Origin of the sequence: Oceanivirga salmonicida (assembly GCF_001517915.1) — a bacterium.
Classification (GTDB): Bacteria; Fusobacteriota; Fusobacteriia; order Fusobacteriales; family Leptotrichiaceae; genus Oceanivirga; species Oceanivirga salmonicida.
On the sequence record NZ_LOQI01000002.1, the window covers coordinates 1 to 51,504 of the forward strand.

The 51,504-nt window shown below is 25.4% G+C and carries 54 protein-coding genes and 10 tRNA genes; 22 read left to right on the forward strand and 42 right to left on the reverse strand.

Going from position 1 to position 51,504, the window contains the following annotated elements; genetic code table 11:
* Nucleotides 1-226 precede the first annotated feature (226 nt).
* From AWT72_RS00260 to AWT72_RS00275, 4 genes are all read right to left on the reverse strand, one after another.
* Nucleotides 227-670, reverse strand: a complete 444-nt coding sequence (locus tag AWT72_RS00260) for a hypothetical protein (protein WP_067139056.1) — start codon at nucleotides 668-670, stop codon at nucleotides 227-229.
* A gap of 102 nt (nucleotides 671-772) precedes the next feature.
* Nucleotides 773-1,042, reverse strand: coding sequence for a helix-turn-helix domain-containing protein (locus tag AWT72_RS00265; protein ID WP_067139059.1), 270 nt, complete (start codon nucleotides 1,040-1,042; stop codon nucleotides 773-775).
* Between the two features lie 112 nt (nucleotides 1,043-1,154).
* On the reverse strand, nucleotides 1,155-1,529 hold the full coding sequence (locus AWT72_RS00270) for a hypothetical protein (RefSeq protein WP_067139062.1): 375 nt from the start codon (nucleotides 1,527-1,529) through the stop codon (nucleotides 1,155-1,157).
* Nucleotides 1,530-1,633: 104 nt separating this feature from the next.
* Nucleotides 1,634-2,659: a bifunctional folylpolyglutamate synthase/dihydrofolate synthase gene (locus tag AWT72_RS00275; RefSeq protein ID WP_067139065.1), complete on the reverse strand. Its 1,026-nt coding sequence runs from the start codon at nucleotides 2,657-2,659 to the stop codon at nucleotides 1,634-1,636.
* A 117-nt stretch (nucleotides 2,660-2,776) separates the two neighbouring features.
* Between AWT72_RS00275 and AWT72_RS00280 the strand changes: the two genes are divergently transcribed.
* The 8 genes from AWT72_RS00280 to AWT72_RS00315 all read left to right on the forward strand — a co-directional run bounded on the left by AWT72_RS00280 (nucleotide 2,777) and on the right by AWT72_RS00315 (nucleotide 10,168).
* Nucleotides 2,777-4,351, forward strand: a complete 1,575-nt coding sequence (locus tag AWT72_RS00280; RefSeq protein ID WP_067139068.1) for a glycoside hydrolase family 57 protein — start codon at nucleotides 2,777-2,779, stop codon at nucleotides 4,349-4,351.
* A 1-nt stretch (nucleotide 4,352) separates the two neighbouring features.
* Nucleotides 4,353-5,465 (forward strand): cysteine desulfurase family protein, encoded by a 1,113-nt coding sequence (locus tag AWT72_RS00285; RefSeq protein ID WP_067139071.1) that lies wholly within the window; start codon nucleotides 4,353-4,355, stop codon nucleotides 5,463-5,465.
* An 88-nt stretch (nucleotides 5,466-5,553) separates the two neighbouring features.
* Entirely contained in the window at nucleotides 5,554-6,996 is a 1,443-nt protein-coding gene (locus tag AWT72_RS00290; RefSeq protein WP_067139074.1) for a copper homeostasis protein CutC, read from the forward strand.
* Between the two features lie 27 nt (nucleotides 6,997-7,023).
* Nucleotides 7,024-7,293, forward strand: coding sequence for a hypothetical protein (locus AWT72_RS00295; RefSeq protein ID WP_067139077.1), 270 nt, complete (start codon nucleotides 7,024-7,026; stop codon nucleotides 7,291-7,293).
* A 281-nt stretch (nucleotides 7,294-7,574) separates the two neighbouring features.
* Nucleotides 7,575-7,913: a hypothetical protein gene (locus AWT72_RS00300; RefSeq protein WP_067139080.1), complete on the forward strand. Its 339-nt coding sequence runs from the start codon at nucleotides 7,575-7,577 to the stop codon at nucleotides 7,911-7,913.
* A gap of 145 nt (nucleotides 7,914-8,058) precedes the next feature.
* Nucleotides 8,059-8,724 carry an ATP-binding cassette domain-containing protein gene (locus tag AWT72_RS00305; RefSeq protein ID WP_067139083.1) on the forward strand — a complete coding sequence of 222 codons (666 nt, stop codon included), beginning with the start codon at nucleotides 8,059-8,061 and terminating at the stop codon, nucleotides 8,722-8,724.
* Nucleotides 8,721-9,371, forward strand: coding sequence for a methionine ABC transporter permease (locus tag AWT72_RS00310; protein WP_067139085.1), 651 nt, complete (start codon nucleotides 8,721-8,723; stop codon nucleotides 9,369-9,371). The genes AWT72_RS00305 and AWT72_RS00310 overlap by 4 nt, the downstream gene beginning before the upstream one ends.
* Entirely contained in the window at nucleotides 9,371-10,168 is a 798-nt protein-coding gene (locus tag AWT72_RS00315) for a MetQ/NlpA family ABC transporter substrate-binding protein (RefSeq protein WP_067139088.1), read from the forward strand. Before AWT72_RS00310 ends, AWT72_RS00315 begins: the two co-directional genes overlap by 1 nt.
* An 83-nt stretch (nucleotides 10,169-10,251) precedes the next feature.
* Here AWT72_RS00315 and AWT72_RS00320 read toward each other — a convergent pair whose 3' ends face one another.
* Complete coding sequence (locus tag AWT72_RS00320; RefSeq protein WP_067139091.1) at nucleotides 10,252-11,679, reverse strand: basic amino acid/polyamine antiporter; 1,428 nt, start codon at nucleotides 11,677-11,679, stop codon at nucleotides 10,252-10,254.
* A 171-nt stretch (nucleotides 11,680-11,850) separates the two neighbouring features.
* The gene (locus AWT72_RS00325; RefSeq protein WP_067139094.1) at nucleotides 11,851-12,618 is read right to left on the reverse strand and encodes a dimethylarginine dimethylaminohydrolase family protein; all 768 of its coding nucleotides are present in this window, start codon (nucleotides 12,616-12,618) and stop codon (nucleotides 11,851-11,853) included.
* Between the two features lie 310 nt (nucleotides 12,619-12,928).
* Between AWT72_RS00325 and AWT72_RS00330 the strand changes: the two genes are divergently transcribed.
* A complete protein-coding gene (locus AWT72_RS00330; RefSeq protein WP_067139097.1) occupies nucleotides 12,929-13,714 on the forward strand; it encodes an endo alpha-1,4 polygalactosaminidase in 786 nt (261 codons plus the stop codon).
* A 30-nt stretch (nucleotides 13,715-13,744) separates the two neighbouring features.
* On the opposite strand, the gene AWT72_RS00335 is transcribed toward AWT72_RS00330, so the two are convergent.
* The 35 genes from AWT72_RS00335 to AWT72_RS09405 form a co-directional block, all read right to left on the reverse strand.
* On the reverse strand, nucleotides 13,745-15,070 hold the full coding sequence (locus AWT72_RS00335) for a Na+/H+ antiporter NhaC family protein (protein ID WP_067139100.1): 1,326 nt from the start codon (nucleotides 15,068-15,070) through the stop codon (nucleotides 13,745-13,747).
* A 21-nt stretch (nucleotides 15,071-15,091) separates the two neighbouring features.
* Entirely contained in the window at nucleotides 15,092-16,285 is a 1,194-nt protein-coding gene (locus AWT72_RS00340; protein WP_067139102.1) for a MalY/PatB family protein, read from the reverse strand.
* Between the two features lie 99 nt (nucleotides 16,286-16,384).
* A complete protein-coding gene (rsmG, locus tag AWT72_RS00345) occupies nucleotides 16,385-17,026 on the reverse strand; it encodes a 16S rRNA (guanine(527)-N(7))-methyltransferase RsmG (RefSeq protein ID WP_067139105.1) in 642 nt (213 codons plus the stop codon).
* Entirely contained in the window at nucleotides 17,016-18,908 is a 1,893-nt protein-coding gene (gene mnmG, locus AWT72_RS00350) for a tRNA uridine-5-carboxymethylaminomethyl(34) synthesis enzyme MnmG (protein ID WP_067139107.1), read from the reverse strand. The genes rsmG and mnmG overlap by 11 nt, the downstream gene beginning before the upstream one ends.
* Complete coding sequence (locus tag AWT72_RS00355; protein WP_067139111.1) at nucleotides 18,908-19,558, reverse strand: potassium channel family protein; 651 nt, start codon at nucleotides 19,556-19,558, stop codon at nucleotides 18,908-18,910. The genes mnmG and AWT72_RS00355 overlap by 1 nt, the downstream gene beginning before the upstream one ends.
* 9 nt (nucleotides 19,559-19,567) lie before the next feature.
* Entirely contained in the window at nucleotides 19,568-20,905 is a 1,338-nt protein-coding gene (locus tag AWT72_RS00360; protein WP_067139114.1) for a TrkH family potassium uptake protein, read from the reverse strand.
* Nucleotides 20,906-20,953: 48 nt separating this feature from the next.
* The gene (locus tag AWT72_RS00365) at nucleotides 20,954-22,714 is read right to left on the reverse strand and encodes a peptidylprolyl isomerase (protein WP_067139118.1); all 1,761 of its coding nucleotides are present in this window, start codon (nucleotides 22,712-22,714) and stop codon (nucleotides 20,954-20,956) included.
* A gap of 124 nt (nucleotides 22,715-22,838) precedes the next feature.
* Nucleotides 22,839-23,327 carry a hypothetical protein gene (locus AWT72_RS00370; protein WP_067139121.1) on the reverse strand — a complete coding sequence of 163 codons (489 nt, stop codon included), beginning with the start codon at nucleotides 23,325-23,327 and terminating at the stop codon, nucleotides 22,839-22,841.
* 98 nt (nucleotides 23,328-23,425) lie between these two features.
* Nucleotides 23,426-23,917, reverse strand: a complete 492-nt coding sequence (locus AWT72_RS00375) for a hypothetical protein (protein ID WP_067139124.1) — start codon at nucleotides 23,915-23,917, stop codon at nucleotides 23,426-23,428.
* A 45-nt stretch (nucleotides 23,918-23,962) separates the two neighbouring features.
* The gene (locus AWT72_RS00380; RefSeq protein WP_067139127.1) at nucleotides 23,963-24,361 is read right to left on the reverse strand and encodes a hypothetical protein; all 399 of its coding nucleotides are present in this window, start codon (nucleotides 24,359-24,361) and stop codon (nucleotides 23,963-23,965) included.
* A gap of 248 nt (nucleotides 24,362-24,609) precedes the next feature.
* A complete protein-coding gene (locus tag AWT72_RS00385) occupies nucleotides 24,610-25,173 on the reverse strand; it encodes a hypothetical protein (protein ID WP_067139130.1) in 564 nt (187 codons plus the stop codon).
* A 250-nt stretch (nucleotides 25,174-25,423) separates the two neighbouring features.
* On the reverse strand, nucleotides 25,424-26,317 hold the full coding sequence (locus AWT72_RS00390) for a DMT family transporter (RefSeq protein WP_067139133.1): 894 nt from the start codon (nucleotides 26,315-26,317) through the stop codon (nucleotides 25,424-25,426).
* Nucleotides 26,301-27,473 (reverse strand): MFS transporter, encoded by a 1,173-nt coding sequence (locus AWT72_RS00395; protein ID WP_067139136.1) that lies wholly within the window; start codon nucleotides 27,471-27,473, stop codon nucleotides 26,301-26,303. The genes AWT72_RS00390 and AWT72_RS00395 overlap by 17 nt, the downstream gene beginning before the upstream one ends.
* A gap of 1 nt (nucleotide 27,474) precedes the next feature.
* Nucleotides 27,475-28,629 (reverse strand): MFS transporter, encoded by a 1,155-nt coding sequence (locus AWT72_RS00400; RefSeq protein WP_067139139.1) that lies wholly within the window; start codon nucleotides 28,627-28,629, stop codon nucleotides 27,475-27,477.
* 42 nt (nucleotides 28,630-28,671) lie between these two features.
* Nucleotides 28,672-29,904 (reverse strand): transcription termination factor Rho, encoded by a 1,233-nt coding sequence (gene rho, locus AWT72_RS00405; protein WP_067139142.1) that lies wholly within the window; start codon nucleotides 29,902-29,904, stop codon nucleotides 28,672-28,674.
* 8 nt (nucleotides 29,905-29,912) lie between these two features.
* The gene (locus tag AWT72_RS00410; protein WP_067139145.1) at nucleotides 29,913-30,515 is read right to left on the reverse strand and encodes a ribonuclease H family protein; all 603 of its coding nucleotides are present in this window, start codon (nucleotides 30,513-30,515) and stop codon (nucleotides 29,913-29,915) included.
* Nucleotides 30,515-30,736 (reverse strand): heavy-metal-associated domain-containing protein, encoded by a 222-nt coding sequence (locus AWT72_RS09580; protein WP_067139148.1) that lies wholly within the window; start codon nucleotides 30,734-30,736, stop codon nucleotides 30,515-30,517. The genes AWT72_RS00410 and AWT72_RS09580 overlap by 1 nt, the downstream gene beginning before the upstream one ends.
* 247 nt (nucleotides 30,737-30,983) lie before the next feature.
* Nucleotides 30,984-31,059: transfer RNA gene (locus AWT72_RS00420), tRNA-Phe, on the reverse strand.
* A 23-nt stretch (nucleotides 31,060-31,082) separates the two neighbouring features.
* Nucleotides 31,083-31,172 (reverse strand) — tRNA-Ser (locus AWT72_RS00425).
* A gap of 37 nt (nucleotides 31,173-31,209) precedes the next feature.
* Nucleotides 31,210-31,284 (reverse strand) — tRNA-Glu (locus AWT72_RS00430).
* 10 nt (nucleotides 31,285-31,294) lie between these two features.
* Nucleotides 31,295-31,371, reverse strand: a tRNA-Met gene (locus AWT72_RS00435).
* A 5-nt stretch (nucleotides 31,372-31,376) separates the two neighbouring features.
* A tRNA-Arg gene (locus tag AWT72_RS00440) sits at nucleotides 31,377-31,453 on the reverse strand.
* A 30-nt stretch (nucleotides 31,454-31,483) separates the two neighbouring features.
* A tRNA-Lys gene (locus AWT72_RS00445) sits at nucleotides 31,484-31,559 on the reverse strand.
* A gap of 16 nt (nucleotides 31,560-31,575) precedes the next feature.
* A tRNA-Lys gene (locus AWT72_RS00450) sits at nucleotides 31,576-31,651 on the reverse strand.
* A 3-nt stretch (nucleotides 31,652-31,654) separates the two neighbouring features.
* Nucleotides 31,655-31,730, reverse strand: a tRNA-Gly gene (locus AWT72_RS00455).
* 21 nt (nucleotides 31,731-31,751) lie between these two features.
* Nucleotides 31,752-31,828, reverse strand: a tRNA-Met gene (locus tag AWT72_RS00460).
* A gap of 5 nt (nucleotides 31,829-31,833) precedes the next feature.
* Nucleotides 31,834-31,921: transfer RNA gene (locus AWT72_RS00465), tRNA-Leu, on the reverse strand.
* Nucleotides 31,922-32,077: 156 nt separating this feature from the next.
* Nucleotides 32,078-32,320, reverse strand: coding sequence for an RNA-binding S4 domain-containing protein (locus AWT72_RS00470; protein WP_067139151.1), 243 nt, complete (start codon nucleotides 32,318-32,320; stop codon nucleotides 32,078-32,080).
* The gene (locus AWT72_RS00475) at nucleotides 32,317-32,856 is read right to left on the reverse strand and encodes a hypothetical protein (RefSeq protein WP_067139153.1); all 540 of its coding nucleotides are present in this window, start codon (nucleotides 32,854-32,856) and stop codon (nucleotides 32,317-32,319) included. Before AWT72_RS00475 ends, AWT72_RS00470 begins: the two co-directional genes overlap by 4 nt.
* A 2-nt stretch (nucleotides 32,857-32,858) precedes the next feature.
* The gene (locus AWT72_RS00480; RefSeq protein WP_067139157.1) at nucleotides 32,859-35,573 is read right to left on the reverse strand and encodes a DEAD/DEAH box helicase; all 2,715 of its coding nucleotides are present in this window, start codon (nucleotides 35,571-35,573) and stop codon (nucleotides 32,859-32,861) included.
* 2 nt (nucleotides 35,574-35,575) lie between these two features.
* Nucleotides 35,576-36,460: an RING finger protein gene (locus tag AWT72_RS00485; RefSeq protein WP_067139161.1), complete on the reverse strand. Its 885-nt coding sequence runs from the start codon at nucleotides 36,458-36,460 to the stop codon at nucleotides 35,576-35,578.
* Nucleotides 36,447-37,529 carry a DNA replication/repair protein RecF gene (gene recF, locus AWT72_RS00490; protein WP_067139164.1) on the reverse strand — a complete coding sequence of 361 codons (1,083 nt, stop codon included), beginning with the start codon at nucleotides 37,527-37,529 and terminating at the stop codon, nucleotides 36,447-36,449. Before recF ends, AWT72_RS00485 begins: the two co-directional genes overlap by 14 nt.
* A gap of 1 nt (nucleotide 37,530) precedes the next feature.
* Nucleotides 37,531-37,734, reverse strand: a complete 204-nt coding sequence (gene yaaA / locus AWT72_RS00495; RefSeq protein ID WP_067139167.1) for a S4 domain-containing protein YaaA — start codon at nucleotides 37,732-37,734, stop codon at nucleotides 37,531-37,533.
* A 1-nt stretch (nucleotide 37,735) separates the two neighbouring features.
* Nucleotides 37,736-39,127 (reverse strand): chromosomal replication initiator protein DnaA, encoded by a 1,392-nt coding sequence (gene dnaA / locus AWT72_RS00500; RefSeq protein WP_067139170.1) that lies wholly within the window; start codon nucleotides 39,125-39,127, stop codon nucleotides 37,736-37,738.
* Nucleotides 39,128-39,583: 456 nt separating this feature from the next.
* Nucleotides 39,584-39,730 carry a hypothetical protein gene (locus tag AWT72_RS09405; RefSeq protein ID WP_156413061.1) on the reverse strand — a complete coding sequence of 49 codons (147 nt, stop codon included), beginning with the start codon at nucleotides 39,728-39,730 and terminating at the stop codon, nucleotides 39,584-39,586.
* A gap of 397 nt (nucleotides 39,731-40,127) precedes the next feature.
* On the opposite strand from AWT72_RS09405, the gene AWT72_RS00505 reads away from it, so the two are divergent.
* From AWT72_RS00505 to AWT72_RS00565, 13 genes are all read left to right on the forward strand, one after another.
* Complete coding sequence (locus AWT72_RS00505) at nucleotides 40,128-41,063, forward strand: 2-dehydropantoate 2-reductase (RefSeq protein WP_067139173.1); 936 nt, start codon at nucleotides 40,128-40,130, stop codon at nucleotides 41,061-41,063.
* Nucleotides 41,063-42,097: a PTS sugar transporter subunit IIC gene (locus AWT72_RS00510; protein ID WP_231501465.1), complete on the forward strand. Its 1,035-nt coding sequence runs from the start codon at nucleotides 41,063-41,065 to the stop codon at nucleotides 42,095-42,097. Before AWT72_RS00505 ends, AWT72_RS00510 begins: the two co-directional genes overlap by 1 nt.
* 355 nt (nucleotides 42,098-42,452) lie before the next feature.
* Complete coding sequence (locus AWT72_RS00515) at nucleotides 42,453-42,851, forward strand: NfeD family protein (RefSeq protein WP_067139179.1); 399 nt, start codon at nucleotides 42,453-42,455, stop codon at nucleotides 42,849-42,851.
* A gap of 3 nt (nucleotides 42,852-42,854) precedes the next feature.
* Nucleotides 42,855-43,745, forward strand: a complete 891-nt coding sequence (locus AWT72_RS00520) for an SPFH domain-containing protein (RefSeq protein WP_067139182.1) — start codon at nucleotides 42,855-42,857, stop codon at nucleotides 43,743-43,745.
* A complete protein-coding gene (locus AWT72_RS00525) occupies nucleotides 43,745-43,987 on the forward strand; it encodes a PspC domain-containing protein (protein ID WP_067139185.1) in 243 nt (80 codons plus the stop codon). Before AWT72_RS00520 ends, AWT72_RS00525 begins: the two co-directional genes overlap by 1 nt.
* 228 nt (nucleotides 43,988-44,215) lie before the next feature.
* A complete protein-coding gene (locus AWT72_RS00530; protein WP_067139188.1) occupies nucleotides 44,216-44,545 on the forward strand; it encodes an AzlD domain-containing protein in 330 nt (109 codons plus the stop codon).
* Nucleotides 44,532-45,620 carry a peptide chain release factor 2 gene (prfB, locus tag AWT72_RS00535; protein ID WP_082680481.1) on the forward strand — a complete coding sequence of 363 codons (1,089 nt, stop codon included), beginning with the start codon at nucleotides 44,532-44,534 and terminating at the stop codon, nucleotides 45,618-45,620. The genes AWT72_RS00530 and prfB overlap by 14 nt, the downstream gene beginning before the upstream one ends.
* A 9-nt stretch (nucleotides 45,621-45,629) precedes the next feature.
* Nucleotides 45,630-46,454, forward strand: coding sequence for a PASTA domain-containing protein (locus AWT72_RS00540; protein WP_067139191.1), 825 nt, complete (start codon nucleotides 45,630-45,632; stop codon nucleotides 46,452-46,454).
* Nucleotides 46,441-47,325, forward strand: coding sequence for a ribosome small subunit-dependent GTPase A (rsgA, locus tag AWT72_RS00545; protein ID WP_067139195.1), 885 nt, complete (start codon nucleotides 46,441-46,443; stop codon nucleotides 47,323-47,325). Before AWT72_RS00540 ends, rsgA begins: the two co-directional genes overlap by 14 nt.
* On the forward strand, nucleotides 47,312-47,944 hold the full coding sequence (rpe, locus tag AWT72_RS00550) for a ribulose-phosphate 3-epimerase (RefSeq protein WP_067139198.1): 633 nt from the start codon (nucleotides 47,312-47,314) through the stop codon (nucleotides 47,942-47,944). Before rsgA ends, rpe begins: the two co-directional genes overlap by 14 nt.
* 8 nt (nucleotides 47,945-47,952) lie before the next feature.
* Nucleotides 47,953-48,615 carry a MarR family transcriptional regulator gene (locus tag AWT72_RS00555; protein ID WP_067139201.1) on the forward strand — a complete coding sequence of 221 codons (663 nt, stop codon included), beginning with the start codon at nucleotides 47,953-47,955 and terminating at the stop codon, nucleotides 48,613-48,615.
* On the forward strand, nucleotides 48,615-50,078 hold the full coding sequence (locus AWT72_RS00560) for an Rqc2 family fibronectin-binding protein (RefSeq protein ID WP_067139204.1): 1,464 nt from the start codon (nucleotides 48,615-48,617) through the stop codon (nucleotides 50,076-50,078). The genes AWT72_RS00555 and AWT72_RS00560 overlap by 1 nt, the downstream gene beginning before the upstream one ends.
* A 2-nt stretch (nucleotides 50,079-50,080) precedes the next feature.
* Nucleotides 50,081-50,992 carry a D-alanine--D-alanine ligase gene (locus AWT72_RS00565; RefSeq protein ID WP_067139207.1) on the forward strand — a complete coding sequence of 304 codons (912 nt, stop codon included), beginning with the start codon at nucleotides 50,081-50,083 and terminating at the stop codon, nucleotides 50,990-50,992.
* A 52-nt stretch (nucleotides 50,993-51,044) separates the two neighbouring features.
* Here the strand turns inward: AWT72_RS00565 and AWT72_RS00570 are convergent, their stop codons facing one another.
* A complete protein-coding gene (locus AWT72_RS00570; RefSeq protein ID WP_067139210.1) occupies nucleotides 51,045-51,236 on the reverse strand; it encodes a hypothetical protein in 192 nt (63 codons plus the stop codon).
* Nucleotides 51,237-51,504 lie beyond the last annotated feature (268 nt).

Consider the following 51,504-nt stretch of genomic DNA (forward strand, 5'->3'; position numbering starts at 1 on the left):
TTAATTTGCAACAGCCCCTTCATCTGCTAAATATTCCCTTAATGATAATTTTGTTAATAATGATTTGCTGTATTTTTCAACAAACATTTCATTAGGGGTTTTATTTTTATATTTTTTCTTTATTAAACATTTATATTACTAATGACTTCATACAAATCTTCTTGTTTAATATCTTCTAAATTCATACTTTTAGGATATACTTTTCTTAATATTCTATGTATATTTTCTATTCTTGCTTTTTGATTTGGTTTTCCTGCTTCACAGTAAAATATATTAGTTCTTGCGGTGTCTTATATTGTATTTTATATCCTAACAAAAATTGTATACTTGGTATGAATAAAGTCATAATATATCCATTTGTTCCTTTTCTTCCACATACTAAATCCATTTCCACTATATTAGCTTTAGGATTTTCTTTCATATATTTTAAAAAATCTTCATATTCTTTATTTTTAAGTATTTCTTTTCTTGATAAATATTGTATAGTTTCTTTTTTATCTATCTCTTTTTTCTTTCTTTTTATTTTTTTCTTATTATATCTTATATAGCCTTTATTTATCCAAGAATAAACCGTTGTTTCACTAACTATAGCATATCCTTCTTCTCTTAGAGAAGATAATACATGATGCATAGTTTGCCCTAATTTTAATCTTTTACCTATTTCATCCATCAAATCAAATCTATATTTTATATTTTTTAAAACAGTATTAGATGATGTTTTTAATTTATCATAACATGATTGTGCATATATTGATTCATAAATTATATAATCTTATAGACAATTATTCTTTAAATATCTAGTACAACCATTACATACTTTTACACCTGTTTTTAATATATTACATGGATGTTTTTTAATTAATACTTTATCAGCTTCTTTTTTATTCAAATTTACTGCTCTTTTATTTTTTATTAATTGTTTGTATTTTTTTATTTCTCTAGATACTGTTGAAGGATTAATTTTAAGTATATTAGCTATTTCTCTTATTGATTTATTTTCTTTTAATGCAAACTCTATTTCAAATCTTGTTTTTAAATCCATATTTTAACCTTTCTTTTGTAAAAAGTGTTACATATCAAACTTAAAATCAACTTAAAAAATAAATTAAAAATTTTAAACAAAAAACTGGAATTTTAGTTCCAGTTTTCATATATTATCTATGGTGTCCTGTTATTTCATCGTAAATATAACTTAATCCTCCTTCAATAGCACCGCCAACAGATCCTAAAGTTGCTCCACCTATTGTACCACTTACTGTATCAATTATTGGCAAAGTAACTGTACCACCTGATGCTCCAACTAATACTCCCCCTACTCCACCTTTAATACCTTCTTTAACAACTTCATGTACAAAATCTGAGTTATCCCATGTTGATTCATATGTTGTTCTAGTAGTTACAGGTCTTTTTACAACAACTAAATCCATTTTATTATTTATTCTTGATAAAACCTTGTGATGGATAGTGTTTGTATTTGCCACTGTAATAAAACTTACCAAAAATAGTATTGTAAATAATGCTTTTTTCATGTTTTTTTCTCCTTAATTTTTTTCTACTAGCAAAATATTATAATATTATTCCCCTTTTTTTACAATACACTATATTTTCAATTAATTTATTACACTTTAATTCTTTAAATTTTTTCATTTTGTATTTCTCGCATAACTTTTGCTACAAAATAAAAAGAACCACAATATATATTAAGCTTATTATCATAATAGGTTAAATTTTCTATCTTTGCATTAGGTAATTCTTTTTGCACATTTTCTTTTGTTCTACCCCTATATATATCAGACATTGGAACTAAACTAACTTCATAATCTTTAAATAATTCATATATTCCCTTTAAATCTTTATCTTTTAATACAGATAAAAATATATGAATATTTTTTTTATCAATGTCTTTTATTTTATCTAATAATAATTTAATAGATGCTATATTATGTGAAACGTCTACCAAAATATTTGGCTTTAAATATTCTTGTCTACCACGTATTTTAAAGTTTTTAAGACCTTTTTCTATCATAGCATCACTAATATTTAATTCTTTAAATACTCTTTTAGCTAATAAATAGTTATCATTTTCCCCTAAATACTCGCTATCATTAGTTTCTTTTTCAATATATTCTTTTAAAAATTTATCTGTATAAAAAGTCTTAGTATTATTTTTACATATACCTGCTTTTTGATAAGCAATTTCTTCTAAACTTTCACCTAATATTTGAGTATGGTCATAAGAAACATTGGTTATAAGAGCTATATCATAGTTAAAAATATTTGTAGTATCTTTTCTACCACCTATACCTACTTCTATTATCGCTATATCTACCTTATTATCAACAAAATAATTCATTGCTATAATAAATAAAAATTCAAAGAAACTAAAATCATTTTCTCTAATTTTTATATATTCTTCTATAAGTTTATCTTTACTAATTTTTTCTTGATTTATAGTTATTCTTTCTCCAACTTCTAATAAATGCGGTGAAGTAAATTTACCAACCTTATATTTCTCCATTAAAACTGCTTCTAAATAAGAGCAAGTCGTTCCTTTACCATTAGTTCCTGTAACATGTATTAAAAAAGGTAACTCTTTAGGCAAAAAACTTCTAATATTACTTTGATTTCCTTTTTTTCTTGAAAATAATTCTTCTAACATTTTCACCCCTTTCAGAACTATTATAACATTATTTTATTAAAATAGTGTTAAAAAAATTGTAAAAATATCATTTGAGTGGTAAAATCTATTATAGAACAATAATGAAAGGAGATACACATGAAAGGATATTTTAGTTTAGTATTGCATACACATTTACCATATGTAAGACATCCAGAATATGAAGAATTTTTAGAAGAAGACTGGTTATATGAGGCCATAACAGAAACCTATATACCTCTTTTAAGAATGTTTTCAAATTTAAAAAACGATAATATTGATTTTAATCTTACTATGTCTATGTCAGGAACTTTAGCAAATATGTTAAATGATGAACTACTTATGGAAAGATATTTAAAACACCTAGATAAAATGATAACATTTTGCATTAGTGAATTAGATAGAACAAAAGAACAACACGATATACACGAAGTCGCAAAACATAACTATAATTTCTATAATTCTGCAAGAGAATTTTTCTTAAATCATGATAAAAATTTAATAAAAGAATTTAAAAAATATCAAGATTTAGGACACTTAGAAATTATTCCAGTTACTGCAACCCATGGTATGCTACCTGTTATGAAAGATTTACCCGAAGCAGCAAATGCACAAGTACTACAAGCAAAAAAGGATTATATCAAAAACTTCGGTGTAGAACCAAAAGGAATATGGCTTGCTGAATGTGCATATTACCCAAATCAAGACAAATATTTAGCAGATAATGGTATAAAATACTTTTTAATAGATGCACATGGTATACTACATGCTAATCCTAGACCTGAATATGGAGTCTTTGCACCATGTTATACTGAAAACGGAGTTGCTGCATTTGCAAGAGACTTAGAATCTTCTGAACAAGTTTGGAGTAGTGAAATTGGTTACCCTGGTGATGTAGTTTATAGAGAATTTCATAAAGATGCTGGTTATGAACTAGATTATGATTATGTAAAACCTTTTTTACATAATGATGGTGTAAGAAGAAATACAGGAATTAAATATCATGCTATAACTAACAAAAAAGGAGATTATAAGATGATATATAATCCTGAAAAGGCCATACAAAAAGCAAAAGAACATGCATATAATTTTGTACATAATAGAAGTTTACAAATAGCACACCTTTCTCGTATGATGAAATATAGAAAACCAATAATAGTTTCTCCTTATGATGCGGAACTTTATGGACACTGGTGGTATGAAGGACCAATATTCTTAGAACATATGTTTAGAGCTATGGCTAAATCTAATTTTAAGTCTATAACTCCTAGTAAATATTTAGAAAAATACCCTTTAAATCAAATAGTAGATATAAGTATGTCTAGTTGGGGAGCAAATGGGTATTATGATGTTTGGGTAGATGGAAGTAATGACTATATTTACAGACATTTACATAAAGCAGCAGAAAAAATGATAGAAATAGCAAAAAGAGATCCAAAAAATGATATAGAGTATAGAATGTTTAATCAAATGGCAAGAGAACTTATGATAGCACAAACATCTTGTTGGCCTTTCATAATGTACACTGGTACTATGGTTGGTTATGCACAAAAGAAAATATCAGACCATGTTAATAGATTATTCAAACTATATGAAAATATAAAAAATAACGATATAGATATTGAATGGTTAGAAGAAATTGAATATAGAGATAATATATTTAAAGATATAGATTATAGAATATATAGAGGGTAAAATGACAAAAATATACTTTGACAATGCAGCTACAACTAAGGTTAATGATGAAGTAATTAATACTATGTTAGAAACTATGAAAAATTATTATGCTAATGCAGATTCAACTCATGATATGGGATTAGAGATAGCCAAAAAAATTCGTGATGAAAAAAAAATATTTGAAAATCTTTTAGGTTTAAAAAAAGAAAACATATATTTTACTGCAGGTGGTGGCGATGCAAACAATATAATTATAAATTCGATAGTAAGTTCACATAAAAAAGGACATATTATTTCAACAAAAATAGAGCATCCTTCTGTATTAGAAACTATTAAAAATTTAGAAAATAATTATGATATATCTTATGTTAATGTTGATAATTACGGTTTTGTAAATGAAACAGAACTTAAAAACTTGATTAGAGAAGATACTATTTTAGTAAGCATTTCATTTGTTAATAGTGAATTAGGAACTATTCAAAATATAGAAAAATTATCAAATATGGTTAAAGAAATAAATAAAAATACAATATTTCATACAGATTTTGTACAAGGTTTAGGGCATATAAATGTCAATTTTTCTAAATTAAAAGTAGATGCTATTAGTTTTAGTTCGCACAAAATATATGGTCCAAAAGGAATTGGAGCAATGTATATTAATCCTGATATTAAATTCAAGAAAAGTATATACGGCTCTAATACAGAAAATCATTTAGTTCCTAGAACTATGCCTAATGAATTAGTTCTTGGATTTTTAAAGGCAATTAATCTAATAGATTATTTTAAATTACAAAAAATGCAAGAATTAAAAGAATATTGTATGCAAGAATTATTAAAAATTAAAAATGTAAGAATAAATAGTCCAGAAAATTCTAGTCCTAGTATTTTAAATGTTGCATTTAAAAATATTAAAGGAGAAGTAATTCTTAACTATTTATCTGCTAATAACATATATATTTCAACTGGCTCTGCTTGTTCATCTAAAAAAGGTGTAAGCAATGTTATTAAAGAAATAAATTTAGATAAAGAATATATAAATGGTGTCATAAGAATAAGTTTTAGCATTGAAAACACAAAAAATGAAGTTGATATTATGATAAAACATATTAAAGAAATAGTAGAAATGATATAATTAATAGGTTTACTTTTTAAGTGAGCCTATTTTTTCTTTTTTAATATAATATGGTATAATTTAATAAAATTAAATAGGGGAGAATAAAATGCTAGAAATCTGTATTGATAATATTGAAGATATTAAAATATGCAATGAATATAAAGATATAATAGGTAGAATAGAATTAAACTCTTCATTAAATGATGGTGGTTTAACTCCTACTTTAAGTTTACTTAAAAATGCTCGTAAACTTTGTAATAATAATATTTCTATAATATCTATGTTAAGACTTAGAGCGGGAGATTTTTATTATACTGATGATGAATTTAATGTAATGTATGAAGATGCTATAGAAATATTAAAATATGCTGATGGTATAGCATTTGGTGCTTTAAATAAAGATGATAGCATTGATTTAGAGAAAACTCAAAAAATATTAGACTTATGTAGAAAAAATAATAAAGAATTTGTTTTTCATAGAGCCATAGATGTAACTAAAGATTACTTTAAATCAATTAAGTTACTAAATGATATTAGAATAGATAGAGTTTTAACAAGTGGACACGAAAAAAATGCCTTATTAGGGCTAAAGAATATTAAAAAAATCATTGCTGACTTTGAAATTTTAGTAGGTTGTGGTATAAATACTAAAAATATAAATAATTTTAAAGGTTATGACATACACGGTTCTTTTTCTAAAAAAATTAATTCTAGTTTTGGAACTAGAAGTGAAGTTTGCAAAAAAAATCTAGAAAAACTTAGAAAAAGTAATTTTTTCAAAAAATCTAATACCTTGTTCATCCATGGAGCAGGTATAGGAAATAATAAAGACGGAAATAGTTTAACTGAATTTATTGATAATCCCATTTTACTAAATTTTAAATACAATCAAAATCTACCAATAATTAAAGATATACAAAACTTACTTAATATACAAATATATGGCGATGATGCTATACAACATATAATAAATCATAAATTTTCATCTGATGATATTAAATATATTTCAGGACATAGTGTAGGAGCATATAATGTTTTAAAGGCATTTGCTAATGGTATAATAAACCCTAAAAATATATTTGAAAGAATTTACCCACAAAAAGTTGATTTATTAGAGCTAGGTGCTCCAAGAATAGATGAAATAGCTAAATATATAGATGAAGCATCTAAAAGAGCAGAATATGTCCTTATAGAGCTTATAGAAGGCGATAAACTAGAATTAGACTTCGATATAAACTCATTGGCAGCAATTCAATACGGTAATAGAAGTGTAGAATATTTTAATGAAATTTTTAAAAATAGAACTTTACCTAAAAATGTTTTTGTTTTAAAAATTAGAAAAGTTGAACATAACAATGATTATTTAGATAATGTTCTGACAAATCACGCTAAGTTATTTAGAAAAAATACAACAATTAACAAAAAGATAAAAAGAGTTAGAATGGAATTTATAGAAATTATCAAAAATAAAAGTATTCACAAATATATGAAACTTAAAAAATTAAAAGAACTTGAACTAGAATTTAATCATTCTGAAAAATATGAATAAAATAAATACTGTAAAAGGAGAAAAGTGATGAAAAAAATAATATTATTTGTATGTGCTTTTAATTCTTTGCTAACATTTACATCTAATTTTAATACAAAAATCAATCTTGAATATAATAATACATCATTAAAAGAAAGAAGAGCGAATGTAGGTTTAATAGGAGTTGAATTTGAATATAATGCTCCTATTTATAAAATAAACGATAAATTATCACTTATTATTACAGGTGGTTTAGACATTAAATTAGGAATTGGACAAGCAAATGATAAAACATTACTTTATACTCACAAAAACTAACAAATGTCTTTTTAAAAGAAAACGAAATAAATAAATTAAAATTAGAAAATGCAGACATTAAACTTATTAACAAAGCCAAAAAAGAATTAATCCCTTTAAAAAAAGAACTTTTAGAAGTTGAAAAAAATGATGCTAATTTATTAGATGATAATATTAAAGATAAAATAAAACAAAGAGCAACAAAACTTTTAATTCTTCCATATATTTCACCTCAGATAAAATACAAAGTAAATAAAGATACTTCTTTAAGAACTGGTATAAAATTAGGATTAGGTTATGAAATGACACATTTTAATAGTGTTTTACTTAAAGATACAATTAAAGTTGGTATGATACACATTGATTATATTGATTATAAGAAATTTAGAATTCGTAATTATTATACTTTCGAATCAAATCTTAGCTATATTGATAGTTCTATTACTAATGAATTAGCAATTCCTGTTTATGTAATATTTGGTGCTGATTATAAAAATTTAACCTTAAATTTAGAAATAGGGGGAAAATATTTATACAGACAAAGGGGGGATTACGAACATAATCTACAATTCTATATAGGAGATAGATATAGTAATCACTTCGCATTTGGCTTAGGATTAAGTGCAGGCTATAAATTTTAAACAAAAATTTAAAAATTTTTTTAGGGGGTTCATTATTTGAAACCTTATAAAACAAATTTGAAAAATATTTCATTTTATGTGCACTTAAATTCATTTATCTTGTGTTATACCTTTTCTAAGTGTATAATATGCTTAGGTGATAAAAATGATAAAATTTCATAATATACAAAAAGCATTCAACAATTTTTTAATAAATATAAATTTTGAAATAAAAAAAGGTGAAATTTTTGGAATTATAGGAGAATCGGGGGTTGGAAAAACAACTATTTTAAAAATTATACAAGGTATAACAAAACAAGATAGTGGAGAAGTTAAATTAAATGGTAATTTTTCAACCATATTTCAAGAATCTAATTTACTTAATAATTTAACTGCCTTTGATAATGTAGCGCTACCTTTAAAACTTAAAAAAATTTATTCTGATAGTAAAGTATTAGAAGCATTAAGTTTTGTAGGTTTAGAAAACAAAAAAGATGCATACCCTAGCTCACTATCAGGTGGTCAAAAACAAAGAATAGCAATAGCAAGAGCAATAGTTAATAATCCAGATATATTACTTTGTGATGAACCTACTGCTTCACTTGATAAAAACACTTCAAAAGAAATGGTAAATTTATTATTAAAAATAAATAAAAATTACGGAACTACAATAGTATTAGTTACTCATGAACTAAAAATAGCCAAAACTATATGCGATAGAGTCGCTTTAATAGATAACGGCAAAATTTTAGAAATTATTGATATTGATAAAAAGAATATAAATGAAAAAAATCTTTCATATATAGAATATGCAAAAGAGGTATTAAAATGATAGAATTTTTAATTGCTTTAAAAGAAACTGCTATAATGACTTTAATACCAACAATAATAGCAATAATATTTGGTATTCCTATAGGGGCAATATTATTTCTAACAAATCCAAAAGGAATAAAACCAAATAAGGTATTATATAATACCTGCAATATATTGGTAAATGTTATTAGAAGTTTTCCATTTTTAATTTTTGTAGTTTGTTTAATACCTATTACAAGATTAGTTATAGGAACTGCTTTTGGAGTATACGCAGCAAGTTTTCCCATATGTTTTGTGGCAGTGGCACTTTATTCAAGATTTGTAGAACAATCATTTAATGATATTCCACAAGGAATAATAGACTTAGCATTGTCAATGAAATTAAACTCATACCAAATAGTAAGATACTTTTTAATAGTAGAAGCTAGACAATCGCTAGTTTTAGGTCTTACGTCATGTATAATTAGCATAATATCATATACTACTGTTATGGGTATAGTAGCAGCAGGTGGAATAGGTGATTATGCTATGCAAAATGGATATATGTTATTAGATTATGCAGTTATTTATAAGGCAGTTGTAGTAATAGTTATAATAGTTTATAGTATACAATTTTTAGGTAATAAAATTGCAAGAATATTAGATAAAAAAAGGAGAGATGTGTAATGTTTAAAAAATTAACAACATTATTTTTAGTAAGTATTATGTCATTTATGGCGTTTGCTTCTGATAAAACAATATCAATAGGAACAGTTAAATACTTCCCTATGCTTGATATAGTAAAAATAGCTAAGGCTGATTTAGAAAAAAAAGGTTATAAGGTAGATTTAAAAGAATTTTCTGATTATAAGACACCAAATATTGCACTAGCAACAAAAGAAATAGATGCTAACTTCATACAACATAAACCATACATGATGGTATTTAGTAAATCATTAAAATCAGACTTCGTTCCTGTTGCTGAAATATATAATGTATATGTTGCTTTTTATTCAAAGAAATATAAAGATATTAAAGATTTACCAAATGGCGCTACAATAGCATTATCAAATGATCCAGTAAATCATTCTTGGGGATTACAAGTATTAGCAGAAAATGGATTATTTAAATTAGGTAAAAAACAAGGTGATTTCTATACTGAAAAAGATATAGTTTCAAACCCTAAAAAATTTAAAATAATTAAAGTTGCTATACCTACATTAAGTCAAGCATATCAAGAATATGATTTAGTATTCAACTGGCCTGCACATATGGTTAAATTAGGTATTAAACCATTAAAAGATGGTGTTTTAGTTATTGATGATAAAAAAGAAAATGAATTACATGCTGTAACTTTAGTTACTAGAAAAGAACTTAAAGATACTCAAAAAATTAAAGATTTAAAAGAAGCAATGACTAGTAAAAAAGTTAAAGATTTCTTAGAAAAAAATTATAAAGAACAAGGTTATCCTGTATTCAAATAAAAAAGATATTAAAATAAGAAATTTAGAACGTGTACCCAATCAAGGTACATGTTTTTTTATCTCAAAATTAATATCTTTTTTTATTACATATTAGCTATATCAATAGTTCCATTCATAATCCAAAACAAACTTAATAATGCTCCTATTATTATTAAAAAGGCTCCTATCATTTCTAATTTACTAAATACTCTTTTATTATTTTGTTTTCTTGCCCATATATATAAGACCATACCTGGTGCAAATAATAATGTTGTAACTAAAATATATTCATACCCCGATGAAAATACACAATAAGCCATATAAATTGATGAAATAAGCCCTAATATAACATTTTTAGAAATTTTATTTCCAGCCCAATTCCAAGATAATTTCATTTGACTAAATGATACAAAGAAATACGGAACTAGCATTGTACTAGAAGCTAATAATGCCATAAAATTATATGCACTTTTATTAATTAGTAAAGATAAAAAGAAAAATTGAACTAATCCATTACTTACTAATAAAGCTGTTGACGGTGCTTTATATATATTCTCTTTTAAAAATAAATTTGGAAATACATTATTTTTAGCGGCTTGATATAAAATTTCTCCACTAAACATTGTACATGCAAACCATGCTCCAATAGCTGATATAACTACACTAGCATTAATTAAAATAGAACCCCACTTACCTACTACAGACTCTAACACTTGTGCCATTGCTGGTTTATCAAGTGTTGCTAAATCAGGACGAGATAAAACTGCAAAACTTAAAACTATTACAAGCAAGTATATAGAAGTAATAATCATAAAACTTAAAATATTGGCTTTACCAACAATTTTTTTGCTATTTGCACGCCCAGAATAAACAATAGCTCCTTCTACACCAACAAAAACCCAAACAACAGAAACCATTGCTTTGCTAACTTGAGGTTTTACTTCACTCCAATTAAAATTTTGATTTATAGTTCCCCAAAAATCTAATGTAAATAAATTTATATCAAATGCCACAATAAGTGCTGTAATAAAAATTCCTAATGGAAGTAATTTAGCAATAGTAATAATTCCATTAATTTTAGAAGCAAAACTTGCCCCCTTTAAAATTGTGAAATGCATTACCCAAATTAAAATAGATGCTCCTATAACAGAATAAATATTAGAACCGTCTTCAAAAATTGGGAAAAAATATCCTAAAGCACTAAATGCTAATGAACCTAATGCAACATTTCCTAGAAATATAGATAACCAGTACCCCAAAGCACTATTAAATCCCGCAAAACTTCCCATTCCTTCTTCTGCATAACTATAAATACCAGCATCTAAATGTGGGAGTTTTTCATTTAAATTTTGTAAACAAAATACAAAAATTCCCATACCTAATCCAGAAATTATTAAAGCAATTATAGATGGTCCTACTGATGCTGATTTTGCCATATCGCTCATTAGATTAAAAATTCCGCCACCAATTACAGAACTAACAGTCAAAGCTATCAATCCAAACAATCCAACCTTTTTTTCATTATTTATCATTTTTTATTTAATATGATATTGCTTATAACTATATCATATTTCTCCTTTCATTAATAATCTTTACAAAAATTATTAAAAGTTTAATAAAGATATAATTCAAAAGTTTTTCATACTTTATTAACAAAAAAAGTATTACAAAAAATTGACTTTTTTGTAACACTTTGCCTTAAATTAGAAACGTAATGATAAACAACTCAATCCTCCATCAATTTTTCTAAATTCAGATGTGTCTACTACTAACACTTTATACCCTAATTTTTCTATTTTTTCTTGAACCTTTGGATAACCTTCTGGAACTATAATATAGTCATTAACCCAAATACAATTAGCTCCATAAGCTTCATCTATATCAATCTCAATTTTATTAAATTTTTCAAATTCTTCTCTTGTTTTAAATTCTCCAGCCACTAATAAATTATTATTTTCTAAATAAGCTAATCCTGTTTTTAAATGTAACATTTCTTTCATTTCAACCATTTGACCAGATAATCCGTATTTTTCTAAAATTTGTATCATTTGTTTAGCACCTTCTTGATTAGTTCTAGCAGATAAACCTATATAGAAATGATCTCCTACCATCATAATATCTCCAGCTTCAACAGTTCCTGGTTCTTTAATATATTCAATGTGTTCATAAAATTTTTTTAATGCTTCTAACATATCTGGTAATGCAGCTTCTTGTCTTCTGCTTTCTGCCCCAGGACGTGTAACAATAGCACATTTTGAAGTACATAATGCAACATCTTCTACAAAGCAAGCATCAGGAAATTCATCTTTTGGTTCTAATACAGTTACATTAACTCCTGTCTTAGTTAATGCACTAACATAATTTTCATGTTGCATCAATGCTTTGCTATAAATTGGTTTCCCTTCGTTTGCGCTTGTAAGTCCTTCAGAAATACTTTGTGATGGCACACGAACAATAACATTTTTAAACATAAAAATCCCTTCTTCCCTTATATTTTTTTTTATTAAATAAATTTTTTGTAAATAAAATTATTTTAATAAACTAAATTATGTTTTTTACTAACATAAAACTTTGTTAAAGTAATTATGTTTAATAAAAGCAAAGAAGTATAAATGAATTTAATTTTTTATCCCTTATTATATATAATACCCCTACTTTTACATAAAAGTCAATACCACTATATTAACGAAAATTATTATATTGTTAAAAAATTATCTATATAACTTATAAATATTAGTTTTTTATTTTTTTTATATGATATAATATTATTAGGTGATAAAAATGAAAAAAATTATTTTCTCAATAACTTTTATTATAACTTTAATATCATTTAGTAATGATTATGGGGTTTTTATAGGTTTAGATAACGGAAAAATTGATAAATTCTCAAAATATGAAACTATTGTTATAGATGCTAATTATTTTTCAAAAAAAGATATAGATAAAATACACAAGAAAACAAAATTTGTATATTCGTATCTTAATATTGGTTCTATTGAAGAATTTAGAGATTATTATACAGATTATAAAGATATAATTTTAAAAAAATATGTTAATTGGAACGATGAATACTGGGTAGACATTACTAATAAAAGATGGAAAAATTTTATAATCAATAAATATGCTAAAAGTTTATATAAAAAGGGTATTGATGGTTTTTTTATAGATAATATTGATAATTATCATATTTTTAAAAATGATAAGGTTTATTTTAGCATATTAGAAATATTAAAAGGACTTAGAAAATACAATATTAAAATTATGGTTAATGGTGGAGATACATTTATAAAAGAAGCAATTCAAAAAAATGATATTAAAGGGTTAGTTGATAGTATTAATCAAGAAAATGTATTTACAAAAATTGATTTTAAAAATAAAAAATATTTAATACAAGATAAAAATGAAACAAAATACTATAAAGATTACCTAAATTTAGTCAAAAATTATGGAATATCTATATACCTATTAGAATATGGAGAAAATAATATTATTAAAGAAAAAATAAAGTCTTATTGTAAGAAAAATAAATGCAAATTTTATATGTCTAAAAACTTAGAATTAAAATAAAACATGCTCATGAGAACATGTTTTTTATCTTTATAAATTCATTTTTTCTTCTTTAGTTCTTAATAAACCAAATTGAATTGTAATAACTGTTGTAATAATTAATGCAAATATGTAGAATGAATATTTTAAAACAGATAAAGGAGATACATCAACTAAACCTGTAATTATTAACATTCCTCCATCATATGGCGTTAATGCTAAAAATGCACAAGCAAATATATCAATAAGGCTAGCTAATCTCTTAGGTGCAATATTATATTTTTGTCCAATCTCTTTCGCAATTGGTGCAGAAATAATAATGGCTATTGTATTATTTACTAAAGCTGCTGATAAAATTCCAGATAAAAATCCAATTCCATATTCAGCATCTTTTCTCTTTTGCATTTTTTTAGTAATGCTACTTACCAACCAATCAACTCCACCATAATATTTTATTAAACCAATTAATCCTGAGATTAAAATAGCAACAATAGTAATACTAAACACACCAGACATACCATTTCCAACAGCCCCTACCCAATCAAAGAAACCAATAGTTCCCTCAAGCAAGCCTATAACTCCTGTCATTGCAATTCCTATTAATAATACTCCTGAAACATTAAATCCTGCAAGAGCTGCAATTAAAACTACAATATAAGGAATAACTCTAACTAAATGATAAGTATGTTCACCTTCAATTGGAGCAACCCCACCTAAAATTCCATATAAAATACAAGCAATAATGGCTGCTGGTAAAGCAATGAAAAAATTCATTTTAAATTTATCTTTCATTTGAGAACCTACACCTTGTGCAGCAGAAATTGTTGTATCTGAAATCATTGATAAATTATCCCCAAAATATGAACCACCTATAACTGCAGCAGCCGTTAAAGGAATATTTAAACCTGCTGCTTCTGCAACTCCTAAAGCAATTGGTGCCATAGCAGCAATAGTTCCCATAGAAGTCCCTATAGCTGTAGAAATAAGACAAGACATTATAAAAATTCCAGGAACTAAAAGTATACTAGGTATATAAGTAAGTCCTAAATTTACAACAGATTCTACCCCACCCATAGCTTTAGCAGCTCCTTGAAAGCCACCTGCTAATAAATATATTATTCCTATTAAAATAACCCCAGAATTACCTGCATTTTGCGCAAAAATATCTATTTTTTTATCTAATTTCATTCCTTTATTCATTAATAAAGCTACTACAATTCCTACTAATAATGCTACATGTCTTGGAAATTTATTAAAAGCACCTTCTTCACCTAAATATGTAAAAATCACACCACTACCAATATATAATGCTAAAAATACAAATAATGGTAAAAAAGCTATTGCTCCATATTTTTGTTCTTGATTTTTATTTTCCATAAATTTTTTTCTCCTTATATTTTATTTTTTTAATGTTCTTAATTCAACAATGGCTTTTTCTAATCTTTTTAATGCCTCTTCTAACATAGATTTTGGACAAGCCACATTCATTCTTTCATAATAATCCACATTATCACCAAACCAATATCCTGGATCTAAAGCTATTTTGGCTTTTTCTTTTATAAATTTTTCTAATTCTTTCTTTGAATATTTTAATTCACTAAAATCTAGCCACAATAAATAAGTTCCTTCTGGTTTTTTCACTTTAATTTCAGGTATTTTTTCTTTTATATATGAAATTGCAAAATCCATATTTTTATCAAGATATATAAGCAATTCCTCCAACCAATCTTCACATTTACTATAGGCTGTTTCAAATGCTACTATACTAAATGGACTATTTCTTTTAATATCTAAAATACCTAATTCCTCATCAAATTTATTCCATTCATCTTTTCTAGGAAAACTTACAAATGATGCTTGTAATCCTGCTAAATTAAAAGTTTTACTCGCAGAAAAACAAGTAATTGTCAAATTTTCTATTTCTTTACCTAAAGAAGCAAAAGGTGTATGTTGATTTCCTGGCAATACTAAATCTCTCCAAATTTCATCTGCAATAACTCTTACTTTATATTTAAAACAGATATCTGCCATTTTTTGTAATTCATCTCTTGTCCAAACTCTACCAACAGGATTATGCGGACTACATAATATAAACCAATGAATATTATTTTCAACAATTTGTTTTTCAAAATCAGCAAAATCTATTGTATAATACCCATTCTCATCTCTTTTTAATTTATTTTGAATAACTTTTCTATTATTAGAATTAATTGTTGCAAAAAAAGGATAATAAACAGGTGTTTGAATTAAAATATTTTCTCCAACTTTAGTAAATAATCTAATTAATAAAGATAAAGTAGGAACAACCCCTGGACTATTAATTAAAGTTTTTTTATTTAATTTATACTTAAATCTTTTCTCAGACCATTTAATTACAGATTCATAATAGGAATCTGGTCTATGAACATAACCAAATATACCATATTCTACTTTACTACTCAAAGCTTTTATAATTTCAGGAGCCGTCTTAAACTCCATATCAGCAATCCACATAGGAATTAAATCACTTGTTCCAAAATTTTTACTCATTTCTTCCCATTTTGCTGAATGATTTCCTATTCTTTCAATTTTTTCATCAAATTTATACTTCATACTCCCTCCTGTTATTAATTTAAACTAATATATTATACCACAATTTTTCTATTAAAAAAGAACAGTTTATTTCCCGTTCTATTTTATTTTTTCTTTAAATTATAAAGGATTTTTCTTAGGTATTCCTATTTTCCTTGGATATTTTAAATCTGTTTTCTTATATTTTTTAATTTCTATAACTATTCTTTCATCATTTATAATAGGTAAATTAAATTTATGTACTTTTTCAATTTTTGAATTAAGTATATTAAGAGCATTTTCAGATTCTGCTATCTCATTTGTATTTAATTTTTGAACTAAAAATCTACCATTAACCTTTAAAAAAGGTATTTCGTATTCTAATATTATCCTTAAATTTGCTACTCCCCTACATAAACCAATATCAAATTTTTCTCTATTGTTTATTATAAGTTGCTCTGCTCTTAAGTTAGAAGTTTTTACATTTTTTAAGTTTAATTCATTTATTACTTCATTTAAAAAATTTACTTTTTTAGTAACTGAATCTACTAATAAGAAATTTTTATCAGGATTAAGAATTGCTAGTACCATACCTGGGAAACCTGCACCTGTTCCTATATCTATAATATTTTTATCAGTTTCTTTTAATAAATCATTAAGTAAAATAGAATCTTCAAAATGTTTTATTATAATCTCTTCTTTATCTCTTATAGCAGTTAAATTTATTACCTTATTTTTTTCTATAAGTAATTCTAAATATTTTTCTAATTTCTTATTCAACATTTAATCTACCATCCATATACATTATTAAAACTGATATATCAGAAACTGTTACTCCCATTATTCTTGAAGCTTGTCCAACAGTATAAGGTTTAACTTCCATAAGTCTTTGTTTGGCTTCTCTCGTAATACCTTTCATATCTTTGTAATTAAAATCTTTTGGTATTCTCCATTCTTCCATTTTTTTGTTTTTTTCTAACATTTGATTGGCTTTATTTATATAACCTTCATACTTAACACTTACTTCAATTTGGTATTCTATATCAGGTCTAAAATCTAACCTATAATCTACACCTATTTCTTTTGCAACTTCTTTAATATCACTATATGTTACCTTAGGTCTTCTTAAAAATTCTTTTAATGTTACACCACTTTTAACAGTTTCACCATATTTTTCAAGTAAATCACAAAATACTTTATTGGCTACTCCTACATTTGTTTTTTCAAGATTTTTAATAGTTTCACTTACATATTTTTCTTTATCTAAAACCAAATTATAGTCATTTTCAGATAATAATCCTATTTCATAGCCGTATTTAGATAATCTTAAATCTGCATTATCCTCTCTTAAAACTAATCTATATTCTGACCTTGCTGTAAACATTCTATATGGTTCTTGTAATTCTTTTGATATTATATCATCTATCATAGTGGCTATATATGAGCTATTTTTATGCAGTATCAAGGGTTGCTTCCCTTCAAGGCTAAGACTAGCGTTAATACCCGCAATTAAGCCTTGTGCGGCGGCTTCTTCATAACCACTAGTACCATTTATTTGACCTGCTAAATATAATCCTTCTATTTTTTTAGTTTCTAAAGTATAATCTAACTCTCCTGAATCCACTATATCATACTCAACTGCATAACCGTATCTCATTATTTGAGCATTTTCCATACCTTTAATACTATTTACCATAGCCTTTTGATAACTTGCAGGAAAACTAGTTGATAAACCACTTATATATACTTCATTAGTATCAAAACCTTCTGGTTCTAAAAATAAATGATGAGAATCTTTATCATCAAACTTAACTATTTTATCTTCAATAGATGGACAATATCTAGGCCCTGTTGAACTTATAGTTCCATTGTACATAGGTGCTTTATCAAGATTCTTTAAAACTATGTCATGCATATTTTTATTAGTTCTTGTTAAATAACAAGATAATTGCTCTCTTGATAATGCTTCCTCATCGGTTGTTCTATTAGAAAACTTTAAAGGTACTCCAATTTCTCCTGGTTGTTCATCTAATATACTAAAATTTATAGTTCTCCCATCTATTCTAGGAGAAGTTCCTGTTTTAAATCTTCTTATTTTAAAACCTATTTCAATTAATGAATCAGTTAAACCCTTAGCACTTAACTCACCCATACGGCCACCTTCTATTATACTATCTCCAATATACAGTAGCCCATTTAAAAATGTCCCAGTTGATAATATTAATTTTTTAGTTAATATTTCTAAACCATTTTGAGTTTTTATTCCTGTAACTTTTCCATTTTCATGTAAAATCTCAATTACCATATCTTGTATTATATCTAAGTTCTCTTGATTTTCTAAGGCTTTTTTCATATTATTAGCATATATTTTTCTATCTGCTTGTGCTCTTAAAGATCTTACCGCTGGTCCTTTTCTAGTATTAAGTATTCTCATTTGAACAAAACTCTTGTCCATATTTCTACCCATTTCTCCACCAAGAGCGTCAATTTCTTTAACTAAATGACTCTTAGCAGGTCCACCAATAGAAGGATTACAAGACATTGCACCTATATTATCTAATACTATTGTAAAAATTGCAGTTTTATGTCCTAATCTTGAACATGCTAATGCTGCTTCTATACCTGCATGTCCTGCTCCTACAACTATTACATCATATTTTTTCATTATATTATATCTCCCATTAATTTAGCATTACCTAAAATTACTAATGTATCATCTTGTGTGAATCTATAGTCAGGTGATGGTGTTACATTTAAAACACCTTCTTTATTTTTTACTGCTATAACATTTGCCATATATTTATTTCTTAAATCTAATTCTAGTAAAGTTTTTCCTAAAAATTTATCTACTAATTTTACTTCAAAAATAGAATATTCATCTGAAAATTTAAAGTATTCCATAACTGATGGATGCATAACTGAATATGCTATTTTTTCTCCCATTAATTCCTCTGGGTAAACTACTTCTGTTGCTCCTATTTTTTCTAAAACTTTACCTTGTATTTTAGTCGTTGCCTTACAAATTATTCTAGGTATATTCATTTCTTTTAACATTACTGTTACTAAAATACTATTTTGAACATTAGTTCCTATACAAACGAAAGCAGCATCAAAACTATCTTTTGCTATATTTTTTAAAGCATTTTCATCAGTAGCATTTATTGCTATTGCATCTTCAACTATTCCTTCATCTAATACTTGTTGAACTGATTCTAATTCAGAATCTACTGCTAAAACAAAATTTCCATTTTCATATAGAGTTTTAGCGATAGTTCTCCCAAATTTCCCTAGTCCTATTACTAAATAATTTTTCATTTTTAACTCCTATCCTATTAATATAGTTTCCTCAGGATATCTATATTTTCCTGTTTTAATTTTCTTTTTAGACAATGCAAACATTATAGTAAGTGGTCCTATACGACCTATAAACATTGTTATTATTATTATTATTTTTGTATAAACAGACAAATCTGCTGTTATTCCCATACTAAGACCAACAGTCCCAAATGCTGAAACTAATTCAAACATTAATGATAAGAAACTTTTATCAGAATCAAATAATGTTATTAAAAATATAGTTAAAAGTATATATAATACTGATATTAAGACTATTGCACAAGCCTTATTAAATATATTCCATGATATTCTTCTTTTTCTATATTCTATATGTTCTTTTCCTGTTATTGAACTTAAAACCCCTATTGCTATAATTCCAAAAGTAGTAGTTTTTATACCCCCACCTGTTGATCCAGGCGATGCCCCTATAAACATTAAAAATAGAAAAACTATTATTGTTGGCATTTTAAGTGAATCTAGTGGTATAGTATTAAACCCTGCTGTTCTAGTAGTTACACTTTGGAAAAAAGAAGCTAATATTTTAGAAAAGAAACCTAATTCTCCTAAACTATTACTATTATTAAACTCAACTAAAAATATCAAAATCATACCTGTTACAATTAAAAAAGCTGAAAATGTTATTGCCATTTTAGTACTTGCAGATATTCTTCTTCTTATTCCAGTTTTTACATTATATATATCTAATATAGCAGCAAATCCTATTCCACCTAATATTATTAAAATACAAATTACTATATTTACCCATGTATTAGATACAAATACTTCTAAACTTGTACGATACAAAGAAAATCCTGCATTACAAAATGCTGATACAGAATGAAAAATAGAATAATATATTGCTTTTTCTATTGAATATTCTCTAATATATTGAAAGAATAATAATACTGCTCCAATAAATTCTATACCAAACACCACCAAAGAAACTTTCTTTAAATAAGTTGGTATTTCTGTTACTATATTATAATTTAAATCCTCACTTAATACTTTTTTAGTATAATAACCCATCTTTTTAGATACTAATAATATCAGCATAGATGAAAATGTTAATACCCCTAAACCACCTAATTGTATTAAGATTAATATAATGCTTTTACCAAATAAATTATATGTTGTATTTATATTGTTTACAACTAATCCTGTTACACATGCAGCAGATGTTGCTGTAAATAATGATTCCAAAAATCCCCTAGGATTTCCATCAATAGTTGATATAGGAAGCATTAATAATACTGCTCCCACTAAAATTATTGTTATAAAAGATAATAAAATTAGTTGATATGGCGGTAATTTTAAAATTCTTTTCATTTTTTCTCCATTTTCAAATTAAGGACAATCATATGACTGCCCTTATATTTATTCTCTTATTTGTTTTTCTGCATATTCAAAATTAATTTCTGATTTTACTCTGTCCTTAAATTCTTCATATGTTGCTGATTTATAAGGTATTTCCTCTGTTTTTTTAACGATTACATAAGAATTCTCTAAATCTTTTTCAATAACTGTTCCTATTTCTTCATTAAATAAATTTTCTAAAAATTCTCTTTGATACCCTATTACTGGTAATGCTGCAGACTTAGTAACTCCACTAAATTCCTCTTTTATATCAAATTTAGTATATTTTCCTGTCTTATCCTCATTTATATCTACCCAACTTAATTTTTTATCTTTTAATTTTTGAGATATTTCTTGTAACTCTACTATATCTTTTTTCTTAGTTTCTTCTGATATTTTTGGAGCTATTAATATATGTTTTAAATGTACTCTTGTCTTTGTTTTCTCATCTTTATCTACTATATATACTAAATGATACCCAAAATTAGTTTTTATTGGTCCTACAATAGAATCTTTATCATATTCTAAAATTTGTTCAAATTCAGGTACATATTGGCTAATATCTGCCCAACCTAAATCTCCACCATTAATTGCTGAACCAGGATCTTCTGAATTTTCTTTTGCTAATTTATCAAAATTTTCTGCATTCAATGTTTTTAACAAATCATTGGCCTTAGCGTGAGCCATTTCTAAATCTGCCTCAGATGGTTTAAATACTATTCCTAAAATTTCTCCAGAAATTGTATTAGGTATATCATAACTAGATTTATGTATATTGTACCATGCTCTCATTTCTGCTTCAGTTGGATTATTTGTATCTATTAACATGTTAAAATATTCTAATATTTCATATCTTGCTGTATCTAACGGTGTTAAATTATCTACAGATTTTACTCCATTAGATTTTGCTAAACTAGATTTATCATATATTCTCATTAATTCTTTTATTTGTTCTTCATTAACATTTTTTTCTAAATCAGGAGTATATTTTCCATCTCTTGATATTCTTGCAAAATAATATTTATACATATCTTTTCTTAATACGTATAGTTCTTTATATTCTATTTCTTTTCTCTTTATTTTTTCAAATAATGCTTTTATATTTTCATCACTAGTAGATATTTTTGAATCTAATAAAATCTTTTCAAAACTAGAATTTAATATTAATTCTAATGTTTGACCATAATATATATTTTCAAGTTGTTCTGTAACTTCATCCATAGAACTTGTTGGAAATTGTATATATCTATATCTATTATATATTGCTTCTAAATCTTTATCAGTTGGTTTTAGTGTTTGTTTTACTTTATCTATTGTTTTTTCCATCAATAAACTATTTCTAATTTCTTCTTTTAAAAGAGTTAAATTAGAACCATTTTGTGCAAGTAAAACAGCAACATTACTTCTTCCACCATGTATATCTTCTATTTCTTTAACTTTAGCATCAACATCTGAATTACTTACATTAACTTTTAAATTTTCAGATAATACTTTTGAACTTTCTCTTGTTATTATAGACGATAATGCTATTTCAGCTAAGAATTCATCAGGAATATCTGTTATTTTTCCAACAGTAACTATTTGATTTTTTAAATTTGACAATTCTTGTTCATAATCTTCCTTATATATCTTATGTCCTTCAAATTTTAATAACACTTCTTTTTTATTTCTAAAATATGTTGAGATAGAACTATAACCTGCAAATAATGCTGAAAAAGCAAATGCAATTATTATAGTAATAGTAACTATTTTCATATATTTATTTAATTTTCTTAATGCCATGTTTCCTCCTACAATATCATATTACAGGAAATTATATCATTTTACTGGCTAAAATGCAAATAAAAAGTGTAGCAATATTATCACCACACTATTATTTTCATTATCTTTTCAAAGAATAAATATTTTAGAATAGATAAGCGTAATCTACACCTATTCCATCAGATCCAAAAAATCCTCCAATTTTAGTGTGTCTATTTAATTTAACTCCACCAAATAAATTAACTGTCCATGTTGGTAATAATGAAGGTTCTGTATGTGGCACAAATCCAAGCGAAACTCCAACACCTAAATCTGTTCCAACATATCCAACTACTCCTTTATTATCTGTTTTAATATTTAAATTCCATGTAAATGCTGGTATTATTCCAACGCCTAATGCTCCAGCTGATTGTAATCTATATATTCCACCAGATAGTCTAACTTTTCCTTTTACTCCTAAATCAACACTTACACGTTCATCAATAGGAACATTCCAAGTTGCTCCCCCACCCACTGAAACTACTCCAGCTAATGGCAAAGCATATCCTGCTCTTACACTAATAAACGGTGTTGCTTTAGCAGCAAATCCTGATAAAGAAACTAATGTTGCTAATGTAAATAATAATTTTTTCATATTTCTCCTTTATGTAATATAATTTTTAAGTATAAATAAAGATGCGTAACAAAAACATTGTCACACATCCTATATTATTTTTTCAAAGAATAAATGGTTTAGAATAGATAACCTGCATCTACACCTATTCCATCTGATCCAATGAAACCACCAATTTTATATTTTTTGTCGATTTTAACTCCACCAAAAATATTTCCAGCTCCTGTAAAATGTGGCACAAATTGAGGTTTTATTGCTAGATTTAATCCTACACCTAAATCTGTTCCAACATATCCTACATATTTTGGATTATTAGTTTTAATATTTAAATTCCAAGTAAACATTGGTACTATATCTACACCAAATGATGAAGGTCCAAATCCAAAATAACTACCATAGTATACTCCTAATTTTCCTTTTACTCCAAAATCAACATCTAATTGTCTATTTATTTTAGCATTCCATAATGCTCCCCCACTACCAGATGCTGTAACGGCTGTTGGGAATCCAAACCCTACTCTCCCATCAACAAAGGGTTTAGGTCCTGTAATATTAGCAGCGAATCCTGATAAAGAAACCAATGCTGCTAATGTTAATAATACTTTTTTCATTTTTATTCCTCCTAAAAATCTTTTTATAAAATACTATATAATATTTTATTTAAAGTTTAATAAATCTGCTGTAGAACCATTATATAATAATGAATATCCTGCTCCTGTTCCATTATCTACCAAATACCCTATTCCAAGTGTAAATGGATTTCCATAACGGTAAGCTGGATTAATAGCAGATACTAACTTTTTAGTTTCTGAAGTTGTTTTGAAAGTAAATTCATTTGGATGTGCATGGAATATATCTGCTCCTTTTCCTGCTCTTGCTAAACTAACTTCTACTGTTCCATTTCCTTCTGCAATTAAAGTTCCATATTTATCATACACATAAATAGTTTCCCCCGAATTTGATACCGCTTTAACCTTTTGTTTTGTTCCATGTACAACTGTTGCACAACTTGTCATTAATAATAATGACATTACTGCCATTGTTAATTTTTTCATAACTTTCCCCCTTATTTAGATTTCACAAATTATTTAAAAATAATTTTTATGTAAGTAATTTTGCCCCCACATATTTATATAATTATACACTTTTTAAAAAAAAATATCAATTTTTTATTTTTAAAACCTTTAATTCAAAGGCATTAAAAATATTTTACCCCCGTATATTCTCCATTAAAAATTTAAGGTTTAAGCCTACTAGACTTAAACCTGTTCTATATTATTATTAACTTTTCTCATTTTTTTAATTAAAATGAATATCCTACACTAAGTCCTGTAGTAACTGCCCCATTAACTGGTTTAAATCCAGTTATCATTCCACCTGCTTCTAAATCAACAGATAAATGTTTCCAATTCACTCCAAATACTAATCCCATAGGAACTACTGGAGTAATTTTAACTTTCTTAGCAGCCTCATTACTATCATAGCTTATTCTTGGTCCAACTCCTACTTTTGCACCAAATCTTAATTTAGTTTCAGGTGCAACTTCATATCCTAATTGTGCTGTACCATATGGTAATACATCAAAACCAAGTTGTACACGTTTTTTATCTTTCTCTTTTGTAATTTTAGGTATTTGAGCTTTAACATCTAATCCTCCACCAACTATTACAGATAATTTATCATTTATATCATAAACTGGTACAAGATAACTACCATTTAAATTAATAGTAGGTGTAAATCTTTGTTTTAACTCTACCTTTTTACCAACGTTTACGTATGTTCCTGCTCCACCTCCTATTGTAAATGTTCCTTTCGCCATTGATAAAGCTGACGCTATCATAGCTACTGTTAATAATATCTTTTTCATTTTTTTCCTCCTAATTTAATAACTAATTATATTAATAATAATATATACAAAGATTTAAAAACTTCTGTAACATTTTGTGTAAATCATTTTTAAATCTCTTTAGTCGCTAATATTATAACCCTTTTTTTTAAAATGTCAACCCCTTGCAATTTATCTAATAATTACAAGGGCTACAGCCTTTTATTCAAACTTTTAAAACTAAAAAAGACCTAAATTTACTTAAAAATTTAAGTCTTTATTTATTCATATTTTATTCTTCCGAATATATACTGATTACAATTACGGAAAATACAACTATAAATACTCCCATTAACTGTATTTGTGTAAATGTTTTATGGAATATAAATATAGAAATTGCTAGTGATATTAAGGGTTCACATACACTTAATATAGAAACTATTTTAGAACTCACATATCTTGTACTTTCTACAAAAAGACAAAAAGGTATTACTGTTCCTATAACTATAAGTAATATAAAGAAAAACAATATATTTAATTTCATTAAATTTGTTATCATCATTTTTAGATTACTAAACGGTAGTAGAAAAACTCCACCCATTATCATTGTATAACCAATAATATATGTACTTGGGTATTTAAAAAGTTTTTTTGCATATAAAAGATAAAATGCAAAACAACATGCAGATATAATACCATATATAACTGCTCTAATATCAACTAATAATGTATTTATATTAGCACTTGTAACCACGAAAAATAATCCTAAAAACAAAGTAAACATAGGAATACATTCAACACTTCTTGGTCTTTTCTTTAATTTTATACTTAAATATATAATAACTATAATTGGTGCTAATGAACTTGTAAGGGTTGCAAATGCTGCTCCGCTATATTTTATTGTTGCAAAAAATGTTAACTGTATTCCAATTTGTCCAAATATTGAAAATATCAATAATGGTAACCATATAGTTTTATCTTTTAACATTTCAATAGCTTTTTCTTTTCCAGTTAACTTCATTTCAAATAATGTTATTAAAATCCCTGATAACAACATTCTAATTGAAACTAATGTTACAAAATTAAAATCAGAATTGATAAATATATATTGAGTAAAATTCCCACCTATTGCCCAAAATATACTACTAAGTAAAGCAAGTAATATGCCTTTATGTATTTTTTTCATTTTTTATTCTTTCTAAATTTTTACAAACTATTACTGTTCCCACTAAAGAAATTACAGTAATAAATAATACCATGTATGTTACGCCTTGATTTTCTATAATTCTTGCTCCAATATAACTTGCAATTATAGAACTTATTGTTCCTGCTGAACCTAAATATGCTTGTCCTTTTACTCTATCTTCTTTTTCCATAACGTCATTAACATAATGTATAGCGGTAGGAAGATAAATTGCAAAAGCAAATATTTGAGATACTTGGGATAGCAATATTATACTAACACTATTAAACATTAAACCTATTAAAACTATAAATGATTTAATAGTAAATGATATTATAGCAAAGAATAATATATTATAACTACCAAACTTTCTTTTTATGTGTTTATATGATGCCATTACAGGTAATTCTAATATTGCTGCTATTGCTAATCCTATACCCACAAACATCGTGCCTTTACCGACGGATTGCATAATATTTAAGAAAAAATTATTTATAGCCATATGAGTGGTAAAAATACACATTATCCCTAATAAAAACCATGTGAATTTTTTATACTTTTTAACAAATGTAAATATATTTCCTTTATATTCTTTATTTAATTTTACTTCTTTAACTATATCATTTGAATTAAAACTAAATATCATAAATATTATTAATACAGTTAATAATAATTCTAAATAAATAATAAAGCTAAAACCATAAAATTTAGTTATATACCCTAAACCTAATGAAGCTATTGCAAAAGCAATAGAGCCTGTACCACGAGTTAAACCAAAATTTATTTCGTAACCATTATTAATATAGTCAAAAATAAATGTGTATATAAAAGTTTGTGTATTTAAAATATTAGACAAAATTAATATATATATAATAGTTAAAACTATATTATTTTTTATTACTATACTTAATATAAGCATTAATAATAATGAAATCATTGAGAATATTAATATTAATCTATTACTTATTCTATTATACTTATTTATTAATTTTGCTAATAACGGCTGAGTTATTACTGATAGAAAAGCCGATAACGACAATATAATCCCTATATTAGATACACTAAATCCTTTTGAACTTAATACAGGATTGGCAAATGAATATGCCGTACAAAATAAAAACCAATATATAAATTGTAATACTGCAAATTTTTTAGTCATTTTATTGTTCCTTTTCTAAATTGATGCATATGATTATAGTTCCTAAAATAGAAATTATAGTCATAACTAAAACCATAAAAGTTGCTCCCTTATAAGCAATTAATCTTGAAGATAATAATCCTGAAATAATATTAGAAATAGTTATTGCTGTTCCTAAATATGCCTGTCCCTTCCCTTTATCATTTGATTTCATTAAATTATTAACATAATATATAGATGCTGGTAAATATGTTGCAAAAGCAAAAATTTGTAAAAATTGCCCAAATAATATTAAAATTGGCATATTAATAAAAATTCCTAATAATGTAAATATTACTTTAATACTGAAAAATATGGCAGCAAAATAAAGTAATTTATAGTTTTCAAATTTTCTTTTTATATATACATAAGTTGCTCCTACAAGTAATTCCCCAGTAGCTGCTATTCCTAAGCCTAAACCTACATATGTATTATTTTTACCAACTTCTTTCATAATATTTAATAAAAAATTAGAAATTGATAAATGTGGTATAAATATTATCATTACTCCTAATAACAACCATTTAAATTTCTTATATCTCATAAAAAATTCTTTAATTGATTTAGGTTTATTATTTTCAGTTTTTTTCTTATAAACTACTAAACTTGATTTAAAACTAATAACCATCAATATCACTATTGTTATAAGAAAAATATTTAAATGTGATACAAAACTAAAACCATATATACTTGATAAATAACCCAAAAACATTGAAGTTAAAGCAAAAGAGAAAGACCCTAAACCACGACCTAGTCCTAAATTAATATCAAAACCACTATTTATATAATCCATAATAAAAGCATAAATAAATGTTTCTGAAATTAGTATACATATCATAGATATAGTATAAATTACTGCTAAAACACTTTCACTTACAAAATTTTCTAAAATATATGTAGATAGTAAAACACTAATTACTAATAAAACTATATATTTATTACTTATCTTTTCATATCTATGAACTATATTAGCTAAGAAAGGTTGTAATATAGCAGCACCAAGTCCCGCTAAGAAAAAAATTAACCCTATACTTGATACATCAAAGTTTTTTGAACTAAGTATAGGATTGGCAAATACAAAAGTACTGCAAAATATACTCCAATAGCATATTTCTAAAATGATAAATCTAAATGTCAATTTTATCGCCTTCCCTTTAAAAAGCACCAAATCTTGTTGGTGCTATATTAATTCATATTTTATATTTTGTATCAATTCTTCATTAGTAGAATACTGTTTCATTAAATCTAATAAATATTTTAAAGCTTCTGCTTCATTACATTTCATAAGTTTTTTTCTTAATGCCCATATAAGTTCTAATTCTTTTTTAGAATAAAGTAATTCCTCTCGCCTTGTTCCGCTTTTAACTATATCTATTGCAGGGAATAATCTTAATTGTTGTAGTGTTCTATCTAGTATTACTTCCATATTACCAGTTCCTTTAAATTCTTCAAAAACTACGTCATCCATACGACTTCCTGTTTCAATTAAAGCAGTACAAATTATTGTTAAACTTCCCCCATTTTTAATATTTCTGGCAGAACCAAAGAATTTTTTAGGCATATACAATGCCTTAGGGTCTATCCCACCAGAAATTATTTTACCACTAGATGGTAATACAACATTATATGACCTAGCAAGCCTAGTTATACTGTCCATCAAAATTACTATATTTTTTCCTTTTTCTACTTCTCTTTTTGCAGATTCTAAAACCTGTTCTGTAACTTTTAAATGTGTTGCAGGATCTTCATCAAAAGTTGCAGCATAAACTTCTGCTTCTTTTACATTTTCTTTTATATCTGTTACTTCTTCTGGTCTTTCATCAATTAATAAAATCCAAACTTCAACGTCTTTATTATATTTTATAATATCATTAGCTAAAGTTGTAAGAAGTATTGTTTTACCTGCTTTTGGCGGTGCTACTATTATACCCCTTTGTCCTTTTCCTATTGGTGACATTAAGTCTATTATTCTTGATGATACATCTCCTGAACCTAAATTTAATCTCTGTGTTGGATAAGTTGGTATTAAATCATCAAATAAAGGTCTATTTAATGCTTTACTTATGGTATCACTGTTTATAAATTCTATTCTTATAAGACCATAATTCTTTTCACTACCTATTGGTACTCTTACTTCTCCACAAATAATATCATCTTGTCTCAAACTTAATTTTTTTATTTGTGATATAGATACATAAACGTCTGCTTCAAGTGTTGTATTTCTTAAAAAACCATAACCATCATTTAATATATCTAGTGTACCAAAAGTATATATTTTACCTTGATCTTCTGCTAATTTAACACATACATGATTTATTAAATCGGCTTTTATCATTGATTTATAATTATCTATTTCATATTCTTTTGCCATTTTTTTTAATTCTGTCGATGTTTTTTTCAATAAATTTTCCATTATTACTCCTATTTGTGAAATCCTAAATCAGATGGATTTATATCGCCTGAAACCTTATGTAACTTTCCACCATAACCTATATATTCTCCATACATAATTGAAACTTTTTTTATTAATTCCACTGTTTCTTTTTCTAAATTATCTTTATTATAATGTCCTTTACACCAGTATTTTATAACTAAATCACTGTCTCCACATATGTTTTTTATATTATATTTTTTAGCATATTTTAAAGCTATAAATAATCCTGTAAGTTCTCCAAAATTATTTGTTCTACCACTAGATAATAAATAATTTCCATGTTCATTTATCTTATCAATAGGCATAATTTTATTCAATAAAGATTTCCCATTTATATCGGTAAGCCTTACTTCAACTCCTATACCCCTACCTGTTCCTGCATCAAAATATATGGCATCTTTAATTAAACCTGATTTATCTAATACTTTTTTTTCGTATAATGCTCCATTATCTAACCAAATTTTGGCTTCTTCATATGTTTTAAATTTTTTATAACGGGATTTTTGCCCTTTTATCTTTTGACTACAAATTTCCCAAGTATCTACTATACCTTTTTCGTCAATTTTTTCAATATAATATGCATAAAACATTATCTTATCTCTTTTATTTCTTTTATCTCATATTTACCAGCAGACTTAACTAACATTTTTAATGTTTCTCCTGATAATTCATAATTCAACTCTATTTCAACTTCTTTATTATCTATATCTACTACTACATTTTCTACTTCTGGTGCACTATATAAAACTTCTGATAATTTTTCAGCACATTTTTCGCAAGTTATTCCTGGTATTGTTAATATTTTTTTCACTCTTTTCTCCTTTATATAAAAATTTAAATTTTCTATTCGTCTTATCTTAAAATCATTTTCATTATACCATTTATATAGCTTTGTTTCAATTAAGTTTTTAAAATTTATTTTCCCCCAAATTATTCAATAATTAATTATAAAATTTTGTGTTGTATTTTAAATTAAAATATATTTAACTGACATAATATAAATAAAAAAAAGCACATTATTTTACTAATGCACTTGTTATATTTGTTAGACTTTTTTATGGTGCCCAGACACGGAATCGAACCATGGACACAAGGAGCTTCAATCCTTTGCTCTACCAACTGAGCTATCTGGGCATAAAATATTATATTAATTATACTGGCGGGCAGACTGGGATTCGAACCCAGACGGCTGTTACACCTTCGCCGGTTTTCAAGACCGGTTCCTTAGCCAGTTCGGACATCTGCCCTTAAATCTAAAAAAATCACCGTCAAGGTGTATTTATTTGGTAGGCCCTAGGAGAATTGAACTCCTGTTTCCGGGATGAAAACCCGATGTCCTGACCACTAGACGAAGGGCCCTTAAATAAAATGGTGGATCTGACTGGGATCGAACCAGTGACCTCACGGTTATGAGCCGCGTGCTCTAACCACCTGAGCTACAGATCCATATATGGCGTACCTGAAGAGATTCGAACTCCTGGCCCACAGCTTAGAAGGCTGTTGCTCTATCCTACTGAGCTACAGGTACATATTTTTTATTTGTTTATATTCTTTTCAATGGTGGGTTATACTGGGATCGAACCAGTGACACCATGATTAAGAGTCATGTGCTCTACCAACTGAGCTAATAACCCATTTAAATAATTTAAATGGTGAGCCATACTGGAATCGAACCAGTGACACCATGATTAAAAGTCATGTGCTCTACCGACTGAGCTAATGGCTCACATGGAGCGGGAAACGAGGGTCGAACTCGCGACATTCAGCTTGGAAGGCTGACACTCTACCAACTGAGTTATTCCCGCACATATGTTTTTATTTTCTTTTGGTTGCGGAGATTGGATTTGAACCAATGACCTTCGGGTTATGAGCCCGACGAGCTGCCAGACTGCTCTACTCCGCGATAAATGGTGCCTCGGGCCGGACTTGAACCGGCACGGATAATTAATCCACAGGATTTTAAGTCCTGTGCGTCTACCGATTTCGCCACCAAGGCATCTTTTTAAGGACAAGAATTATTTTACACTATTTAAAAATGTTTGTCAACTTTTTTTTAAAATTTTTTTTATTTTTTTCATGATAGCTGTTTTCTTTTAAATATATAGGGTTTGTAAAATAAAACTTATAGTCCTTATAATATAAAACAAAATATTTAGATTATTTTTATGTAATTTTCAATTTCTTCTTTTTTTATAGATGGTTTAGGTATCTCTAATATTTTCACTTTTATAACCCTATTAAAATATTGTATCTCTAATTCATCATCTTTTTTTATCTCATATGAAGATTTCTTTTCATCTCCGTTAACTAAAACTTTTCCTGCACTACAAAGTTCACTAGCTATGGTTCTTCTTTTTATAATTCTAGTAACCTTTAAAAATTTGTCTAGTCTCATTTTATTCCTCTATTTCTCATAACTCTTGCTACCGCTAAAGTAAATGATCTCGTTCTAGTTTCTTTCAAAATTTTATGAATTTCTTTTATAACTATTAATGGATCTTCATCAGGATTTTTTTGTTCTCTTATTTTTTCAACCGCTTCTATTGTCTTTTTTTGCATGACATCATAAGGCTCTATTAAATTATATACCTTTTTCATTAATCTTAATACTTCTTTTCCATCTTCACTTAATGTAACTTTTGAAGAAGTATGTTTTTTATGTTTAGTTTCTTCTCTATTAGAATTATATATTTCATCATATAACTTTTGTTCTTCCTTTGTTAAAACTAACTCTCTTTTTTCTTTTTTTGCTTTACTAACTTCTTTATATAAATTTTTTTCTGTTGTAGTTAATTTTCTTTTTGTTTGTTTGTTTTCTATAGTTTCTATTACTCTTCCATAAGGATCGTCATTGCTAGAAAATATATTTCTAAACGCTGTACAAGATTGTAACATAATTAAAATACAAATAAACATTATTTTTCTTTTCATAATTATTCACTCCAAACCTTTTTTAAAAATTCTTCTTTGCTTAATATTACCACAGATTGGTCTAAATTTGAAACTTTTTTATAATATTTTAAAAATATTTTGCCATTTTTTTCATCAATTCTCTCTATAAAATTTAGCTTTGCGTATATTTTTACTTTAATATAAATAAATAAATTTTCTAAATCTTTTGGAATTAAACCAAATCTATCAATTAATTCTTTTTCAAGTTCAATTACTTCTTTTATTTCTTCATAAGAATATAATCTTCTATATATTTTTATTCTTTCTCTTTCTTCAATATAACTTTCTGGAATATACCCTTTATCAATAAGATTTATTTCTACATTTTCTAATTTTTCTTTTTTTGCATTACTTTGATGCTTAATTTCTTCATTTAACATTCTAAGGTATAAATCATAACCAAAGGTTTCTATTGCTCCATGTTGCTTTTCACCTAATATTTCTCCTGCTCCTCTTATATTCATATCTTCCATAGATATTCTATACCCACCAGATGTAATATTTTCAATATTTCTCATTGTTTGTTCTTTTTCTTCACCTTTTTTAGTAGATTTTTTATTTTTTAATAAGTAACAATATGCTTGTCTATTCCCTCTACCTACTCTACCTCTTAACTGATAAATTTGTGATAGACCAAGTTTTACAAAATCTTCTATAATTATTGTATTAACATTTGTTATATCTATTCCATTTTCTATTATTGTAGAAGTTAATAGTATATGAAATTCTTCATTTTCAAATGCCTTTATTTTTTCTCTAATTTCACTAGGATTTAATTGTCCGTTTATATATTCTATTTTTATAAAATCAGGCAAAATCTTTTGTAATTCTTTTTTCTTTTGTGACATATCCTTAACATTATTTGAAACATAAAATACTTGACCTTCTCTTGAAATCTCTTTTAAAATTATATTTCTTAATTCTTTATCTTCTACATTTTCAATAACCTTAGTTTTTATTGGTATTTTTTGCAGGGGCGGAGTTGTTATTAAAGAAATATCTCTTATTCCTAAAAGTGCCAAATTAAGAGTTCTAGGTATAGGTGTTGCAGTTAATGTAAGAACATCTAAATCTTGTTTTTTAGATTTTAATTTTTCTTTATGCCTTACCCCAAATTTTTGTTCTTCATCTATAATAAGTAAACCTAAATTATTAAAAACAACTTCTTCGCTTAAAAGTTTATGCGTTCCTATTAATATGTCTATATTACCGTTAGATAAATCTTTTAATATATTTTTATTTGCTGATAATCTAGAATAAACCGATATATTAATTGGAAAATTTTTATATCTTTTTAAAAATCTATCATAATGTTGTTGAGCTAATATTGTTGTTGGTACCAAAACTGCTACTTGATAACCACTTTCAACTGCTTTGAAAGCCGCTCTCATAGCAACTTCTGTTTTCCCGTATCCTACGTCTCCACAAACTATTCTGTCCATAATTTTAGGACTTTGCATATCTTTTTTTATTTCTTCAATGGCTATTAACTGATCTTTTGTTTCTGCATGTTCAAATTGTTCTTCAAATTCTTTAAACCAAATCGTATCCTCTAAAAAGACTATTCCATTAGTTTTTTCTCTTTTAGCCTGTATTTCAAGTAACATTTTAGCGGTTTGCCTAATATCTTCAACGTATTTTTTTTGTCTTCTTCCAAAACCTCTTGTTCCTAATTTATATAAAAATGGTTCTTGCCCACTTATATTTATATATTTTTCTAATCTCCCTATTTGCTCTATTGGTATATATAGCTTATCTCTATCTGCATATCTAATACTTAAACATTCCTTATTTGAAATTAATTCTAGGCCATCATATATTCCAACACCATGTTGTATATGTATTACATAGTCTCCTTTTACTAAATCTGTTATATTTTGATATTTTCTATGCTTTTTTATATTCTTTGATTTTTGTTCTTGTATTTCTGATTTATAGTTTCTTTCCTTAGAGATATTTACTTGTAACTTTTCTGCTTTTTCTAAAATTTGCTCATATCTTTTTTGTAATTTATCTTTATTTGTTATATCTAAAATCATCATGGTTTCAAGATTATATTCTATCATTTCTTTATTTTCAATGTAGAATTTTACTTTTTTTTCACTAAATTTATTTGCTAAATCTGTTATTAAAATTGTTTTTCCTTCTAATTTTCCTGAATAAATTTTTATTTCATTTAACTCTTCAAAAGATTTTTGATTTTCTATATCAAAAACTTTTATTTTTTCTAATTCTATGTCAAAAAAATCTAGTCTTATAGGGTTATCTTGTCCATAACCAAATATGTCTATTATTTCCCCTCTTCTTGAATATTGTCCTAACTCAGATAATATATACTCTCTTTCATAAAAAAAACTTTCCAATTTTTGTTCTATTTCTTTTAAACTATATTTTTCTCCTTTTTTTAAATAAAAATATTTGGCTTCATCAAAAAATACATTCATAGCCAAATTAAAATCTATAAATATATATTTTTCATTATTATCTTTTGATAAAGTTTCTATTAATTTTGTATTTATATCTAATTTATCTTTTAAATCATTACTATATGTATTAAAAAGATAGGCATTTTTATTTTTTTCTAATGCCTTGTTGTAGTAATAATCTAAATTTTTGAATGAAGAACTTATATATATTTTAATTTCTTCTCTTGATTTTCCTAAATATTCAAGTAAATTTTCTTTTAATAATTCCATCTTTATCCTTTAATTTTAACTGCTTTATTGTGTATTTTTAAAGTATTAGTTATTAATCTTGCTTTTAATTTTTTTATGACAATTTCAAGTGTTCCCCTATCAAGTGTTCCTGCATAATATTTTGCATAAGTTTCTAATTCAGAACTTAAATCTATAACTTGATTTTCTAAATTTATTTCTATTTTATAGTATATATCTCTCATTTTTTCATCTAAAATTTGTGATATTGCTAATCCATATATACCCTTACTAATTCCATATATTTCTTTTGCATATTCTTTGGTTATTTCAGGGTTTTTATATATTTTTTCTTTAATAAATCTTATATCTTTTTCATATTGCCTATTTCTACAAAGTATACAAACTTTTTCTTTTTCAACTCTTTCAAAAAATTCTTTACATTGCTCACATTTTACACCCTTATTAACTTTATTTTTTAAATTTTCAATTTCTCTTTGTATAGTATAACCTATATAAATTTTTCTTGTTAGTTCATTTTCAATATTTTCATATTTTTCATGTGTTTTTTTTATAATTTGCTCAATTTCTTTTGACAAATCTTTTTTTAATTTATTATCACTGTTGTTCTGTATTTTAAACTTGTTATCTTTATTAATTTTTATTATTTTATTTGTCTTTCTAAATTCTATTTCAGTTATATTTGATAAATGATTAGAAATATTATTCATTAAAGTTTTCTCTTGCATTTTTAGTGCCATTAAAATAGAATTATCATCTACATATATTATTGCTTTATTTCCTTCTAAGAGTAAATTGGTATTTTGATATATAAAGTTTTTACCTCTCATAATTTCTTTCCACAAGCCATCTATATCATATTTTTTAAATCCTTTAAAATTTTCTGCTATGTGCTTAAACTTCATCATTTATGTCTCCATCTTCTATTTTAATATATTTGGCTTCTATATCTATTTTTTCAGTTGATGTAAAAAAACATTGTATTTTTTTCTCTTTAAAATACTCCATAACCCTATATTTTCTTATTTCATCAAAGTATGCAGATATATCATCAAATAAAAATATTGGTGTATTATTAGTTTTAGATATAATATAATCTCCTTGAGCTAATTTTAATGCTAATAATACAGATTTTTTTTCTCCTTGTGAAGCATAAGATTTAACCTTATTCTCATTAATTTCAAAAATAAAATCATCTTTTTGTGGTCCTAAAATACTATATCCATATATTTTTTCTTTATCTTTTTTACTAAATAAACTTTCTTTAAATTCTGCCTTTAATTCGTCTTTATTATATTTTTTATCTTTTAAATTAACTAAAAAATTTTCATATATTAAATTAATCTTTTTTTTATTTCCAAATAATTTTTGATATTTTTCATTAATAATTATTGATAACTCTTCTATATATTCTTTTCTTATCATTAATAACTCTATTGATAAATCTATAAACTTTTCATTGTATATTTCAAATAGTTTACTTTCCATTTCATTATTTTTTATCATTTTATTTCTAATTTTAAGAATTTTTTGGAAATCTAGTAAATATTTAAGATATTTTTTATCTATTTGACATATCTCATAATTAAAAAATCTTCTTCTTGTGTCTGGTGTTCCTATAATTAAATCCATATCTTCTGGCGAAAAAGAAATTACTAAAATATCTCCTAAGTATTCAGAATATTTGCATCTGTTCGAATTTTTATAAAAAGCCCTTTTATCTTTTGATAATTCTATTGAATAATTTACTCCATTTATTTTTGAAAAAACTACCATTCTCTTATTATTTTCTTTTATTTGCTCTATAATTTTTCTAGTTCTAAAACTTTTACCACTCGCCAAAAAATACACAGCTTCTATTAAACTCGTTTTCCCCTGTGCATTTTTTCCATATATTAAATTAAAATTTTTACTAAATTCAAACTTTTTATTAGCCAATATTCTAAAATTATCAACTAATATTTGCTCTATATACATTTTATTTTACCGTTATTTCCTCATTAGCAAATACTACAATATCACCATTTCTAATTTTTTTACCACGTCTAGTTTCAACTTCTCCATTTACTAAAACTAAGCCATCTTTTATCACTTCTTTGGCTTCTCCACCACTAGCAACTAAATTAGCAAACTTTAATAATTGGTCTAATTTTATATATTCACCCTTTATTTCTATTTCCATTTTACTCCCTTATTGATCTATTTATTTCTTTTACTTGTAACATAAATGTTGCTTCTTCTTCCATTTTATTTCTTATCTTATTAATAGCATTTAAAACAGTTGAATGGTCTCTATCAAATATTTTACCTACTCCATCAAATGTAATATCTAAATTTTCTTTAATTATATACATACTAACTTGTCTGGGTATTAAAATTTCTTGATTTCTTTTTTTAGATTTTAAATCTTCTTCTGTTATTTGATAATAATTTGCTACTTTTTTAATTATACTCTCAGCCGTTATCATAGAATTAGTTAATATTATATTTTTTTCTATAGAATCTTTAACCATGTCCATATCTACTGGCTTTTCTAATAATTGTGCTGTTGTTATTACATTTTTTAATATTCCTTGCATTTCCCTAACACTATTTTTTACATTAGTTGCTATATATTCTAAGTATAAATCATTAATTTTTTCATGTTTGTCTTCACATAATTTTCTAAGTATGGCTACTCTCGTTGAATAATCAGGTCTTTTTATTTCCTGCATTATACCTGAACCTATTCTAGTCATTATTCTATTAGATAAGTTTTTAATATTATGTGGACTTCTATCACTTATGAATATAATTTGTTTTTTTTCTGTATATAAGGTATTAAAAGTATTGAAAAACTCTTCTTCAACACTCCCTTCACCTTTTCCAAAAACTCTTTCAAAAAATTGTATATCATCTATTATTATTAAATCTAAGTTTCTATATTTTTGTCTAAAATTTCCACTACTTTCTCTATTATCTCTTATTTGTTTAAATCTTCCTTTTTGTATTGCTTCCAAATATTCATTATTAAATCCTTCTGCTGTTAAATATTTAACTCTTTTATCAGGGCATTTTTTTAATATTTCATTTCCTATTGCTTGACCTAAATGTGTTTTACCAAGACCTGAATCTCCAAACAAAATTAAAGGAGTGAAATTATTTTCTTTATTATTTACAATAGTTTCAACAACTTTTTCACAAAGTTTATATGCATATTCTGTATTTAAACCTGTTACAAAGTTTTCCATAGTAAACTCTTCAATTAAACCTGTTTCTCCAACTTGAGTATAATCATCATCTTCTTCAATAATGAACATATCTTTATTAATTAATTCAATTTCTCTTTTTATAACAATGTCTTCAACATTTATTCCTTTTATTGCTACAACTTTTTTTAATGCTTCAAATATTTCATCTTTTAGTTTTTCTAAAATAATTTTCACTTCATTATTTGTTGTATGCAAATAGCAAATTTCATTTTCTATATTATATAGGTTTACCTGTTTTAATGTGTGTAAATACTCCATTCCATTATCACTAGCAAATATTGTTCTCGTAATTTCCCATATATTATCTAAATCTTTTTGCTCCATTTTTGACCCCTACCATTTCTCTATTTTTCTAAACTATATCACAAGAAAAATAAATAATCAAATAAAAAAGTTTTCCACTTTTCCACAAAGTTATACAACAAAAAAGTCTTAAATTTGTTATTTTATGCGAGTTTTCCACAAAAACAGTAAGTTTTCCACAAAAATTGCCACATTTATTTATAATACTTTTCACAAAATTATCAACAAAAAATTTTTTTTTAATTTTTTTTCGCCCCTTTTTTTATGCACATTTTATAAAGATTTTTCCCACATAGTTATGAACATAAAAACACATTTTTTTACCTTTTAGCATTTAGCTTTCCACAAACACACAGTGCATAATAAGAATAATAATTAAATTATAGAATATATATAAATTATAAAATTAAATATTTTTTTTATATTTAGTTATAAAAAAAAGGCTAATTGCCTATCTTTTATTCTTTAATTTTTCTTTTACTTTATAAACTTAAATCCTATTCCTAAAATAATTCCCACTATTATAGAAATAATAATTGAATAAAATATATCTATATTTCTAGTTAATATTACAGTTAACATAATAGTTATAATAAATATAAATGTTTTAGTATAATTTTTCATAAAATCGCCTCTTTTCAAAATAAGTATACTCTTTTAATACTAATTTGTATATAAGTATAATTCAGTTCTTTTTATTAAAATATGAATTTTACTTATATTATTTAAAGATATAACCTAAAAAAAAATTTAGTTTATAAAATATTTACACACATTTTATAAAGATTTTTTACACACAGTTATGAACATAAAAACATAATTTTTTACCTTTTAGCATTTAACTTTCCACAAATACACAGTACATAATAAGAATAATAATTAAATTATAGAATATATATTAAAAATCTATTCTATTTTTTTTCACCTAAATATTTATAATTTCTAAAAAAGTAGACCAAGACAATATTTTATGTTAAAATACAAAAGGTTTCGCAATCAAAATAACAAATAAGGAGGCAAAATGGAAATAGTAATTGCAGGAGCAGGAGCAATGGGTGCCACATATGGTGCTATGCTCAAAAAAAGTGGAAATAATGTAATTTTCCTTGATGAATGGCAAGATAATGTAGATACAATTAACAATTCAGGAGTGAAATTTATAAACTTATCAAAAGAAGAAAAACTTGAGATTAAAGCATATAAACCAGTAGAATATAAAAAAATACCTGATTTAATAATTGTTTTTACAAAATCTATGCAACTAGATAATATGTTAACTAATATTAAGCATTTATTTGGAGAAAATACCAAAGTACTATGTTTATTAAACGGATTAGGACATATAGAAACATTAAAAAAATATGTTGAACCTAAAAATATTTTAATAGGTGTAACAGTTTTAACCGCACAAATGAAAAAGGCAGGAGTATTTGAAGTTACAAGTTATGGAAATACTGAAATTCAAAATATAACAAAAGATGGAGAAAAAAGCGCTAAAGAAATTGTTACGACAATAAATAATACTGGATTACCTTGTATTTATTCAAAAGATATAATTTATTCTATTTGGAGAAAAGCATGTATAAACGGAACAATGAATGCATGTTGTGCTTTATTAGATTGTAATATGATTGAATTAGGAAAAAGTCCTAATTTAGAAAAAATATTAAGAACTATAGTTGAAGAATTTTCTATGGTTGCAAAATATGAAGGTGTAAATATAGATATAGATGAAATAACTGAATTAGTTTGTTGGTTTACAACACCAGAATTTAAAGGAAGTTCTCATTATCCATCAATGCACCAAGATTTAATAAAAAACAACAGATATACAGAAATAGATTATTTAAATGGTTATGTAGCAAAAAAAGCAAAAGAAAATGGAGATAATGCTAAATTTTGTGAACTTATAACTTTATTAGTACATTCAAAAGAACAAATATTAGGAGCAAAATAGTGAAAGCAAAAGAATTTATAGGAAAAATATTAAACGGTTTATCAATAGGTATAGTTGTAGCATTAATACCCAACGCAGTATTATCAGCAATATTAAAACCTTATATAGCAAATATGTATGTTGCAACATTACTAGATTCATTAGTTATAATGCAAGCATTAGTTTCAGCAATAATAGGAATATTAGTAGGATTACAATTTGGATTTAATCCAATGAAAGCATCAATTATAGGGGCAACAACTTTTATATCATCAGGAGTTATTATTAGAACAAGTGAAGGGCTAGTTATTAAGGGAGTAGGAGATTTAATAAATGTTATGATTTTTTCTGCCATAGCCGTACTAGTTACATTATGGCTAGATGATAAATTAGGTTCAGTTACAATAGTATTACAACCTATAATAGGAGCATTTATAGGGTTTATTGGTTTAATGTGTCTACCATATGTATCTAGTGTAACTACTAGTATAGGACTGCTTATAATTAGATTTACAACATTACAACCATTAATTATGTGTATATTTATAACAATTTCATTTGGAATAATAGTAATATCACCTATATCAACAGTGGCAATAGGATTTGCAATAGGTCTAACAGGTTTAGCATCAGGTTCTGCTAATATGGGAATTACGGTAACTGCAGCAGTATTAGTTATTGGTTCAATATTTGCTAAAAATAAATCAGGAGTAACATTAGCAGTTTTATTAGGTGCCATGAAAATGATGATACCTAATATTGCTAAAAATCCAATAATGTATTTACCCATAATAGTTACTTCAATAGGTGGAGCATTAGGAGTAAAAATTTTAGGAATTACAGGTACAGCCAAAACAGCAGGTTTTGGTATAGTAGGTCTTATAGGACCAATAGAAGCATATGCTCAATTAGTACAAATAGGATCATCAGCACCAATAATGATAATAATAACAGCTTATTTAATTATACCATTTGGATTAGCATTACTAATACATATATTATTTACAAGAGTTATAAAAATTTATTCAGACGATATTTATAAATTTGAAAATTAAATAAATAAAAAAGAATTAATTTATTTAAAATGGGGGGACATTTTAATTATAACAATAATAATTCTTGGAGAAGCAATATATAATTCAACAATAGGGTATCTATATTTTATGAAAATTTTCTTTCCATACATATCAAGGAATTATTTTAGCAATTTCTATTGGAATAATATTAGGATTAATTAATTATTATATGTATACTAAAATATTTAAAGAAAAAAATTTAATATCATTTTTTATTGCTCATGGAATAGCAGATATATTTGGATTAACGATATTATCATATATTTTGGTTTGAAATTATTGAAAAAAATGCTATAATATATTAATTAAAAAATAAAGAAAAAGAGGTGAAAATATGTCATACATATATTGGGGGCTACTTACAGGAATATTTATTGTTGTAGAAATAGCAATTCCTGCTCTTGTATCAGTTTGGTTTGCAATCTCTGCATTTATAGTCATGCTGTTATCATTTTTTATAACTGATATTAAAATCCAAATATTAATATTTACAATAATATCAATTGCTTTAATGCTTACAACACAAAAATGGGTTAAAAAGACATTAAATAGCGAAAAAAACAGTAACGTTGGAGATGAAGTTACAGTAATAAAAAAAATAGAAGATAATAAATATGAAATAAGATATAAGGGGGGAATTTGGACCGCTATATCTAATGAAAACTTTGATGAAAAGGAAAAAGCATTTATTAAAGAATATAAAGGAAATAAGATAATAATAGAAAGAAGGTAAAATATGGGCGGAGCATTTGTATTAGGAATAACAGTAATTTTATTTGCTATAATTATAGCAATATTATTTAATGGTATAAAAATAGTACCAGAATCATATGTTTATATAATTCAAAGATTAGGTAAATATAATAAACAATTACATGCAGGTTTTAATATAATAAATCCATTTTTTGATTCAGTTTCAAAAAAGGTAGTTTTAAAGGAAATGGTTAAAGATTTCCCTCCACAACCTGTAATTACAAAAGATAATGCAACTATGATGATAGATACGGTTGTATATTTCCAAATAACAGACCCTAAGTTATATACTTATGGAGTTGAAAATCCAATTTCAGCAATTGAAAATTTAACAGCAACAACATTAAGAAACATTATAGGGGATTTAACAGTTGACCAAACTTTAACATCAAGAGATACAATAAATTCAAAAATGAGAATAGAATTAGATGAAGCAACAGACCCTTGGGGGATAAAAGTAAATAGAGTTGAATTAAAGAGTATTATTCCACCTGAAGAAATTAGAGAAGCAATGGAAAAAGAAATGAAGGCAGAACGTGTTAAAAGAGCAACAGTTTTAGAAGCACAAGCTAAAAAAGAAAGTGCTATTTTAATTGCTGAAGGAGAAAAGCAAGCAGCAATATTAAGAGCAGAAGCAGAAAAAGAAGTTCAAATTAAAGAAGCTGAAGGACAAGCTGAAGCATTAAAAACTATGAAAACTGCCGAAAGTGAAGGTATAAGATTACTAAATGAAAATGTACCAAAAGAAGAAATTTTAAAAATACAAGCTCTAAGAACTTTAAGTGAAGTAGCAGATGGTAAGGCAACTAAGATAATAATACCTAGCGAAATACAAAATTTAGCAAGTTTAATAACTAGCATTAAGGAATTATAATGAAAAAAATATATAGAAGCAAAAAAGATAGAATGATATTTGGAGTATGTGGTGGACTAGGAGAATATTTTGAAGTAGACCCATCAATTATTAGAATAGTATGGATTTTTTCTTGTGCTTTTTTCGGACTAACAATACTTCCTTATTTTATAATAGCAGTAATTTTGCCAGAAGACCCAAGAACAGGTCAATGTAATCACAAATGTAAATGTGATGAAAATACAATAGAATATGAAGATTAAAAAAAATTAAGATAATAAAAGAAAATATCATGCTATAAAGTGTGATATTTTTTGTATGAAATAAATATCATAATGAATAAAAAAAGATAAATTAGTAAAATTTTATTCGATTTATTATTAAATGTAAATAAGTAAATATTTAGTGTTTTTTTCATAACTTTTTAATTCCATTGAAAAAAAAACTCCTAAATGGTAAAATAAACATATCAAATTAAAAGGAGAAAATACTTGGGAAACAGTAATTTATATATAATAATTTTAATAGTTGCAATATTTACTATTATTTTTAGAATTTTACCTATATTTATAAAAATACCTGAAAACAATAAATATATTAATACTTTTTTTGATATATTACCTATATCAATATTATCTGTTTTGGCTATTCCAGAAGTATTTGTATCTTTGGGGAATAATTACATAGATATAATAATTAGTATATTAGGAGTAATATTTGTAGCATATTTAACATATACGAAAAAGAGTTTAGCTTTTATTGCGATGACATCAATTTTTTTTATTGGCACATTAAGGGGGTTAAGTTTTGGAAGTTTTTGAAATAAAAAAAGAAGTAAAAAATATATATGACGGATTAAAAAACTCTTTAATAATAAAAGAAAAAGAAGAAAAAATAAAAAAATTAGAAAAAGAAGTTTTAAAAGAAGGTTTTTGGGATAGAGAAGATAATAAATTAATTCTACAAGAAATAAATAAAAATAAAATATTTATTCAAGATACATATAGAATAATAGAAACTTATGAAAACATACAAATTTTATTAGAGTTTATAGATAGTGGAGATGATGCTTCTATTAAAGATTTGGAACACACATATGAGGAGTTTTTAAATATTACCGATGAATTTAATAATAAAATATTACTAAATGGTGAGTATGATATAAATTCAGCCATAGTAACAATAAATTCAGGAGCAGGTGGAACAGAAGCCTGTGATTGGGCTAATATGCTATACAGAATGTATGAAAGATGGGCAAATAAAAAAGGATTTAAATTAGAAATATTAGATATATTAACAGGAGAAGAAGCTGGAATAAAATCCATAACAGTAAACATTAAAGGAGAATATGCTTATGGACTACTTTCTTGTGAAAAGGGAGTTCATAGATTGGTTAGAATATCACCTTTTGATTCTAATGCTAGAAGGCACACTTCTTTTGCGGCAGTTAATGTAGTGCCCGAAATAGAAGATGATGTAAGTATAAATTTAAACATGTCAGATTTAAATATAGATACATATAGGGCAAGTGGTGCAGGTGGACAGCATGTAAATACAACGGATTCTGCAGTTAGAATAACTCATTTACCAACAGGAGTAGTTGTAACTTGTCAAAATGAAAGATCTCAGTTAAAAAATAAGGAATCAGCCTTAAAGGTTTTAAAGGCTAAATTATTTGAACTTGAATTAGAAAAAAAAGAAAAAGAAATGAAAGAAATAAAGGGCGAAGAAAATAAGATAGAATGGGGAAGCCAAATTAGATCATATGTAATGCAACCGTATAAAATGGTTAAGGATCATAGAACTAAATTGGAAGAAGGAAATGTAGATAAAGTAATGGATGGAGATATAGATGAGTTTATAACTTCATATTTAAAGTATAAAGCTAATGTATAAAGGAGAAATATGAGATATAATAGAAGAAATATGCAAAATATAAAAAAATGGAAAAGAATATTAAATATATTTTTAGTATTAGTATTATTATTTGTTTCTAAAGATATAATTGTAAATAAATTTTTTAATAAAACTATGGTAACAGTTCCTAGTGTAGTAAATTTAGAAAAGAAAGAAGCTATCAAAATTTTGAGAAAGGCAAATTTAGATTATAACTTCATAAGTTCAAGATCTAATCAAGTTCCGTTTAATTATGTATATAGTCAAAGCCCAGAAGCAAATGAAAAAGTAAAAATGAATAGGGCAATTAAACTATATGTTAATGATGAAGAAGGAGCAAGTTTACCTGATTTAAGAAATTTACCTTTAGTAGAAGCTATGGCTATGTTAAAAGAAAAAAATATAGAAGTTATAAGAGTAGACTATATTTCAACTAATTTAGAAGAAGATAAAGTATTAGCTAGTTACCCAAAAGAAGGAAGTTTAATAAAATATGGAGAAAAATTAGCATTATTAGTATCAACACAAAAATTAGTTAAAGATAATGTAATGCCAAATGTAATAGGGCTTAATTTATTAGATGCTGAAAAAATCTTATTAGATTTAAAATTAAATGTTACAGATGTTATAGGTGTAAAAGGAAGAGATATTCCAGAAAATACAGTGATAAGAACAGAACCTTTACCTGATACAGAACTTTCAAAAGATACAGAAATTAAAATTTATGTAAGTGTTCCTAAAAATGATGAAACACCTGAAAATCTTAAATTAAATCAACAATATATAGATAATATTATAAAAAAAGCATTAGAGGAAAAAAATGAATCAAATTAATTATAGAGTTATAGGAAAAACACAGGGTTTTTATGAAGTTATAGATAATCTTGGAAATATTTATACTACTAAACTTAAAGGAACTCTTAAAAGAGAAAATAGCAAATTAAATTGTGTTATAGGTGATAAAGTAGAAATTTCAATTAAAGATATGCTAATAACTAATGTATTAGAAAGAAAAAATTTATTACTTAGACCCTTAGTTTCTAATATAGATTATGTAGCTATAATGACTAGTATAATTAATCCCACTTTTGATATAAATGCTTTTCAAAAAAAATTATTATGGGTAGATAAACAAAAAATTAAAACTATTTTAATAATAAATAAAATAGATTTAGTAAATGATATAGAAAGAAAAGATTTTATAGAAAATTTAAAATCTAAAATTAAACATATAAAAATATTTGAAATAAGTGTAGAAAAAAACATAGGAATTACAGAATTAAAAGAGTTTTTAAAAGAAAAAATAATAGTATTATCAGGAGCTAGTGGAGTAGGGAAATCTAGTTTAGTTAATAATATTTTAGAAAATGAAACACTAGAAGTAGGAAATATTAGTAGAAAAACTAAAAAAGGAAAAAATACTACAATAATAACTAAATATTTTGAAAAAAATGGTATAAAAATTTTTGATACACCAGGTTATAGTTCAATAGCATTACCAGAATATGATGAAATAAGAGAAATAATGACATGGATACCTGATTTTGAAAATTATTTATATCAATGTAAATTTAAAGATTGCTTACATTTAATAGAACCGGATTGTAATATAATAAAAGAAGTTGAAAAAGGAAATATTAATAAATACAGATATGAATTTTACAAAAAATTAATTGAAGGAGAAAATAACAATGAAAGAAATTAAAATTGCCCCATCACTATTATCTGCTGATTTTTCTGATTTAAAAAATGAAGTTATAGCAATAGAAAAAGCAGGAGCAACTCATTTACATTTAGATGTTATGGATGGAGATTTTGTACCAAATATAACTTTTGGGGCAGGATTAATAGGGGCTATAAGAAAGCATACGAATTTAATTTTTGATATACACATGATGGTTACTAATCCTGAAAGATATATAGATGACATGGTAAAAGCTGGTGCAGATAGTATAACTGTTCACTTAGAAGCGACTAAACATTTAGATAGAGTAGTTGAATTAATAAAATCGCATGGAGTTAGGGCATCAGTAGCACTTAATCCTTCAAGCCCAATATGCTTATTAGATGATATTGCTCATAAATTAGATATGGTTTTAATAATGTCAGTAAACCCAGGGTTTGGTGGACAAAAATTTATACCAAGAGCAATAGATAAAATTAAAGAATTAAGAGAAAAATATCCTAATTTAGATATAGAAGTAGATGGTGGAATTAATAGCGAAACAGCAGTATTAGTGAAAAATGCAGGAGCTAATATATTAGTTGCAGGTTCTTATGTATTTGGTGGAGACTATAAACAAAGAATAGATAGTTTAAAGTAGGAGTTATTATGATTGAAGATATAGAAAAATTAATATATGAATTCTATAAATTATACTATAAAATTGAACAATTAAGTTTAGATAATACTATTAGATGCTTAACACAAAATGAAATACATGTAATAAATTTAATAGGAAATAGTAGTTTAACTATGAATGAATTGTGTGATAAATTAGGAACAACATTAGGAACAACTTCAATAGCCATTAATAAGTTGGAAAAGAAAAATTTTGTTAAAAGACAAAAAGATAAAAAAGACAAAAGAAAAGTATATGTTTCTCTTAGTCTTAAAGGAAATATGGCATATAAATTTCATGGTAATTTTCATAGACATGTGATAGAAAAAGCAACAAAGAAAATATCAAAAAAAGATATACAAATTTTTTACAATACCTTTAAAACTATAAAAGAAAATTTAGAGCAGTTAAAAAAAGAATATGAACCTATACTTTTACCAGATTTAGAAATAGATGATATAGTTCAAATAGAAGAAATTAAACTTTCACATGCTGCTTTTAAATATTTAAATGAAAAAGGCATTATAATAGGCAAAGAAATTAAACTTTTAGAAAAAGATAAAACAACTATAACTGTTGAAACAATAAAAGGAATTAAAGTAATAACATTAGAAGATGCCTTAGGCATACATTGTATAAAAAAAGGAAAATAATGATATATTTAGATGCGGTAGGTTACAAATTTTTAGTAGAAGAAATTAAAAATGAAATTTTAAATTTAAAAATAAGAAAAATACAAAGCTATGATAATAGCTCTTTTTCTATTTTATTTAATAAAAAAACTCTATATTTTGAAAATAAAAAAGAAGCAATACTTTACTTAAAAGATGATAAAACCCAAAATGTAGAAAAAGAATTAAATTTTGTATTAAAATTAAAAAAACACATAATAGGTGGACTAATAAAAGATATATACTTACATAATGATGATAGAATAATAGTTGTTGAAATAGAAAAATTAAATTTATTAAATGAAATAAAAAAATATAAATTAATATACGAATTTTTAGGAAAAGGAATAAATGTAGTTTTATTAGATGAAAAAAATATTATACTAACAAGTATGTACGCTAGTATAAATAGTGATAGGTCTATGATTTATGGCGCAAATTATGAATACCCTGAAAATAGGGGGAAATATGGTAATTTAATGCAAAAATTAGATGAGAAAACAAAAGAAAGATTTTCTAATTCTTATGAAGCAATAATTTATGAAGGAAAACTATTAACATATAACGAATTTTACCCGGAAAAAGAAAAGACAAAGTATAATAGTTTAAATGAAGCAATAAATGAATACTATAAGATGAATAATAATATAAGTCAATTAGAAACTAAACGAAAACCACTTTTAAAATTAATTAGACGAAATATAAAAAGATTAAAAAATATATTAGATAAAATACCAATAGATATTGAAAAAAATAAGGGTTATGAAAAATATAAAATAATAGGAGATATATTAGCATCTAATCTATATAATATGAAAAATAATATGGAAAAAGTGGAACTTTTTGATTACTATAACAATAAAAATATAGAAATTGAATTAGATAAAAATTTAAGTCCATCTAAAAATATGAAAAAATATTATGATAGATATTCAAAATCTAAAAGAAGAGAAGAAAGTATTCTTATTAGATTAAATGAGATTAAAGATGAATTATCATACTATGAGGAACAAGAACTGTATACTGTAAATCAAGATGATATATTAGGTCTAGAACAAATAGAAAAAGAATTAGGTTTAAATAATAAAAAAGTAAAATCTACAAAACATTCAAAAAGAGAAATACAAAAGATAGAATACAAAGATTTTGAAATATATGTAGGTAGAAATAGTTTAGAAAATGAGGAGATAACATTTAAAATAGCAAGAAATGGAGATTTATGGTTTCATGCTAAGAATGTAGCGGGTTCTCATGTGATATTAAGGGGCAAAGAACCGCAAGATACAGATATAGAATATGTGGCAAGGCTAGCAGCTAAAAATTCAAAATTAAACGGCATAGGAGAAGTAGATTATTGTAATGTAAAAAATGTTAAAAAGATAGCAGGCTCAAAAAGAGGAAATGTAATTTATGATAACTATAAAACAATAATAATTAAGGGGTGAACATGGAAAAATTAAAAATATTAGTAGTTATGGGCGGAACTTCAACTGAAAGAGAGATTTCACTTAGAACAGGAAATGAAATATATAAACATTTAGATAGAGAAAAGTATAATGTAGAAAAATTAATAATAAATGAAAATAAAGATATTTTTAAAGTGCAAAACATGGATATAGATTTTGTGTATATTGCATTACATGGTGCATTTGGAGAAGATGGAAGTATACAAGCAATTTTAGATTCTATGAATATTAAATATAGTGGTTCTGGTATGCTTTCTAGTGCTATATGTATGGACAAAAATATTTGTAAACTTTTAGTGAAAGATGAAGTAACGGTAATACCTGGAACTACTATGAGAAAAGATAGTTTAATAAGTTATGATGAAATGTCTAAAAAATATGGAGAAAAAGTAGTTTTAAAACAAGTTAATGGTGGTTCTAGTTTAGGATTATATATAGTCAATAATAAAAAAGATTATGATAATGCAATAATTGAAATATTAAAATTAACTGATGAAATAGTTTTAGAAAAATTTATTAAAGGAATAGAAATATCTGTTCCAATAATTGCAGGTAAGGTTTACCCAACTGTTAGAATAACTCCTTTAAAATCAGATACATTTAATTATGAAAGTAAATATAGTGTTGATGGAGCAAAGGAAGAAATTGTAGAATTTGAGCCTAAAATACAAGAAAAAATCAATAGTATGACAGAAAAAATTTATAGAAAAACCAAATGTAGTGGATTTGCTAGAATAGATTATTTAATAGAAAATAATGAAGTATATATGATAGAAGTAAATACATTACCAGGTATGACTTCTGCTAGTATATTACCAAAGAGTTTAGCAAGTGCAGGACTTGATTATTCACAAACACTTGATTTATTAATAGAGAGTTCATTAAAAAAATAGAGTTATAGCTCTATTTTTTGTTTTGGTATTTAATTATTGTAATTATATCACTTTATTTTTTATTCGATTCTTTTATTTTTCTTAAAATTACAGATACTGTAAATGCGACAACAAAGTATATTCCTATCAGAAAAATATCATTTTTGGGCATAACATTAAAATGCTCTAATAAATAATGAGTTAAACCTATACTTGAACCTAGAACTATACTTTCAAATAATATGCATTTTATACTATATTTCATATTTTTTCCTTTCACTAAATTATATTATGATAATAAATATTAATAAAATAATTATGTACATATTTTTAATTTTATGGTTAAGTAATTATATAACATATAAGGTTAAATGTAAATGTGAGTTAAAGAAAAAAAGAGTGGTTGGCTAAACCACTCTAAAAAAATTCATTTGATTAATAACTAATTCTTGCGAATATAATTATTATAAATATCAAAATCATTATTTTTAAAAAGATTCTGAACATTTTTCACCTTGTATGATATAGTCATA

Excerpts from the sequence above, each read along its gene's own strand:
- AWT72_RS00340 (WP_067139102.1), bottom strand. The coding sequence starts at position 16,285 with ATGAAGTATAAATTTGATGAAAAAATTGAAAGAATAGGAAATCATTCA.
- AWT72_RS00515 (WP_067139179.1), top strand. The coding sequence starts at position 42,453 with ATGTCATACATATATTGGGGGCTACTTACAGGAATATTTATTGTTGTA.
- AWT72_RS00310 (WP_067139085.1), top strand. The coding sequence starts at position 8,721 with ATGATAGAATTTTTAATTGCTTTAAAAGAAACTGCTATAATGACTTTA.
- AWT72_RS00320 (WP_067139091.1), bottom strand. The coding sequence starts at position 11,679 with ATGATAAATAATGAAAAAAAGGTTGGATTGTTTGGATTGATAGCTTTG.
- AWT72_RS00385 (WP_067139130.1), bottom strand. The coding sequence starts at position 25,173 with ATGAAAAAGATATTATTAACAGTAGCTATGATAGCGTCAGCTTTATCA.
- AWT72_RS00365 (WP_067139118.1), bottom strand. The coding sequence starts at position 22,714 with ATGGCATTAAGAAAATTAAATAAATATATGAAAATAGTTACTATTACT.
- AWT72_RS00410 (WP_067139145.1), bottom strand. The coding sequence starts at position 30,515 with ATGTTTTATGCATATTATATTGAAAAAATTGACGAAAAAGGTATAGTA.
- AWT72_RS00355 (WP_067139111.1), bottom strand. The coding sequence starts at position 19,558 with ATGAAAAATTATTTAGTAATAGGACTAGGGAAATTTGGGAGAACTATC.
- AWT72_RS00540 (WP_067139191.1), top strand. The coding sequence starts at position 45,630 with ATGAGATATAATAGAAGAAATATGCAAAATATAAAAAAATGGAAAAGA.
- AWT72_RS00290 (WP_067139074.1), top strand. The coding sequence starts at position 5,554 with ATGCTAGAAATCTGTATTGATAATATTGAAGATATTAAAATATGCAAT.
- AWT72_RS00485 (WP_067139161.1), bottom strand. The coding sequence starts at position 36,460 with ATGATGAAGTTTAAGCACATAGCAGAAAATTTTAAAGGATTTAAAAAA.
- AWT72_RS00555 (WP_067139201.1), top strand. The coding sequence starts at position 47,953 with ATGATTGAAGATATAGAAAAATTAATATATGAATTCTATAAATTATAC.
- AWT72_RS00375 (WP_067139124.1), bottom strand. The coding sequence starts at position 23,917 with ATGAAAAAAGTATTATTAACATTAGCAGCATTGGTTTCTTTATCAGGA.
- AWT72_RS00335 (WP_067139100.1), bottom strand. The coding sequence starts at position 15,070 with ATGGAAAATAAAAATCAAGAACAAAAATATGGAGCAATAGCTTTTTTA.
- yaaA (WP_067139167.1), bottom strand. The coding sequence starts at position 37,734 with ATGGAAATAGAAATAAAGGGTGAATATATAAAATTAGACCAATTATTA.
- AWT72_RS09405 (WP_156413061.1), bottom strand. The coding sequence starts at position 39,730 with ATGAAAAATTATACTAAAACATTTATATTTATTATAACTATTATGTTA.
- AWT72_RS00330 (WP_067139097.1), top strand. The coding sequence starts at position 12,929 with ATGAAAAAAATTATTTTCTCAATAACTTTTATTATAACTTTAATATCA.
- AWT72_RS00370 (WP_067139121.1), bottom strand. The coding sequence starts at position 23,327 with ATGAAAAAATTATTATTTACATTAGCAACATTAGTTTCTTTATCAGGA.
- AWT72_RS00300 (WP_067139080.1), top strand. The coding sequence starts at position 7,575 with ATGACACATTTTAATAGTGTTTTACTTAAAGATACAATTAAAGTTGGT.
- AWT72_RS00380 (WP_067139127.1), bottom strand. The coding sequence starts at position 24,361 with ATGAAAAAATTAACAATGGCAGTAATGTCATTATTATTAATGACAAGT.
- AWT72_RS00470 (WP_067139151.1), bottom strand. The coding sequence starts at position 32,320 with ATGAGACTAGACAAATTTTTAAAGGTTACTAGAATTATAAAAAGAAGA.
- mnmG (WP_067139107.1), bottom strand. The coding sequence starts at position 18,908 with ATGAAAAAATATGATGTAATAGTTGTAGGAGCAGGACATGCAGGTATA.
- AWT72_RS00260 (WP_067139056.1), bottom strand. The coding sequence starts at position 670 with ATGGATGAAATAGGTAAAAGATTAAAATTAGGGCAAACTATGCATCAT.
- AWT72_RS00305 (WP_067139083.1), top strand. The coding sequence starts at position 8,059 with ATGATAAAATTTCATAATATACAAAAAGCATTCAACAATTTTTTAATA.
- recF (WP_067139164.1), bottom strand. The coding sequence starts at position 37,529 with ATGTATATAGAGCAAATATTAGTTGATAATTTTAGAATATTGGCTAAT.
- AWT72_RS00505 (WP_067139173.1), top strand. The coding sequence starts at position 40,128 with ATGGAAATAGTAATTGCAGGAGCAGGAGCAATGGGTGCCACATATGGT.
- AWT72_RS00570 (WP_067139210.1), bottom strand. The coding sequence starts at position 51,236 with ATGAAATATAGTATAAAATGCATATTATTTGAAAGTATAGTTCTAGGT.
- AWT72_RS00315 (WP_067139088.1), top strand. The coding sequence starts at position 9,371 with ATGTTTAAAAAATTAACAACATTATTTTTAGTAAGTATTATGTCATTT.
- AWT72_RS00480 (WP_067139157.1), bottom strand. The coding sequence starts at position 35,573 with ATGGAATTATTAAAAGAAAATTTACTTGAATATTTAGGAAAATCAAGA.
- AWT72_RS00280 (WP_067139068.1), top strand. The coding sequence starts at position 2,777 with ATGAAAGGATATTTTAGTTTAGTATTGCATACACATTTACCATATGTA.
- rsgA (WP_067139195.1), top strand. The coding sequence starts at position 46,441 with ATGAATCAAATTAATTATAGAGTTATAGGAAAAACACAGGGTTTTTAT.
- AWT72_RS00270 (WP_067139062.1), bottom strand. The coding sequence starts at position 1,529 with ATGAAAAAAGCATTATTTACAATACTATTTTTGGTAAGTTTTATTACA.
- rho (WP_067139142.1), bottom strand. The coding sequence starts at position 29,904 with ATGGAAAATTTATTGAAAAAAACATCGACAGAATTAAAAAAAATGGCA.
- AWT72_RS00285 (WP_067139071.1), top strand. The coding sequence starts at position 4,353 with ATGACAAAAATATACTTTGACAATGCAGCTACAACTAAGGTTAATGAT.
- dnaA (WP_067139170.1), bottom strand. The coding sequence starts at position 39,127 with ATGGAGCAAAAAGATTTAGATAATATATGGGAAATTACGAGAACAATA.
- AWT72_RS00295 (WP_067139077.1), top strand. The coding sequence starts at position 7,024 with ATGAAAAAAATAATATTATTTGTATGTGCTTTTAATTCTTTGCTAACA.
- AWT72_RS00560 (WP_067139204.1), top strand. The coding sequence starts at position 48,615 with ATGATATATTTAGATGCGGTAGGTTACAAATTTTTAGTAGAAGAAATT.
- AWT72_RS00390 (WP_067139133.1), bottom strand. The coding sequence starts at position 26,317 with ATGAAAAAAATACATAAAGGCATATTACTTGCTTTACTTAGTAGTATA.
- AWT72_RS00475 (WP_067139153.1), bottom strand. The coding sequence starts at position 32,856 with ATGAAAAGAAAAATAATGTTTATTTGTATTTTAATTATGTTACAATCT.
- AWT72_RS00275 (WP_067139065.1), bottom strand. The coding sequence starts at position 2,659 with ATGTTAGAAGAATTATTTTCAAGAAAAAAAGGAAATCAAAGTAATATT.
- rpe (WP_067139198.1), top strand. The coding sequence starts at position 47,312 with ATGAAAGAAATTAAAATTGCCCCATCACTATTATCTGCTGATTTTTCT.
- AWT72_RS00325 (WP_067139094.1), bottom strand. The coding sequence starts at position 12,618 with ATGTTTAAAAATGTTATTGTTCGTGTGCCATCACAAAGTATTTCTGAA.
- AWT72_RS00360 (WP_067139114.1), bottom strand. The coding sequence starts at position 20,905 with ATGAAAAGAATTTTAAAATTACCGCCATATCAACTAATTTTATTATCT.
- rsmG (WP_067139105.1), bottom strand. The coding sequence starts at position 17,026 with ATGTTGAATAAGAAATTAGAAAAATATTTAGAATTACTTATAGAAAAA.
- AWT72_RS00395 (WP_067139136.1), bottom strand. The coding sequence starts at position 27,473 with ATGACTAAAAAATTTGCAGTATTACAATTTATATATTGGTTTTTATTT.
- AWT72_RS00265 (WP_067139059.1), bottom strand. The coding sequence starts at position 1,042 with ATGGATTTAAAAACAAGATTTGAAATAGAGTTTGCATTAAAAGAAAAT.
- AWT72_RS00565 (WP_067139207.1), top strand. The coding sequence starts at position 50,081 with ATGGAAAAATTAAAAATATTAGTAGTTATGGGCGGAACTTCAACTGAA.
- AWT72_RS00520 (WP_067139182.1), top strand. The coding sequence starts at position 42,855 with ATGGGCGGAGCATTTGTATTAGGAATAACAGTAATTTTATTTGCTATA.
- AWT72_RS00525 (WP_067139185.1), top strand. The coding sequence starts at position 43,745 with ATGAAAAAAATATATAGAAGCAAAAAAGATAGAATGATATTTGGAGTA.